Here is a 52,234-nt window from a genome sequence, read left to right on the forward strand (position 1 = left end):
CGGCGGGGGTGACGGCGGTGTCGAGGAGGTGCCGGGCGGTGAGGGCGAGTCGCATGGTGGGGGCCTCCGTTCAGACGGCGTGGGCGGCGGGCGCGGTCGTGGGGGTGGGCCTGGGAGTGGGGGCGATCAGGGCCCAGACGAACTTGCCGATCCCGCCCGAGCGGGGGCAGCAGCCCCAGCGTTCGGCCAGCGCGTTGACGAGGAACAGTCCCCGTCCGCACTCCTCGTCGGGGCGGACGGACCGGACGGAGGGGCGGCCGGTGCCAGCGTCGTGGACTTCGAGGCGGAGGCGGTCGCGGATGACGGCGAAGCGGACCTCGATCAGGCGGTCGGCGGGCGCGTCGGAGTGCTGGACGGCGTTGGCGAAGAGTTCGCCGAGGAGGAGTTCGGCGGTGTCGGCGTAGCGCTCGCCGGAGGGGAGGCCGGCCAGGTAGGCCCGGAGGACGAGACGGGCCAACGACGTGGAGGCGGTGCGGGAGTCCAGCCGGGCGGCGAACGTGCGGGGGCGGCGGGAAGCAGGCATGGCGAAGTACCTCGGGGCGGAAGGGGGCGTACGAAGGGAGCGCGAGGTGACGCTGTGCAAGCAAAAGATCGCGTTCCGGTATCAATGATCGGCTCCCGAAGGTACGGTGATGGCCGAAATCAGGTACCAGGCACACGCGGTACGTCAGGGGGTCTGGCATGGCACACCGGCGACTCAAGAGCGATGTGACGGCCAGTTCGGCAAGGATCTTCGGCGAAGAGCTGCGGTTCTACCGGGAGCTGGCCGGCTACACGCAGGAACAGTTGGCGAAGCTCCTGCACTGCACTCGGCCGAACATCACACGGTACGAGTCAGGCCAAAGGCGCATGCCGCCAGAGCTGGTCGTAAAGGTTGACAGCCTGCTCAATGCAGGTGGGGCGCTGAAGCGACTTTGGGATCGGGTCGACTGGAACGCCGAGGTCGAGCATCCGGACTGGTTCCAGAGCCATGTCGACATGGAATCCGAGGCCAGGGCCGCCAGGATCTTCCAGCTTGCCGTCATACATGGACTGTTGCAGTGTCGCGATTACGCGGAGGCCGTGTTCGCAGTCAGCGATGCAGCCGGAAAGCCCGAGGTGATCGAGGAACGGACGGCGGCTCGACTGGCAAGGCAGAAAAGGTTCCTGGATCCGGACGGGCCACTCTTGCTGGTGATTCTCGACGAGAGCGCCATCCGGACCGTCTTCGGCGGTCCTGGTGTCATGAGACGTCAAATGCAGCACCTGCTAGCTGTCGCAAAGCTCCCGAACGTGATCATTCAGGTCGCGCCGTTCGGATGCCGCCAGGCCATCATCGACAAGTCCATGGTCATGCTGGAGATGCCTGACGGTCGGACCTGGGTGTATTCCGAGAGCCTCGATCGCGGGCATGCCAGTGATGATCCGGCAACCGTTGCAGCACATCGCCGCAGCTATGATCTGGCCCACGGGGCGGCGCTTCCAGTAGCCGACTCGCTCGCGCTGATCGCTGATGCGCTGAAAGGGTTCATGGATGATGAGGATCGAGCTCGACGCGACCGCCTGGCGGAAGAGCAGCTACAGCGGCGGCAACGGGGGCGACTGCATCGAGGTGGCCCCCGGATTCCCCGGCCTCGTCCCCGTACGTGACTCCAAGGACCCCCACGGGCCGACCCTCACCTTCCCGACCTCCGCCTGGAGTTCCTTCATCACCGCAGTCCAGGACGGCGAGTTCCCCGTCGAGGGCTGACCCCTTTGCGGCCTTACCGCGGGACGGACGGGCTGCCGATCCGCAGTAGGTTTCCGCTGCGGTCGACCAGCCCGAACTCGCGCATCCGGTAGTCGGTGTCAACGGGTGGCGTCAGGCGGCTGCCGGTGGCCGGGTCGGCGGGCACGCCGAGCCGCTGCCACGCGCGGTGCAGCGCGTCCGCGTCCCGGACCTGCAGGTAGCAACTGCCGGCCGTGGTCAGTGGGTCCACTCGGGGGTCGTGGCGGAAGTGCAGCTCGACCGTGCCCCGGACGAGGATCAGGTAGCCGTCCTCCCCGTCCCAGCGCCCGCATCGATCTGGCCCTCGCGCACGCCCAACTCGGCGATCCCGACGGTGTCGTCGTTATCGGCAACTTGGCGCTGGATTCCGACCGAGTCGTCGACTCCGTCCGCAACCGCGCCACCGACCTCACGGGCTATCTTTCCCGACGCTTCCCGCGTCACGGCAGCGTGAGCGAACTGCGAGAGCGCTTGGCCACCCTGTCCTCACCGATCTCGACATAGAAGCGGAACACCATCAGATGCCGGAACAGGACCGCGTCATCCAGATCCGTCGGCCCTACTTCGACCTGATCGCCGGCGGATCCAAGACGATCGAGGTGCGCGTCGGCTATCCCAGCATGCGCAGGATCCACCCCGGACAGAGGCTCGTCTTCGCATCCGGGGACGCCCGCTGCCGCACCCTGGTCACCAGGGTCGCGGAATATCCGACCTTCGATGCGCTGCTCGACTCCGAGTCCATGGAAGCCATCGGATCCCAGGGGATGAGCCGGGGCGAACTCCTGGCCGCTTGCCGTGAGATCTACCCGCCCGAGAAGGAGAAGCTCGGTGTCCTCGCGATTCACGTACAGCTCACCCCGTAGTCGGTGGAGGCTGTCCGGCCGAAGGTAATGGCGCGGCAGCTGGAGCACCTGCTACGCGTTGCTCAGCGCGGAAACCTTGTGACGGGCTGCCGATCCGCAGTAGGTTTCCGCTGCGGTCGACCAGTGCGAACTCGCGCATCCGGTAGTCGGTGTCAACGGGTGGCGTCAGGCGGCTGCCGGTGGCCGGGTCGGCGGGCACGCCGAGCCGCTGCCACGCGCGGTGCAGCGCGTCCGCGTCCCGGACCTGCAGGTAGCAACTGCCGGCCGTGGTCAGTGGGTCCACTCGGGGGTCGTGGCGGAAGTGCAGCTCGACCGTGCCCCGGAGGAGGATCAGGTAGCCGTCCTCCCCGTCCCAGCGCCCCCGCGGCTCGAACCCCAGGCGGGCGTAGAACTCCAGGGTCTCGTCCAGGTTCCTGCTCGGCAGGACCGGCACCGCGTACTCGTCCATGGCGCCACCGTAGGACACGCCGCTGACGCCCACCCACGCGCCGGATCCGCCCGAGGACGGGGCGTGGTCCCGGAGCCGGTCATCGGCACGGGCGCGGCCGCCGGGGGGGGTCGTCCCCGCCGGCGGCCGTGTGGTGGGCCGCTCGGCCGTTCAGCACTGGGGGCGGCGGCCGTGGTTGGCCCCGCGCCTGGCCCTGGCCTTCTTCTTGCGGCGGCGCTTCGACGACATGGCCACTCCTCTCGCAACCGGGACACCCCTGGTCTTCCACCGTTCCACACCCGGCCTGTCCCGGCCCGTCGAGCGGGCGCGGGCCGGGGACGGTGGCCTGGGAGCCGCGCCGGTCGCTCAGGCGCGGCGGTCCAGGGCGGCGCGCCAGGCGGGGCTGTCGACGTAGTGGTTGTTGAAGCGCTCGGAGGAGGCGGCGATGGCCGCGGGCGGGGTCTCGCCGCGCATGACGCTGCCCAGCAGGCGCAGGTAGTCGAAGCGGTCCATGCCGGGGGTGAAGATGCACAGCACGTCGGCTTCGGCGCCGGGCGCGGCGGCGAAGGCGTGCGGGGTGTGCGGGGGGACGGCGAGGAAGTCGCCGGCGCCGAGGACGGTGACCTCGTCGCCGACGAGGACCTCCAGGGAGCCGCTGATCACGAAGAACAGTTCCCAGGCCTTGGTGTGGAAGTGCGAGGGGGCTCCGGCGGCGCCTTCGGAGAAGGTGGAGCGGTAGACGGTGAAGCCGCCCTGGCCGGGGTCCGTCTCGGCGAGCAGGGTCATGGTGGCGCTCGGGTCGGCGCAGGTCTCGGCTTCGGCGCTGCGGGTCAGGACGGGGGCCTGCGGGGCGGCGGTGGCGGCGGTGGCAGCGGTGGCGGTGGCGGTGGCGGTGTTCTTCGTCGTCGTCATGTGATCAATCTACGGCCGAATAGACCCATGATCATGTGGCAATCATCAACAGTTTTCGTGGGTCAATTCTCCCCGGCTCCCACCCCTCCCCCGATATGGCGAAGGAGGCCCCGACCGTGGTCGGAGGCCTCCTTCGAGGGGTCGGCGGCGGTCAGTCGGGGAGGTTCCCGTTGCCGCCCAGGTTGGCCACCATGCGGCGCAGCACGTTGATGGTGGTGACGAAGTCCTCGGGGTCGACGCCCTCGTGGGTGCGTTCGTGGACGCGCAGGTTGCGTTCACGGGCCCGCAGGCGTCCGGCCTCGCCGTCCTCGGTGAGGGTGAGGGCGCCGTCGGCGTCCTCGACGAGCCAGCCGCGGGCGATCAGGTCGTCGAAGACGGCGCCGAAGTCGGTGTCCTGGTCGTCGTAGGGGGTGAGCCGTTCGACCAGGGTGGTGCGGTTCCAGCCGCCCGGTTCGCCGGCGGCGTGGTTGAGCGTCCACCAGTGCGGCTGGGTGAGGCCTTCCACCGCCAGCTGTTCGCGCAGGCCTCCCACCACGAGGCGGCCGGCCAGTCCGGCCCACGCCCCGATGGGCTGGGTGGCGATGACCTCCGGCGCGTACGTCTTGATCGTCACGTCCCGTACTCCTTCGCATCGTTCGCTGACTGATCATCAGGATGCGATCGACGGTAGGACCTCAAGTCGCCTTGAGGTCAAGCCGCCTTGAGATCCGGATGTGTTCAGGCGGCGGCCCGGTCGTAGGCGCGCAGGGTGAGGAGGGCGGCGAGGGTGACGCCGGGGCGGGCCTCGACCTCGGTGGTGGGTGACCAGCGGGCCCAGCGGATCGGCCAGCCGCCGTCCTCCTGCTGCTGGGCGGCCAGGTGGGCCAGGCCGCGGTGCAGCTCGCGGTCGGTGAACCAGGGCCGGGCCGGGCTGTCCGGGGTGGGCGCGTAGTCGTGCGGGAGGTGGTGCTCGCCGGGGGCGTAGCCGGCGGCGAGGCGGGCCCGGTCGGGGTGGTCGGGGTCGAGCAGGACGATCCGCTGGTCGCGTACCAGGTCGCCGAGGCGGCGGGCCTGCCGGCGGGCCCAGTCGCGGTCGGGGGCGGCGGCGAGGAAGGCGACGGCGGCGCCGGCCTCGTACGGGTGGGTCTGTTCCAGGTGCTCGACGGCGCGGCGACAGAAGGCGGTGGCCCGCTCGATCCAGGGGTGGCCGGTGCCGGAGCGCAGCAGGGGGGCGACGATCTGGCCGGTGGCCAGCAGGTCGGCGTCGGGGTGGTCGGGGATGGGCAGGAACGGCGGGCGGGGGTAGGGGCGCAGGGTGGGCAGGACGGCGGGGACGCCGCCGTCGGGGGTGGTGCGGGCGGTCAGCCAGTCGCAGATCCGCCGGGCCCGTTCGCCGTGCAGGGCGCCGGTCTCCTCCAGGACGCGCAGGGCGGCGGGTACGGCGATGGGCTGGGGGGCGGGGCCGCGGACGTCGGGTTCGAGGCCGAAGGCGTAGCCGCCGTCGGGGGTGGCGTAGGCGTCCAGTGCGGCGAGCGGCCCCGCGGGGTCGGCGGATCCGCCTCCGTCGCCGAAGTGGAACGCGAAGCGGCGCTGTTCCAGGACGCGCCCCGAGGTCCACAGGAACCGGCCGGCGCGTTCGAGCATGCTGTCGTTCACCCAGGTCATGCCCACGACGGTAGGCCGGGGACGGCCCGGTGGCCTTGAACGAATCGGACGAACGCAGCAGACAAACGCATCGGACGCACGGATCGGACGCACGGCGGCGGCGTCGTCGCACTGCCCCGCTCCCCCGTCCGGACCGGCCGCCGACACGCCCGGTCTTCGCGGACCGATCGTTCGTCAACTTCCTTCTAGGGTGGGCGACATGAAGTCGATACCGGCGCTCGCCGCCGCCCTGGCCCTGTCGGCGGCCGCCGTCCTCACCGCCGCCTCCCCCGCGCCCGCCGCCGCCCCCGGCGCCCCCACCAACGCCGGGGACCCCACCAACGCCGGGGACCCGCTGGAGCGCTACCGCCGCCAGCCGCTCGCCTGGGCGCCCTGCCAGGACCCGCAGTCGGCCGCCGCCGGCGCCGAGTGCGCGGCCCTGACCGTGCCGCTGGACTACCGCGAGCCCCGGGGCCGCACCCTGTCCCTGGCGGTCTCCCGGATCAGGGCCGCCGACCCGGCCCGGCGCCGCGGCATCCTGCAGACCAACCCCGGTGGCCCCGGCGGGCGCGGGCTGGCCATGCCCGTCGAGCTGCGGGCCGCGATGGCGCCCGCGACGGCCGCCGCGTACGACGTCATCGGCATGGACACCCGCGGGGTCGGTGCCAGCGGCGGCCTCGACTGCGGCCTGGTCAGGGGCAGTTGGCTGCGCTCGGTGGGCACCGGCCGGGCCGGCTTCGAGCAGGCCTGGAACCTCGCCGAGGCCGACGCCGACGCCTGCTGGAGCCGGTACCCCGACCTGCTGCCGCATCTGACGACCCGCAACATCGCCCGCGACACGGACGTGTTGCGCGCCGCGCTCGGCGAGCAGCGCACCTCCTTCTTCGGGCAGTCCTACGGCGCGCTGCTCGGCGCCGTGTACGCGCAGCTGTACCCGGAGCGGGTCGACCGCCTGGTCCTGGACAGCGCGCCCGACCCGGCCCGCTACGGCATCCGGATGTTCCAGGACATGGGCGGCGCCAACGAACGCGCCCTGGACGACTTCGCCGCCTGGGCCGGCCCGCGTGACGCCGTGTACGGCCTGGGCGCCACCCCGGCGGCCGTGCGGGCCACCGTCGAGGGGCTGGTCCGCCGGGCGGGCGCGGCACCGATCGCGATCGACGGCTTCCGCCTCGACGACCGGCTGCTGCCGGTCCTGCTCGCGGTCTGCCAGGGCGACGACCGTGACAGCGCCGACTACGCGGACGTGCTGCGCCGGCTCCTGGACGCCGCCGACGGCAAGCCGGTGCAGGCGGGCCCGCTCCTGCACGAACTGCTGGCCACCGTCGTCGGCCCGAGCCCGGAGGGCGGCGCCGACCTCGCGGCCGCGATCGGCATCCTGTGCGACGACGTCGCCATGCCGCGCTCGGCGCAGTGGTACCGCGACGCCGTCGACCGCGCCCGCCCCGCCCAGCCGGTCTTCGGCCCGGTCTACAACGGCCCCACGCCGTGCGCCTCCTGGCGCCGCGCCCCGCTGGAGCCGCCCGTCGAGGTGCGCACCGCCGTCCCCGCCCTGCAGGTGCAGTCCACCGGCGACACCCACGCCCCCTACCGGGGCGCCCTCGCCCTGCACGCCCGGATGCCCGCCTCCCGCCTGGTCACCGTGCCCGGCCGTGTCCACACCGTCTACCTCAACGGCTACAGCCCGTGCGCCCGACAGGCCGTCGACGCCTACCTGTCGACGGGCTCACTGCCGGCGGCGGACACCACCTGCTGAGCGGGGCCGGCTACGGCCCCCTCGGTCAGCACCTGCTTCGTGACATCCACGCTCCTCCGGAGATCCTCGACCCACTCGTCACCGGTGCCCTCCGGTACCGCCCGGGGCCTCTCGACGATGCTGCTCAGGAGGTCGAAGTCCAGGTCGCCGTTCCCGTGATCCGTGCAGGCCTTGTGGAGCCGGGCCAGATGCTCGACGGGCGCGACGACAGTCATCGACTCCAGGAGACGCACACGTTCCTTGCTCCACCTGGATTCGCCGGAGAACCAGTGGAAGAGGTCGACGGGCTTCCGCGAACGGACGAGGGAGTGTTCGATCTTGACACTGTCGTGGAAGCGGCCGAGGGACCGGAACTCGTTCGCAAGGCGCACGATGTCCCCGACAGGGTGGACCAGTGCGATCTGCTCGATGATGCGGTCCGCGGCGGCGTCCTCGTCGGCATCACGCAGGTAGACCACCGCGGCGCAGATCCCCGCCAGATCGCCCGTGCCGCCGCTCTCCCACACCGCCAGCTCGGCGTGCGTGGCCCGGGTGATCCGGTCGAGGGTCTCGGTGTCCCGGTCCCGGAGTCTGAGCACGGCCCCCGCCTGCCGGATCTGGTCCTCCAGCTGCGCGATGCGGTCGAGCGCCGTGTCCCGCTCCTCGGTCAGCGCGCGGACCTCCTCCCGGCTGTGGAGGGCCAGGTCCTCCAGCGCGTCCTCCGCGTCCTGGCGCCGCTTGCGCTCGTCGTGGAGGTCCCGTTGGAGGTCGGCCAACTCCTGGACGGCTTCGGCGCGGTGGCGGTCCAGGTCCTCCCGCGCGGTGGCGAGTTCGAACTCGCGGGCCTGCAGCGGGCTGCGCACGCACGCGGCCGCGTACATCAGCGCGCGGGTCGCCGCGACCTCCTCCGCGTGCACCTCCACGCCCTCGCACTGCGCCGCCAGCGCGTGGAGCCGGGCGGCGATCTCCCGGCGCGGCACCTCCCGGCCGTTGAGGAACTTGGACAGCCGGGTCCGGTCGACGCGGATCCCGTCCCCGCTCAGGCGTTCGGCGAGGTCCTCCGAGGACAGGCCGGTCCGGGCCCGCAGTTCGCGCAGGCGTTCGGCGCAGCGCCGCTCCGGCCCCTGCAGGCGTTCGTCCAGCGGGGCCAGCCCCCGCCGCGCGGGCATCTGCTCCCGGCTCACGCCGCGTTCTCCTCCGTGTTGCACCGTCGGCAAGTTGCGTTCTCCCGCCGCAAGTCGGGGTTGCGACCTGACGCAACCGCCCTGCGGCCCATTGTGCTGGGGGACGTACCGGGTTGTCGCAATCCCCTGGAGATTCCCATGCGTCGTCAGCAGCGTCCGCAGCGTCCCTTCCTGGAGTTCCGGGCGGGCGGCTTCCGCCTGACCCTGCAGTCCCGCCCCCGCCGGCTGTTCCTGCTCCTCGGCCCCGCGCTCACCACCGTGGCGGGTGTCCTCGCGCTGCGCCGGTAGGTGCCGGGGCACGGGTCACGGGGCACGGGTCACAGGGCACAGGGCACGGGGCACCCGGCGGTCCGGCCGGGGGCCCGCACGCACCGGACGGCCCCCCGCGCGCGGGTGCGTGCGGGGGGCCGTCGGTCACCGGGGCCTCGTGGGTCACCGGGGCCCCGTGGGTCACCGGGGCCTCGTCGGTCAGAGTTCGGTGTGCCACCAGTCGCCGGTGGGGTTGATCTGCGAGGGGTCGCCGATGACGAGCCGGACGCGGGAGGTCAGCTGGGAGCTGTTGGCGATGCTTCCGGCGTGCGGGCCGAGGTAGATGGCAGGGGGGTTGCGGTGGTTGTAGAGGTTGCGGGCGTAGTCGGAGATCAGCCGCCAGTCGCTCTCGATCTCCACCTGCGGGGAGGGGAGTCCCGGGTAGACGCTGTTGCCGTTGCGCATGATGTCGACCATGACGCCGTAGACGTCCCAGAAGCGGGTGGCCTCCGACGTGTACTGGGTGAGGAACAGCAGCGAGTGGGCGGTGCTGCTGCCGTCCCCGCCGTACTGCAGCTGGTAGGCGTGGTTGTACAGGGCGCTGTAGGAGATCGGCAGGTTCTCCCGCCGGATGCCGTCCGCCGCGCCCGACATGCTGCCGTAGGAGGAGCCGAAGGACAGCGTGTGGACCTGGCCCTGCGGGGGGATCAGGGCGCCGTCGGGGCCCCGGCTGAGGTTCTCCATGATCTCGGCGAGGTTGTAGTCGCCGTCGTTGAACTGCCAGGTGTCACCGTTGTGGTTGGTGAAGCCGCGCAGGTAGAGGTCGTTGGGTGAGAACCACAGGCGCAGCTCCTCGCCGTTGAAGTTCAGGTCGGCGCGGATGAGCGCGGTCTTGGCCCCGTGGACCTGGGTGGCGGCGACGCCGTTGTACCAGTAGTGGCCCGCCGCGTTCTGCAGGCTGCTGATGAAGCCGCCGTACTGGCTGGCCTGCTGGTTCCCCGTTCCGCTGAGGTTCAGCCAGACGTGGGAGACGCGGCCCTCCGGGGTGTCGGCGTGGGCCGCGCCGGTGCCGCCGAGCATCGCTGCCACGGCTGCGAGGAGGACGGCGAGGGCCGAGAGGATCCTGTGGGCTCCGGGGCGGGCTGCTGCCCGGGGGCCCGGCTTGACGACATGCATGTGATCGGTTCCTGATGGCTTTCGGTGTCGAGGTCGGGGGTGCCCGGCGCCCGAGGGGGCGGGGTACCTCGTCGATGGTCGCGAAGGATGCTCCCGGCACGCATCAGTCAAGTGACTGTCGCGGTGCCGGGCCGGGTCAGCCGGATGACCCGCGCCCCGGGCCCTCCACCCCTGCTGCGCCTACTCCGCCGCCGCCGTCCCGGCCCCGTCACCGCCCCAACCCCGCCACCGTCACCGTCCCGGCCCCGGAGACGCCGTCTCCCGTAGGAACCCGGTGAACGCCGCCACCGCCGGCGGCACCCGCCGGCCCCTGCGCGTCACCGTGTACACGTGCCGGACCGGGGTGTCGTCGGGGTGCAGGGGGACGAGGGCGAGGTCGGGACGGGCGGCGCGGGCGGCGAGCGCGGGGATCAGGGTGGGGCCCAGTCCGGCGGCGACGAGGCCGAGTTTGGCGGTCCAGGCGCCGACGGCGTACTCGATCCGGGGCCGGAAGCCGCTGCGCAGGCAGGCCGCGAGGAGGGTGGACTCGACGTGGCGGCGGGCGGCGATCCAGGGTTCGTCGGCGAGTTCGGCCAGTCGCAGGCGCCGGCGGCCGGCGAGGCGGTGTCCGAGCGGCAGGGCCACCAGCACGGGGTCCTCCAGCAGCAGCCGCGGCTCGAACTGTTCGCCGTCGTAGGCGTCCTGCTGGTACGAGGCGACCACGGCGAGGTCGATCGTGCCGTCGGCGAGCAGGTCCAGCAGGTGGGCCGAGAGGCCTTCGGTGAGGCTGGTCTCGACGTGCGGGTGCGCGGCGCGGAAGGCGGCGAGCGCGCCGGGGACGAGGGCCGCGTTGGCGCTGTCGAAGGCGCCCACCCGTAGGTGTCCGGCGGTGAGTTCGGTGAGGGCGGCGAGGTCGCGCCGGGTGGTGTCGAGGCGGTCCAGCATCGCCTCGGCGTGCGGCAGCAGGGCGCGGCCGTGTTCGGTCAGCCGTACGCCGCGGGCCAGTCGGTCGAACAGCGGCGTGCCCAACTCGCCTTCCAATGTGGCGATCTGGCGGGAGATCGCGGACTGGGTGAAGCCCAGCCGTTCGCCGGCGGCGGTGAAGGAGCCGAGGTGTGCGACGGTGCGGAAGACGTCGAGCCAAGCCATGTCCATTCCGCATGGCTACCATGCGAGACATTCGCTTGTCGCCTGGCTCGTGGCTGCCTAGCGTTGCGGCCATGGAGAAGATCGCATTTCTGGGGCTGGGCCGCATGGGCCTGCCGATGGCCCGTCGCCTCGCCGCCGCCGGCCACCCGTTGACCGTCTGGAACCGCTCCCCCGGCCGCGCCGACGGCCTCACCGAGGCCGCAAGCCCGGCGCAGGCCGTCCGGGGCGCGGACGTCGTCGTCACCATGCTGTCCGACCCGGCGGCCGTCGCCGAGGTGGCCGGACGGTTCACGGCGGAGCTGGCGCCGGGCACGCTGTGGATCGACATGTCCTCGATCGGCCCGGCCGCCACCGCCGGACTGCGCGAGCGGCTCCCCGACGGCGTCGCCCTGGTGGACGCCCCGGTGCTCGGCAGTGTGGGCCCGGCGGCGACCGGCGACCTGACGGTCTTCGCGGGCGGCGAGGACGCCGACCTGGACCGTGCGCAGCCCGTCCTGGAGCAGCTGGGCCGGGTGCGGCGCTGCGGCGGCCCGGGGTCGGGCGCGGCGCTGAAGGTGGTGGTGATCGGCGCGATCGTGGCCTCGGTCACGGTGGTCGGCGAAGTGCTGGCGGCGGCCGAGGAGTTGGGCGTGTCGCAGGAGCTGGCGCGGGAGGTGCTGGCGGCCGGGCCGCTCGCGGGGGTGGTGGCCCGGGCGCACAGCGCGGACTCGGACTTCCCGGTCCGGCTGGCCGCCAAGGACCTCGCCCTGGCGGGCGGCGGCCGGGTCCTGTCGGCGGCCCGCGAGGTGCTGCTGGCGGACCCGTCGATCGCCGAGCAGGACCTGTCGGCGGTGGTGGGCTCCCTGCGGCGGGGCTGACGGGCCCGGGGCCCGTCGTCGAGCACCGGCGCGGACGGCGTGCCCGGAGTCCGGGGCGGGTCCGGGGGGACGGTCCGGGGGCGGGTCCCGGGGGCGGGTCCGGGGGCGGGCCCTACGCCACCCGCCCGGCGGCGGCCAGGGCCTGCCGGCGGTGTTCGCCCGGGGTCTGGCCGTAGGCGGCGCGGAAGGCGCGGGTGAAGTCGGAGGCCCGCGGGATGCCCCAGCGGGCGGCGACGGCGTGGACGGGCAGGGTGCGCAGGGCGGGGTCGGCGAGGTCACGGCGGGCGCTCTCCAGGCGCTCGGCGCGGATCCAGCCGGCGAGGGTCCGGCCCTGGGTGTGGCGGGTGAACAGGCGGTGCAGGTAGCTGACGGAGACGTGGTGGGCCGCGGCGATCGCGGTGGGGGTGAGGCCGGGGTCGGACAGGTTGCGGCGGACGAAGGTGCGGACGTTCTCGACCAGGGCGCGCTGGCGGGCGTCGTCGGGGACGGCGGCCTCGGTGTCGAGTTCGCGGGCCAGCCAGGCGGTGACCAGGTCGATGACGACGGTGCCCAGGCGGGGCGTCTCGGCGGGGCCCAGGAGGGCGGCCTGGCGGTCCAGGCCGAGGAGGAAGTCGGCGAGCAGGGCGCTGGTGCCCTCGTCGCGGGAGAAGCCCCGGCCCATCACCTCGCGCAGCCGCTGCGGCGGGAGCGGCAGCGAGGCGGCCGGGAAGTCGATGCCCAGCGCCTCGATCCGCGGCTCGCCCCGGCCGGGCCGGGCGGCCCCGATGCCCCGCACGTCGTAGGGGTGGGAGCTGTCGACCACGTACAGCCGGCCGGCCCCGAACGTCGTCACGCGGTCCCCGGACCCGCGGGTCTCGCGGGTCAGCGCCAGGGCCCCGTCGAGGACCAGCGTGAGGTGGTACACCTCCCGGTCCGAGCGGCGCACCATGCCGGCGCTGCGCCGGAAACGCGAGGGCGGGAACGACGACCTGAGCAGGGTCGCCTGGCCCAGCTCCAGGCGCCGCATGTCGGCCCGGAAGTCGGCGGCGTGCACGCTGGTCATCTCGCTGTCCCGGGTGCGGCCGATCAGCTCCCGCCAGTAGTCGAACCGCTCCGTGGCGGGCAGGTCCTCGCTCCGGAACGCGTCCGTGCCCGCCGTCGGCGCCTCCGCGCCCGCCGTCCTCGCCCCCACTGCCTTCCTCCGCCTCCCCTTCGGCCCTCCGGCCTTCCGGCCTTCCGGCGTCGTGTGCCGCCGTGCCGCCGGCGCCGGTCGGCCCGGCGGCACCGAAGAACCTACAAGGCCGGGCCCGGATCCCCCACCGGGGCCCGGCCGGGGCGGCCCGGCTCCGGCGCGCGCTAGTCGAGGATCGCGTCGACCTCGACCTCGACCAGCCACTGCTCGTCGATGAAGCGCGACACCTCCACGAAGGTGCACGCCGGGCGGATCGTCGCGAAGCGTTCGCCGTGGGCGCGCGCGGCCTCCTTCCACCGCGAGATGTCGGTGAGCATGATGCGGGTCCGCACGACGTCCTTGAGCGAGGCGCCCGCCTCCTTCAGGGCGGCCTCGGCGATGTCCAGGCAGCGCACGGTCTGGCCGTGGACGTCGCCCTGCGCGGCTGCCGTGCCGTCCTCGGCGATGGGGGCGGTGCCCGCGACCGCGACGTACGAACCCTTGCGCACCGCCCGGGAGAAGCCGATCCGCGGTTCGAGGGGCGAGCCGGAACTGACGAGCTGTCGAGTGTTCTCCATGGCGCCATCGTGCCGCACTAGTGCACCCGTCGCCGCCCCCGGCGCCCTCCCGCCTGCGGAAAGGCCCCGGCCGGGCGCCCGGGGGCGACCCGGGGCGGGCCCCGAACACCCCACTGCACTAGTGCACTACCTTCAAGTTCCCGCAGCACAGGGGTTGTTAGGCCCATGCGTACGGCGTACATTCGTCAGCGTCGAACCCGCCGGACCCGCCGGACCCGCCGGACCCACAGAGAGGACACACCCATGGACACCGATCGCGACATCCTCGTCTCCGGCGGCGGCATCGCCGGCCCCGCCCTCGCCCACTGGCTGCGCCGCCACGGCTTCAACCCCACCGTCGTCGAACGCGCCCCCGGCCCGCGCCCCGGCGGACAGGCCGTCGACCTGCGCGGCGCCGGACGCACCGTCGTCGAACGCATGGGCCTGATGGAGCGGGTCCGCGACCGCTGCGTCGAACAGCGCGGCATCGCCCTGGTCGACCGGCACGGCCGGCTGAGCGCCCGGATGCCCGTCGAACTCTTCGAGGGCGAGGGCATCGTCTCCGAGATCGAGATCCTGCGCGGCGACCTCGCCGACCTGCTCCTCGACGCCACCGGCGGCGTCGAACACCTCTGGGACGACACCGTCACCGCGCTCGACGAGGACGCCGACGGCGTCACCGTCACCTTCGAGAACGCCCCCGCCCGCCGCTTCGCCCTGGTCATCGGCGCCGACGGCCTGCACTCCGCCGTCCGCCGCCTGGCCTTCGGCCCCGAACAGGACCACTACCGCCCCCTCGGCGGCTACCACGCCTGGTTCACCGTCCACGACCCCGCGCTCGCCCGCGACCTCGACAGCTGGTTCCTGATGTACAACGCCCCCGGCGGCCTCGTCGCCGGCGCCCGCCCCGGCCGGCTGCCCGGCGAGGTCAAGGCCTCCCTCGGCTTCCGCTCCGCACCCCTCGCCCACGACCGCCGCGACACCGCCGCCCACAAGCGCCTGCTCGCCGAGCGCTTCACCGGTGCCGGCTGGGAGGTCGACCGGCTGCTCGCCGGGATGCGCACCGCCGACGACTTCGCCTTCGACTCCTTCGGCCAGATCCGCCTCGACCACTACAGCCGCGGCCGCGTCGCCCTGCTCGGCGACGCCGGCTACAGCCCCAGCCCCCTCACCGGCCTCGGCACCAGCCTCGCCCTCGTCGGCGCCTACCTGCTCGCCGGCGAACTCGCCACCGCCCGCAGCGACTTCCGCACCGCCTTCACCCGCTACGAGGACCTGATGCGCCCCTACGTCGCCCAGGCCCAGGAACTGCCGCCCGGCGGCCTCAACGGCTACGCCCCCGACAGCGCCCTGATGATCCGCCTGCGCGCCGCCTCCATGCGCTGGATGGGCCGGTGGCCGCTGCGCAACCTGCTCGCCGCCCAGTTCGCCAAGGCCGACGCCATCGACCTGCCCGACTACCCGGTGCCGGCGCACTCCGGCTGAGCCCGCACCCGAGCCCCCGCGCCGGGGAACGCGCACCCGGAACCCGCGCCGGGCGAACCCGCACCACGGATTCGCCCGGGGGGCTTGAACCTCACCCGACGTCAGGAGGAATCCTCGTGCCATGCCCACCGAACAGACCTGGAAGGTCGGTCCCCTCGCCGAAGCGAGCGGCCTGACCGTACGCACCCTGCACCACTGGGACCGGATCGGCCTGCTCAGCCCCTCCCGGCGCAGCGCCTCCGGCCACCGCGCCTACACCGAGCAGGACGTCGTCCGCCTCTACCAGGTCCTCGCCCTGCGCCGCCTCGGTCTGGGCCTGGAGACCATCGCCACCTGCCTCGACGCCGGCATCGACCCCGTCCGGCTGGTCCGCGAGCACCTCGCCGCGACCGAGGCCGCCCTCACCGACCTGCGGGCGCTGCGCGACCGCCTCGCCCACGTGCACACCGAACTCTGCGCCGAACGCACCCCCGACACCGCCGACCTGCTGCGCCTCGTCCGGGCCGTCGGCGCCACCGGGCCCACCGGCCCCGCCGCCCGGGAGGCCCTGCACCGCCACCTCGACGACGACCAGGTCCACGCCCTCGCCGACCACGCCGCCGCCCTCGGCCCCGCCGCCCACTACCTGCTGGACGTCGAATGGCCCCAGCTCTACCGCGGTGCCGAGGCCCTGCGCGCCGCCGGGGTCGAACCCACCGACCCCCGGGTGCGCCGCATCGCCGACCGCCTCGACGAACTCGCCCGCCTCTTCAGCGGCGGGGACGCCACCCTGTCGGCCGCCGTCCGCACCGCCTGGCGCGAGGACCCCGCCGCGATGTCCGGCGAGCCCGACGCCCCCGCCGACGCCTGGGCCCCGCTGCGCGCCTTCCTCGACCGCGCCCGGCGGGCCTCGTGAGCGCCCGGCCCCCGCACCCGGCCCTGGTGACCGCCCTGGCCGGCACCCTGCCCGTCCTCACCCCGGCCGTCCTGGCCGCGGCCGCCGGTCTCCTGCCCTGGTCGGTCCCGGCCGCCGTCACCACGGCCCTGCTCCTGCGCGCCTGCCTGCGCCTGCTCGCCACCTGACCCCGGCGGACTCCGGCCCGGCCCCACGGGGGTGGACCGGACCGGAGCCCGCCGGACCCGGCTCCCGCCCACCGGGCGGGCGGGGTGGGCTACTTCGTGCGGGGCTGGTTGAAGCGGAGCATGTTGCCGGAGGGGTCGCGGAAGGCGCAGTCGCGGACGCCGTAGGGCTGGTCCATGGGTTCCTGGAGGACTTCGGCGCCGGCGGCGCGGATGCGTTCGAAGACGGCGTCGCAGTCGTCGGTGCGGAAGATGACGCCGCGCAGGAGGCCCTTGGCGAGGAGTTCGGCGGCGGCGTGGCGGTCGTCCTCGGAGGCGTGCGGGTCGGCCAGCGGGGGTTCCAGGACGATTTCGACGCCGGGCTGGTCGGGCGAACCGACGGTGACCCAGCGCATGCCTTCGAAGCCGACGTCGTTGCGGACCTCGAAGCCGAGGATGTCGCGGTAGAAGGTGAGGGCCTTGTCGTGGTCGTCCACGGCGATGAAGCACTGGGCGAGTTCGATGCTCATGCCGTCACGCTACGGGAGGCGTCCCGGGGGCGTCCCGCCCTTGGCTTCCGTGGTGCGGACCGGGCGGGTGCGGATCTTGGCGATGCAGGCGGGGATGGCGGCGCCGTCGCCGTGGTCGCGGGCGCGGTAGGCGCTGGGGCTCTCGCCGACGAGTTCGGTGAAGCGGGTGCTGAAGGAGCCCAGCGAGGTACAGCCGACCGCCATGCAGACGTCGGTGACGCTGAGGTCGCCGCGCCGCAGCAGGGCCTTGGCGCGTTCGATCCGGCGGGTCATGAGGTAGCTGTACGGGGTTTCGCCGTAGGCGGTGCGGAAGCTGCGGGAGAAGTGACCGGAGGACATCAGGGCGGTGCGGGCGAGGGCGGGGACGTCGAGGGGCTGGGCGTAGTCGCGGTCCATCCGGTCGCGGGCCTGTCGCAGCCGGACGAGGTCGGCCAGGGGGACGCGGGTCGCGCGGGGTTCACGGGTGGACACGCCAGCCACCGTACCGACTGCCGGTGACAGCCGGCGTGTTCCCCCGTCCGGCGCGGCCCGTTGGCGCCGGTGCCGCCGGGCCGACGACCCTGGGGGGACGGTCGGGCGCGGATCGGTGCGCGAGGCGGACGGCGGAGCGGACGGGCGGAGAGGGCGGCGGCGGGGTGGAGAGCAACGGAACCGTCCCGCGTGCGCCCCGCAACCGGTCGGTGGTGCTGGGGGTGCTGGCCGCCACGGCGGCGCTGCTGCTGGCGCAGGCGGCGAGTGGGACCAATGCCCGGCTGGTGCTGCTGCTGGTGTTCCTGCCCGCGCTGCTGGCCGGTCTGGGCACGGTCGCGCAGACGGTGGCCGTGTCGGTGTGGGTGGCGGTCGTGGTGGTGGTGAGCACGGCGCTGTTCCCGCCGCCGTCGCTGGAGGCCCGGGTGGGCACCCTGGTGGCGGTGATCGGGGCCGAGGCGGCGGTGATCGGGCTGTGCGCGCGGCGGGTGCGGCGCGAGCGGGAGCTGTCGCGGATGCGGCAGAGCGCGGTGGCGTTGCAGCGCCAGTTGCTGCGTCCGCTGCCGGTGACCACGGCGGACGTGCGGCTGGACGGGCTGTACCGGCCGGTGGAGGAGGACGCCATGGTGGGTGGCGACCTGTACGACGTCGCCGAGACCCCGTTCGGCACCCGGGTGCTGGTGGGTGACGTGCAGGGCAAGGGGCTGCCGGCGATCGGTACGGGCTTCGCGGTGCTGAGCGCGTTCCGGGAGGCGGCGTTCCGGGAGGCGGAGCTGACCGGTGTCGCGGACGCGCTGGAGGCGGCGGTCGAGCGGCACAACGCGTACGCGGTGCAGAGCGGCGAGCAGGAGCGGTTCGTGACGGCGACGGTCCTGGGCCTGCACGGGCCGGGCGGGCGCGAGGTCGGGGCCCGGGTGCAGGCCGTCAACTGCGGCCACCTTGCCCCGTACCTGCTGCGCGGCGACGGCCGGGTGGAGTCCGTGGCGTTGCCGGCGGGGATCCCGCTGGGCCTGGCGTCGCTGGCGGAGTCGACGGGCGGGGCGGGGCCGCGTGCGGTGCGGCGGTTCGCGCTGCCGGCGGACGGGGTGCTGGTGCTGCTGACGGACGGCATCACGGAGGCGCAGGACGGCTCCGGGGTGTTCTACCCGGTGGAGCGGGGTCTGGCCGAGCTCGCCGGGACGCCGGCCGAGGCGCTGCCGGAGGCCTTGGACGAGCGGGCCCGGCGGTGGAGCGGCGGGCGCAGCCGTGACGACGTGACGGTGCTGGCCGTGCGCGGCCCGGGGGCGCCGTAGGCCGTGCGCGGCCCCGGTGTCGCGCGCCCGGTCAGCCGGTGGCGTGGATGCGGGTGGTCAGGGCGTCCGGGGGGATGAGGGGGTCGGGGTAGTCGAGGGGTCCGTCGTGGGTCCAGGGCTGGTGGACGGTGCGGCCGGGCAGGTGGGCGAGTTCGGGGAGCCAGCGGCGCACGTAGGTGCCGTCGGGGTCGTAGCGCTCGGCCTGGCGCAGGGGGTTGAGGACGCGGTTGGGGCGGGTGTCGTTGCCGGTGCCGGCGATCCACTGCCAGTTGAGCTGGTTGTTGGCGAGGTCGCCGTCGACGAGGAGGTGGAGGAAGTGGGCGGCGCCGGGGCGCCAGTCGTGGCGCAGGGTCTTGGTGAGGAAGGAGGCGGTGATCAGGCGGGCGCGGTTGTGCATCCAGCCTTCGTGGGCGAGTTGGCGCATGCCGGCGTCGACGACGGGGTAGCCGGTGCGGCCTTCGCGCCAGGCCTGCAGTTCCTGGTCGTCGTGGTGCCAGCGGGTGCCGCGGGGGCGGTAGTCGGTGTGGGCGGCGGCGGGGCGGGCGGCGAGGACCTGGTGGTGGAAGTCGCGCCAGGCGAGTTGGCGGACCAGGGCGTCGGCGCCGGGGCCGCCGCGGGTGGCGGCACGGTGGGCGAGTTCGGCGGCGGACAGGCAGCCGAAGTGCAGGTAGGGCGAGAGGCGGGAGGTGGCGTCGGCGGCGAGGTCGTCGTGCAGGCGGTCGTAGTCGTCGGCGTCCCAGGCGCGCAGCCGGCGGCGGGCGGCGCGTTCGCCGCCGGGCGGCAGGGCCGGGGAGGTGCCGGCGGGGGCGGTGGGCAGCGGGTCGCCGTGCGGGTGGTCGGGGGTGGCGAGGGTGCGCGGGGCGGGCAGGAGGGGGCGGCGGTGGGCTTGTTGCCAGGCGCGCAGGTAGGGGGTGAAGACGGCGTAGTGGTCGCGGCCGGCGGGGGTGACGGCGCCGGCGGGGACGACGGTGAGTCCGTCGTGGAGGTGGAGCCGGTCGCCGAGGGCGCGGCGCAGGGCGGTTTCGCGGCGGGTGGCGAAGGCGGAGACGCCGGCGGCGGTGTGGACGGTGGTGGCGTCGCATTCGGCGGCGGCGCGGGCGGTCTGTTCGGCCGTGTCGCCGTGGCGCAGGACGAGGCGGGAGCCGGCCGCGCGCAGGGAGCGGTCGAGGTCGGCGAGGGCGTCGGCGAGGAAGGCCCGCCGGTTGGGCGGGGCGAAGTCGGCCTTGTCGACGGCGGGGTCGAGGACGAACAGGGGCAGGACCTGGTCGGCGCCGGTGCGGGCGGCGTGCAGGGCGGGGTTGTCGTGCAGGCGCAGGTCCTGGGTGAACAGGACGACGGCGGTGCTCATCTCGGGGCCTCGTACGGTGCGGCGGCGGGGTTCGGCGGTCGGTTCCCGGCGGGGGTCAGGTCGTCAGTGGTTCGGAGCCGCCGGGGGAACGGATTGGGCGGCGCGGGGCCGGTATACGACGAGCGCGGCGTGCGCCTTGGACAGGTGCAGGGCGCCGCGGGCGGGGACGGACTCGCCGTCGACGGCCATCCGGGTGGCGTCGCCGAGGGAGTCCAGGTGCAGGGCGCGCAGGCGGGTGGTGCGGTAGACGCGGGAGCGGTGCAGGGTGCCGGTCAGCAGGGCGGCGACCAGGCGGGTGCGGGCCAGGGGCGCGGAGCCGTCGACGACCCGGACGTCGAGCTGCCCGTCGGCGAGGGCGGCGCGGTGGGTGGGGGTGACTCCGGCCGGTTCGTAGGCGCCGTTGCCGGCGAACAGCAGCCACAGCCGGTGGGTGCGGCCGTCGGCGTGGACGGTGACCGGTTCGGCGGTGGGCAGGAGGGTGGCGGCGGCGACCGCCAGGGCCGGCCACTTGCCGATGCGCTTCTCCAGTTTCTCGCGCCGGTGGACGAGTTCGGGGTAGAGGCCGAGGCTGAAGGTGTTGACGAAGACCCGGCGCGCGCTGTCGTCGGTGGCCAGGGCGAGGTCGACGCCGACGGCGCTGCCGTCCTGGACGGCCTCGGCGGTGTCCTGGTGGGTGGCGGCGCCGAGGTCGAGGGCGAAGTGGTTGAGGGTGCCGCCGGGGAAGACCGCCAGCGGCAGGGTGCGTTCGACGGCGAGGGCGGCGGCCAGGTTGACGCTGCCGTCGCCGCCGCAGACGCCGAGTGCGCCGCCGGCCCGCGCGGCCCGGTCGGCGGCCTCGGTCAGCATCTTGGCCAGGTCGTCCTCGGGCCCGCACACCCGGACGTCCGCCTCGGGCAGCAGGGTGCGCAGGGTCTCGGCGGTGTCCTCGGGGCCGGGGGCGACGGGGCTGCCGTTGCCGGAGCCCGCGTTGACGACCACGGACAGGCCGCGGCCCTGCGGCAGGGCGGGGGCGGGGCGGCGGGCCGGGGCGGCCGGCGGCGGGGCGTCGCAGGAGCGCGGCCACCAGTGCAGGGTGGCCGCGGCGGCCGCGGCGCCCAGGGCGGTGCCGGCGAGGACGTCGCCGGGGTAGTGCGCGCCGGTGTAGACGCGGGACAGGGCCACGGCGGCGGCGAGCGGCGCGACGGCCGCGCCCAGCAGCGGGGACTCGATCGCCACGCCGGTGGCGAAGGCGGCCGCGGAGGCGGAGTGGCCGGAGGGGAAGGAGGTGGTGACGGGCTGTCGCAGCAGCCGGCGCACCTGCGGGACGGGGTCCAGCAGGGGGCGGGGGCGCCGGGTGGCGTGCTTGGCGACGGTGTTGGCGGTGGCGGAGGCGAGGGCGAGCGAGCCGAGGCCGCGCAGGGCGGCGCGCCGTCCGGTGCGGCCGCCGACGGCGCCGAGGACGGCGGCGGTGCCCGTCCACAGCAGGCCGTGGTCGGCGGCCCGGCTCAGGGTGCGCAGCCAGGTGGCGGTGCCGTGCAGCGGGGCGGCGGCGATCCGGTCGAACAGGGCGCGGTCGAGGGCGTCCAGCCGGGCCGTCACCGACCGGACCGTCACCGACCGGGGCGCCGTGAACCCCCGTGCCGTGAACCGCAGCCCGCCGGGCCGTGCACCGTCGAGCCACGCCGCCGCGGTCCGTACCGCTGTGAGCCGCCTCGTCCCCATGTGTCCCTCCCCTGCCCTGCCGGTGCCGGGCCTCTTTGTCCCCGATTGCTCCATCCGTTGACCCCGATGCCCGTCTTCAAACCCCCCTCGGCGCGGGCGGCGGCGCAGCGGGGCGGGTGTGACGGCGGGTCGCGGCGGGTGGGCGGTGAGAGACCGGTCACCTCCGGCTGCGGCGCCCACCTGCGGCGATCTAGGGTGCTGGCATGATCCCCACACCGATATCCGACCCGATCTCCGACCCCCGCCAGGCGCTGCGGATGCTGATGGAGGGCAACGCCCGGTTCGTCGCGGGCAGTCCCGAGCACCCCAACCAGGACGCCGGGCGCCGGGCCGCGCTCGCCCCGGCGCAACGGCCCTTCGCGGTGCTGTTCGGCTGTTCGGACTCCCGGCTGGCCGCCGAGATCATCTTCGACCAGGGCCTGGGCGACCTGTTCGTGGTGCGCACCGCCGGGCACGTGACCGGCGCGGAGGCGCTGGGCAGCATCGAGTACGGGGTGAGCGTGCTGGAGTGCCCGCTGGTGGTCGTGCTGGGGCACGACTCCTGCGGTGCGGTGGCGGCGGCGCTGGACTCCCTGGAGCAGGGGCAGCTGCCGGGCGGTTTCGTGCGGGACGTGGTGGAGCGGGTGACCCCGAGCGTGCTGTCCGCCAAGGCGGCGGGCATCGAGGACCGGGACGCGATCGTGGACGAGCACATCCGCCAGACCGTGGACCTGCTGGTGGAGCGTTCGCAGGTGCTCGCCTCCAGGGTCGCCGCGGGCGAGGCGGCCGTGGTGGGCCTGTCCTACCGGCTGCGTGACGGTCAGGCCCGTCAGGTCGCCGCCCGGGGGCCGGTGGGCTGACCGCCGGGTCCGGCGGCCCGGGGCTGCCGTCCCCGGGCCCCGGGACCTGCGGGACCTGCGGGACCTGCGGGACCTGCGGGAACTGGATGTCCGATCACCGCCAGCGCCCCCGTACGGGCGGGGGCAGAGTCGGTGACCGACAGCGGTTCCCCTACCCAGGACGGCCATTCCCGTGCACAAGGTCACCGATCTCAAGGTCCTCTACTTCGGCACCCCGGTGGTGCTGATCGGCTCGCGCAACGAGGACGGCAGCGCCAACCTCATGCCGATGTCCTCGGCGTGGTGGCTGGGGCAGTCCTGCGTGCTGGGTCTGGGCAACACCTCCCAGACCGCCGTCAACCTGCGGCGCGAGGGCGAGTGCGTGCTCAACCTGCCGTCCTCGGCGCAGGTCGACGCCGTGAACGCCCTCGCGCTGCTGACGGCGAACCCGCACATCACGGAGTCGAGGCGGGAGCAGGGCTACCGCCACGAGCGGCGCAAGTTCGCGGCGGCGGGGATGACCGAGCTGGCGGGCGAGCTGGTCCGGGCGCCGCGCGCCGCGGAGTGCCCGGTGCAGCTGGAGTGCCGGCTGGAGGCGGCGACGCCGATGGCGGGCAACGAGCGGTGCACGGCCTTCGAGGTGACGGTGGTGCGGGCGCACGTCGAGGAGGGCCTGATCGTGCCGGGCACCGACCACTACGTCGACCCGGTCGGCTGGGACCCGCTGATCATGAAGTTCTGCGAGTTCTTCGGCGGCGGCGGGCGCCTGTCCCCCTCCCGGCTCGCCGAGGGCTGGCGGATGCCGGGGCGCCTGACCTCCGCCGTCTGACCTCTGCCGTCTGACGGCCGCCCGCCGGGCCGCAGCTCACCGGGGCGCCCGCCGGCCGTTCACCGGGGCGCTCACCGGCCGCTCACGGCGCGATGGTCTCCCCGCAGGAGTCGCACACCCGGGTCGCCGGCAGTTCCAGGAAGCAGGTCGGACAGATCGCCGGCGGGCGCGGCACGGCCGCCGGCGTACCGGCGGTGGTGGTGGCCGCCGCGGTGCGGGGGGCGGCCTTCTTGCGCGCCACCGAGGCCAGCAGGCGCGGGGCGAGGGCGGGCGTGCCGCCGTCGGCGGGCAGGTCGGCGCCGAAGTGCCGGTAGCAGGCCAGACGGGCGGCGGCCGCGTGCTGTTCGCGGTCCATCTCCTCGACCAGCGGCGGCTGCCCGGCCACCGCCAGCACCTCCTGGTAGGCGGGGCCGACCTTGCCGTCCGTCGCGTTCACCACCAGGGCCGTCAGCGGCGGGTCCCCGCGCCGGTGCGCCTCCAGGACCACCAGGGACAGCACCTTGCCGATCCAGTGCCGGTGGTTGACCCGGGTGCGCACCCCGGAGGCCTCCTGGAGCGCCTCGGCCAGGTCCGCGTAGCTGATCACCGCGTGGTAGCGGCCCGCGACCTCGACCAGGGCCGGGTAGGCCGCTCTGGTCCACACGATGTGCGCCTGGGTGGCGCCGACCGCCACACCGTCCGACACCCGCCAGTACCCGCGCTGCTGCTCCGCCATCCGTCCGCCCCTGTCCGCCTCGTCCGTGCCCGTACGCAGGCCTCCGCCGTGAGCGAGGCTACCCCGCTGCGGAGAACCGCGGGCGGCCGGGGGCGGGCACGGCGGGGGCCGGCGGGGGCCGCTGCGGGGCCGGGGCGGTCCGGGCTTGACTTCAAGTCCTGTTGAAGTTGTCGAATGGCACCCGACCGCAGCCGTACGGGCACCGCGGTCGATGCCCCGCCCGTACGGAACCCGTACCCGGGGCCGGGGCCGCCGTCTTTCCGATCGTGCCGTCGGCGGCCCCGGCCCCCGGGTCGTTCCGGGCGCTACTCGCCTTCCAGGGCCGCCACGAGCTGGGGCAGGTTGCCGCCGGCGACGGCGAGGGCCAGGTGGTCGTGGTAGTCCCGGCTGTGGACGATCAGGCCGTCGCGGACCCGTAGCACCAGGACGTTGGCGACCTCGAAGTCCCGCCCGGTGTCCCGGTGGTGGGCCCGGTAGTCGAACTGCGCGACGATCACCTCGGGGTCGTCGGTCTCCCGGACCACCACGTTCTGTGCCTGCAGCTCCAGCGGCATGTGCGCGCCGAGCTGCCCGAACCGTTCGGCGATGACGGCGCGCCCCTCGAAGAGGCGCGGACCGACCGGCTGGAAGACGGTCTCCACCACCGCGTCCTCGGCGTAGAGCCGGGCCAGTTCGGTGAACTTCCCTCCGGTGATGCCCTCCAGCAGCTCGGAGAAGACCTCGCGCGGCGACGGCGTTTCGGACATGATCAACCCCCACGGGACACGTCACTGGAATCGGACCAGCGACTCCGCTTAATACGATACGGACCAACCACTCCGGTTGTCCACGGGTGAGTCCGCGACACCGCGGACGGAAGGGAGACGGGCATGAGCGGGGCCACCCCACGGCCGCTGCGCGCGGACGCCGCCCGCAACCGGGCCAGGCTGCTCGACGCCGCCACCGAGGTCTTCACCACCCGGGGCGTCGACGTGCCGACCGAGGAGATCGCCCGCGCCGCCGGCGTCGGCGTCGGCACCCTCTTCCGTCACTTCCCCACCAAGGAAGCACTCCTGGAAGCCGTCGTGGTGCGCCGGCTGGAGACCATCACCGACCGCACCGCCCGGCTCGCCGCCGAACACCCGCCCGCCGAGGCCTTCCACGCCTGCTTCCGCCTGGTCGTCGAACAGTCCGCCGGCAAGCAGGAGTTCACCCGCGCCCTGGCCGAAGCCGGCGTCGACGTCCACGCCTCCCTGCGGGAGTCCTCCGGCCTGATGCGCGCCCAGCTGGCCGGCCTCCTCGCCGCGGCCCAGCAGGCCGGAGCCGTCCGCCCCGACCTCGGCCTGCCCGAACTGGTCGCCCTGCTCGTCGGCACCGGCGCCGCGACCGAACAGCTCGCCGCCGACCCCGCCGCCCGCGAACGCGTCTTCGAGGTCGTCCTCACCGGCCTGCGCCCCCACTGACCGGGCCCGGACCACCGGCCCGACCCGCACCACCGGCCCCGATCGCGCCGCCGCTCCCCCGCCCCCGGCGGGACGGTGCCTGCCGGGGGGGTCAGCGGGCGGGTCAGCGGGCGGCGGCCTCCCAGGCCGCCTCGATCATCCGGAAGACCTCGTCCACCGCGGCCTGCGGATCGGCCGCCCCGCAGGCCAGCGCGTAGGCGTCGATCACGAACCGCGCGGTCGCCCGGCAGGCCGTCACGGTCGCCGGGAGGCGGGGATCGGCGGTCATGGCCGCCGCCAGCGCCTCCGCGTGGCGCAGGCCCATCGACTCCTCGTACTCCCGCAGGGCGGGCGATCCCTCGATCATGCGCCGGACCGGGGCGGTGCCCTCCGCCGTGCAGTGCCGCACCAGGGCCTCGACCTCGCGGCGCAGCGCGGGGACGAGCGGCTCGTGCGGCGCCCGGTCGGTGACCGCCCGGGTGAGGCGCTGTTCGAAGTCCTGGTCGCGTTCGAAGACCAGGGCCTCCTTGCCGGCGAAGTGGGAGAAGACCGTGGTGACGGCGACATCGGCCTCGGCGGCCACGTCGCGGATGCCGACGGCGTCGTACCCGTGCTCCAGGAAGAGCCGCAGGGCGGTGTCGGCGATCTTCTGACGGGTCGCGGCCTTCTTGCGTTCGCGGCGGCCCGGCTGCTCCCGCCCCTGCTCCGACTCGATCATGTCCGGACCCTACCAGCTACGAATACCTAACCGTTGCAAAACACTAACCGTTAGGGCTACGGTCGGCCGCATGAGGAAAGTGAGCTTCGCCGAGTTCGGCGGTCCGGACGTCCTGCGGCTCGTGGATGCCGAGGAGCCCCACGCGGGCCCCGGCCGGATCCGCATCGCCGTCCGGGCGGCAGGCGTGAACCCCGTCGACTGGAGGATCCGTGAGGGACAGGTACTGGGGGCCCATCCGGTGGAGTTGCCCGCCGGGGTGGGGCAGGACGCCGCCGGGGTGGTGGACGAGGTCGGCAAGGGCGTCGAGGGCGTCGAGGTCGGCGACCGCGTGTTCGGCGAGGGCAGGGACACCTACGCCGAGTTCGCCGTGCTGTCGGCCTGGGCCCGGATGCCCGAGGGGCTGAGTTTCGAGGAGGCGGCCGGGTACCCCTCGGTGGTGGAGACGGCGCTGCGCGTCATCCGCGAGGTCGGCGTGCGGCCCGGGCAGACGCTGCTGGTCAGCGGCGCCTCCGGGGGCGTCGGGTCGGCGGTGCTGCAGATCGCCCGCGAGCGCGGCATCGCGGTGATCGGCACGGCCGGGGCCGCGAACCAGGACTACCTGCGCGGTCTGGGTGCCCTCGCCACCACGTACGGCGAGGGCTGGGTCGAGCGGGTGCGCCGCCTCGGCCGGGTCGACGCGGCCCTGGACCTGGCCGGTGCGGGCGTGGTCCGCGAGCTCGTGGAGCTGACCGGGGACCCGGCGCGGGTGGTCTCCATCGCCGACCTCGGCGCCCCGGAGCACGGGGTCCGGTTCTCCGGCGTGGCCGGGAGCGTGCCGCGGGCGCTCGCCGAGGCCGTCGGCCTCATCTCCCGGGGGCGGCTGCACATCCCGGTCGAGAAGTCGTACCCGCTCGCGGGGGCGGCGGCGGCGCACGCCGACAGCCGGGCCGGCCACAGCCGCGGACGGCGGGTCATCATCCCCTGAGCCCCGGGGCCCCGGGGCCCTGCGCCCCGGGCCCGGGCGGCGCTCAGACCGCCGTGCGCAGGTCGAGGTGGGCGAAGCGGGGGGCGAGGTCGGGGGTGCGGGCACCGGCCGTGCGGGCGTCGAGGGTGAGGGTGTCGAGCTGCGGGAGGACGTCGCAGTCCGCGAGGGCGGCGAGCACCTCGTGGGGGTCGGCGTCGAACTCGGTGCGGGCGAGGTCGAGTCGGCGCAGGGCGGGGTACCGGTCGGCGGTGAGTTCGCCGAGCTGGTCGGGTGACAGCGTGACGCCGAAGACGTCGCAGCCGACCTCGACGGTCAGGGACTCGACGGCGGGGGTGTGCCCGAGGGCGAAGACGGCGCCGTCGGAGCAGGCGGGGCCGCGGACCTTCAGGTGGGTGAGGCCGTCGTGGTCGACGGCGTGGAAGAGGAAGGCGCCTTCGAGTTCGAGGGTGCGCAGGGCGGGCAGGGCGGGCCAGACGTCGCTCTGGACGAGTCCTTCGCCGTGGAAGTCGAGGGGGTCGATCCGGGTGCCCGCGGTTCCTTCGGCGTCCTCGTAGAGGTGCCGGTAGCCGTAGCCGAAGGAGAGGTGTTCCAGCCGCGGGCGCGGCCGGGCGGCGAGGGCCGCGGCGACGGGTTCGGCGCAGCGGTGGTAGTCCGTCAGGCGCAGGTCCAGGACGCGCAGCCGGTCGGCGGCGGGGTGGGCGAGCAGGGCGGCGACCAGGACGCCCTCCCACTGCTCGGGGTCGGACGGGTCCGCGGGGGCCGCGCCGCCGCCGGGGCCCGGGGCGTGCGCCGGGAGGCGCCGCACCAGGTCCCGGCGTCCGGGCCGGGTGGCGGGGTCGAGGCGGAAGACCGCCCGGTCCGGGGTGCCGTCGGCGGCCGGGGTGAACTGCCAGGAGCCGTCGTGCCGCAGGGCTTCCAGGACCTCGTCGTGAGCGCGCATGCCGGGCACTCTACGGAGGGGCTGTGACGGTCAGGCACTGTGCTCGGCGAGGGTGTGCTCGGCGAGGGTGTGGGCGACGAGGGCGTTGGCGTGGCCGTGGCCGAGGCCGTGGTCGGCCTTGAGCCAGGCGACGAGTTCCATGTGCTTGGTGAGGGGGGAGGTGCGGATGAGGTCCTTCCACTCCTCGATCGGGCGGCCGTGCTTCTTCTCGATGGACGGGAAGTAGGACGCCGGGTTTCCCTTCGCGGCGGCGGTCTTCTCCGCGGGGGCGGCGGCGGTCTTCTTCACGGGGGTGGCGGTCATGAGCGTGGTTCCTCTCGGTCGGGCAAAGCGATCGGCGGTGCGGTCACGGGGGTGGACCGCGACCGCACCGCCGACTCATCGCCCGAACGGGGTGACCTGCGTCACACCGAGGCCGGGGCCCGTCGTCGGCCGCGTCCGGCGCGGCGCCCGGCGGGCGGGGTGGGGTCGGTGTTCCACGCGGCGACGGGGTTGCCGAGCCAGCGGGTGGCGCCGGGGACGTTCTCGCCGCGCATGACGAGGGAGGCGGGTCCGACGGTGGTGTTGGTGCCGAGGGAGGAGTTGAGCAGGACGATGGAGTGCGGGCCGGTGGTGGAGCCGGCGCCGAGGTGGACGGGGCCCAGCCGCATGACGCGGTCGTGGAAGAGGTGGGTCTGCAGGACGGTGCCGCGGTTGACGCTGGCGCCGGCTTCGACGGTGACGAGGTCGCTCTCGGGCAGCCAGTGGGTCTCGCACCACACGCCGCGTCCGATGTGGGCGCCGAGGCTGCGCAGCCACACGTTCAGGTAGGGGGTGCCGGTGATGGTGTGGCCGCCGAAGGGCATGGCGAGTTCCTCGACGAAGGTGTCGTAGAGCTCGTTGCGCCACACGAAGGAGGACCACAGCGGGTGTTCGGCGACGCGGAAGCGTCCGACGAGCAGCCATTTGGCGGCGGTGGTGACGGCGCAGGCGATGACGGCGGCGGCGGCGAGGACGAGTCCGGCGCCGGCGAGGGCGGTGGCCAGGCCGTAGTCGTCGCGCAGTTCCTGCAGGACGGCGAGGACGAGGTCGCCGAGCAGGGCGGCGAGGATGACGGGCAGCAGGCGGCAGACCTCGACGCCGGCGCGGGCCCACATCAGGCGCCGGGGCGGGTCGTAGGTGCGGCCTTCGCCGCCGGCGTCGGCGACGCGGGGCAGGGCGAAGGCGGGGCGGCCGAGCCAGGAGGAGCCTTCGGGGGCGTGGGCGGGGGTGTCGGACAGGACGCCGACGAGGGAGTTGTCGGGCAGGTGGCGGCCGGGGCCGACGATGCCGGAGTTGCCGACGAAGGAGCGGCGCCCGATGCGGGAGGGCCCGAGGCGGAGCCAGCCGCCGCGCAGTTCGTAGGGGGCGACGAGGGTGTCGTCGGCGAGGAAGGCACCGTCGTCGACGCGCATCAGGCCGGGCAGGGCGAGGACGGTGGAGGCTTCGACGCGGCGTCCGACGCGGGCGCCGAGCAGGCGCAGCCACACGGGGGTGAAGAGGCCGGCGTAGAAGGGGAAGAGGGTGCGCCGGGCGGTGTCGCTGAGTCGGCTGACGGCCCAGGCGCAGAAGGCGACGCGGCCGCCGGCGGGGTGGTAGCCGGGGCGCAGCGGGCGGGAGAGGAGGCGGACGAGGAGCGCTATGAGCGCGGCGTGGCACAGGAGGGTGAGGGCGGCGAGGGGGATGGTGGCGGGCAGGAGCTGGACGAGGGCGGCGGCGAGGGTGTGGTCGGTGTCGATCATCGGGTAGACGACGGCCAGGGCGGGCAGGGCGGAGATGATCGGGACGAGGCCGAGGAGGGCGAAGCCGGCGCCGTAGGCGAGGTTCCAGGCGCGGGAGGCGCGGGCGGGGGTGGCGGGCCAGTCGGCGAGGGGTTCGGTGCTGGGGCGGGCCGGGGAGCCGTGCCAGTGTTCGCCGGGCGGGACGGTGCCGGTGACGCAGGATCCGGGGGCGATCTCGGCGCGGGCGCCGACGCGGGCGCCGGGCATGAGGGTGGCGCGGTGGCCGACGCGGGCGCCTTCGCCGACCTCGACGTGGCCGAGGTGGAGGGTGTCGCCGTCGAGCCACCAGCCGGCGAGGTCGGCTTCGGGTTCGAGGGAGCTGTGGGCGCCGAGGCGGGCGAGGCCGGTGACGGGGGGCAGGGTGTGCAGGCGCACGCCGGGGCCGACGCGGCAGCCGAGGGCGCGGGCGTAGCGCACGGCCCAGGGGGTGCCGGCGAGGGCGGCGGTGCCGAACATGGCGGTGTAGCGTTCGGCGGCCCACAGCCGCAGGTGGACGTGGCCGCCGCGGGGGTGGCTGCCGGGGCGGATGCCGGCGGTGAGGGCGCGGGCGCCGCCGGCGGCGACCAGGGTGCGGCCGGGGGCGCTGTAGAGGAGGGCGAGTCCGGCGGCGACGGGCCACCAGGAGCTGTGCGGGGCCCAGGTGAGGTGGTTGCCGGTGAGGTTGTCGAGGGCGATGAGGACGAGGATCCAGCGCAGTCCGGAGAGGGTGAACATGCCGAGGAGCAGGAGGGTCTGCCACAGGGCGGCGCTGCGGGGGGTGCGGCGTACGGTGCGCCGGTTCTGCGCGGGGGCGGCGGTGGTGTGGTCGGGGGCCGCGGCGGGGGTGAGGGTGTCGAGGTAGGCGGCGAGGTCGCCGAGGACGGGGTGGGCGTACAGGTCGGCGACGGAGACGCCGCTGTGGCGGGTGCGCAGGTCGGAGACGAGGCGGGCGGCGGTGAGGCTGGAGCCGCCGAGGGCGAAGAAGTCGTCGCCGGTGCCGGGGGCCATGCCGAGCAGGCGTTCCCAGTGTCCGGCGAGCCAGCCGGCGGTGCCGTCGGGGGTTTCGGCGGGGCGGTCGGCGCCGCCGGTGGTGGCGAGCGGCCAGGGCAGGGCGTTCCGGTCGACCTTGCCGGAGGTGCGGGTGGGCAGGGAGTCGACGAGGGCGAGGACGGGAACCAGCGGGGCGGGCAGGCGTTCGAGGAGTTGCCGGCGGGCGGCCGCGAGGTCGGGGGTGGTGCCGGGCCGGGCGACGAGGTAGCCGACGAGCAGGTCGGCGCCGGCGGGGGTCTTGCGGACGGCGGCGGCCGCGGCCACCACGTGCGGCAGGGCCTGGAGGGCGGCGTCGATCTCGCCGAGTTCGATGCGGCGGCCGCCGAGTTTGATCTGGTCGTCGGCGCGGCCGAGGAAGACCAGGCCGTCGGGGTCGTTGCGGACCAGGTCGCCGCTTCGGTAGACGCGCGGGGAGGCGAGGGCGGGGTGGGCGCCGAACTTCTCGGCGTCCTTGGCGGGGTCGAGGTAGCGGGCGGTGCCGACGCCGGTGATGAGCAGTTCGCCGGTCTCGTACCAGGGGACGGGGTTCCCGGCCTGGTCGACGACGGCGATCTCCCAGCCGTCCAGGGGGGCGCCGATGCGCACGGGCCGGCCGGGGAGCATGCGGGCGGCGGTGGCGACGACGGTGGTCTCGGTGGGGCCGTAGGTGTTCCAGAACTCGCGGCCGGGGGTGGCGAGGCGGTCGACGAGTTCGGCGGGGCAGGCCTCGCCGCCGACGATGATCAGGCGCACGTCGTCCAGGCATTCCTGCGGCCACAGGGCGAGCAGGGTGGGGACGGTGGAGATGGCGGTGATGCGCCGTTCGACGAGCCAGGGGCCGAGGTCGGTGCCGGCCTTGACGAGGGAGCGGGGGGCGGGGACGAGGCAGGCGCCGTGGCGCCAGGCCAGCCACATCTCCTCGCAGGAGGCGTCGAAGGCGACGGACAGGCCGGCGAGGACGCGGTCGCCCGGGCCGAGGGGCTGGCGGCGCAGGAAGATGCGGGCTTCGGCGTCGACGAACGCGGCGGCGCTGCGGTGGGTGACGGCGACGCCCTTGGGGCGGCCGGTGGTGCCGGAGGTGAAGATGATCCAGGCGTCGTCGGCGGGGGTGGGCCAGGCGGGGCGGCCGGAGGGCCGGGCGGCGGGTCCGGCGTAGAGGCGGCGTTCGGCGCCGATGACGGCGCAGACGGCGGCGTCCTGCCAGATCATCTCGGCGCGTTCGTCGGGGTCGTCGGCGTCCACGGGGACGTAGGCGGCGCCGCAGCGCAGCACGGCGAGGACCGCGACGTAGAGGTCGGCGGTGCCGGAGGGGATGCGCACGCCGACGCGGTCGCCGGTGCCGATGCCGTGGGCGGCCAGCTGTCCGGCGAGGGCGTCGACCTCGTGGAGCAGGGCGCGGTAGCCGAGGACGGTGTCGCCGGTGTCGAGCGCGGTCGCCTCGGGGTGGGCGTCGGCGGTGGCGGCGATGACGTCGAGCAGGCTGCGGGGGTGGGCCGGCTGGGCCACCGGCCAGCCGGCCGCGGGGCCCGGGTGCGGGCGGTGCAGCGTGCCCGGGCCGGCCGTGTCGTGGCGTGCGTCCATGGGGGTGTTTCCTCGGCTCCGGTTCTGGGGGGCGCGTACGGGCTGTGTCGGGGGTGACGGGAGGTGACACTGAGGTCATCTGCGGGCGCGCCCACCCACCATGACTCCGCTGGGAGTCCGCTGGATGCAGCGGGGGTGCGGTCAAAGGAAATTCTCATCATCGATGCCGAATGGGGCCGGCAGGGCGTGATTCGAATGTCATTTCGGTGTTTTTGGGCGTTTTCGCTGGTGAAGCGTAATCGCCGAGCAGTGAAACGACGTATCGGGAGAGGCAAGAGTGATGAACACCATGGCGTCGGGCACGGTACCGGTAGTGAGGGGGGCGCTACCGAATCGGGGGGTTTTGGTCGGATCATCACCCCGTTCACGCCTCCCACATGGTCGTGTGGGATTCTCTCGCACCCCTCACCGTGGGCGCTTCCTGTGAGCAAGCTGTGGAATGGGGACGACGCCAGGGCATTTCCTGAGGAAAACGAGGGAAATCCTTTACCGAACGGGCGTGTCATCGGCCGGAATGCGTGCGATCTCGTCTGGTACGTGGCGTACGGATCGAACCTGCACGCGGCCCGGCTCGCCTGCTACCTGCACGGCGGCCGTCCCAACGGCGGAGCGCACACCTACCCCGGATGCCGTAACCGCAGCCCCGCGCGCCGCGCGGTCGCGACCTCGCTGCCGGGCACCCTGTACTTCGCCGGCCGGTCCCTGACCTGGGGCGGCGGCTCGGCCTTCTACGACCCGTCCGTGCCCGGCGGCGCCCCCTGCCGGGCCTACCTGCTGACCGGCGGCCAGTTCAGCGACATCGCCGCCCAGGAGATGCGCCGCTCCCCCGGCGCCGACCTCGACCTCACCCGGGTCCTCGCCGAGGGCCGCGCCGAGCTCGGCCCGGGCCGCTACGAGACGCTGCTGCACGTCGGCGAGCTGGACGGACACCCGCTGCTGACCTTCACCGCCCCCGGGGGCGTGGCCGGCGCCGCACTGAACGCCCCCTCGGCCGCCTACCTGCGCACCCTGGGCGCCGGCCTGGCCGAGTCCCACGCCTGGGGGCCGTGGCGCACCGCCGGCTACCTCGCCACCCGCCCCGGCGCCGACGGGCACTGGACCCCGCGCGCGGTGGCGGCACTGCTGGGGTGAGCGGGCACCGGGCGCCGCACGCCGGAGCGAGCCGGGCAGGGCGGGCACCGGATCGGCTCGGCCACCCGCCCGCTCAGGCCCGGACGGGCGCGGTGGCGGACGGCGGGGAGCAGCGCGCGGTGGTCGCACAGACCGCCAGCTGCTGCCGGGCCCCGTCCCGCAGGACCTGCACGTTCCACAGCACCGGGTACGGCAGGCCGCAGATCGCGCAGTTGCGCCCCGGCGCCGCGGCGGGCTGCGCGTACGGGTTGACCGGGGGCGGGGAGGACCACGGCGGGGACGGCGGCGGCACCGGCTGGGACGGCGGGGACGGCCGGTGGGACGGCGGCACCGGAGGGGGCACGGACACGGGTGCGGCCGGTGCCGGGTGCCGGGCGGGCGGGGGCCCGAACCCGGGGGCCGGTGGGGGCCCGAACCCGGGGGCCGGCGGCTCCGCGGGCGGGGTCGGCGGCGGAGGCGGAGGCACCGGCGGCACGGCGGGCGCGGGCACCGGCACTGGCACCGGCGGTGTCGCGGGCGCGGGCGGCGCCGCGGGCTGAGGGGGCATCGCGGGCTGGGGCGGCACCGGGGGCATCGGCGGCGCCGGCGGCGTCTCGTCCCAGATGCGCGCGTCCCGGAACGGGGTGCGGAAGTCGTGCCCGCACTTGTCGCAGGTGGTGAGCACGGCCTCCGCGCGCTGGTCGCCGCACGCCGGGCAGAAGGTGACGGGGCGTTCGTCGGCCTCGGTGCTCTCGCAGCGGGTGCAGATGAAGTCGGGTTCCAGCTTGGCCTGGCGGAACACGGTGCTGAAGACCTGGAAGGGGTTGGGGTCGTTGCGCCCGGCGGTCGCACCGAGCACGGACACCAGCATCTTGAGGTTGCGGTTCCTCGACCGCAGCCGCTTCAGGTCCAGGTTGACGACCTTGGGGTGCTTGCAGTCGCGGCACACGCACAGCGTGCGCACGGGCAGCCGGGAGCGGATCGCCGCCTGCTGGTGCAGGAACTGGAAGGTGAGCCGGTGGCCGTCCGGGACCTCCACCGTCTCGACCCCGTAGGCACCCCGGGAGAGCCTGGTCTCGACCAGCGCGGCGAGATCGAACACCTTCGCCCTGAGCGCGTCCGGCAGCGAGGGCGCCCCGCCCGCGGGCACCCGCTCGGAACCGATCAGCGCGGGGATCGCCAGCAGCGCGCCGACGGCGGGCATGCCGAGCACCACCAGGCCCGCGTCCGAGACGAACCGGACGTGGGTGATGCCCGCCCAGCCCGCCGGGCCGCCGCTCCTCGTCCCGCCCGAAAGGCGGCCGGAGAACATCGAGGCGGCCCCGTCGACGAGGCGCTGGCCGGCGGCGTGGCCGCGCTCGGCGACGTCCGAACTGCGTTGCCGTGCCCACAGGTGCGGGGCGGGGAACCCCTCGGCGGCCGTCCCGGGGACGAGGGCGGCGAGCGCCTCGTCGACGGCGGCGAGCATCGACAGGAACGCCTGCTGGAAGGGTCCCTGCACCCCCACCATCACGGTGGACAGCGCCCGGTCGGAGAAGTGCACGCGGACCAGCGCCGCCTGCGGCCCGGCATCGGGGAGCACGTTCATCCGCGCCAGGATCGGCACCTGGTCCGGCATCATCATCACCGCCCGCACGGCGGAGCCGCGGTGGGCCTCGATGACGGTGGCGAGGTCCGCGGTGAGCTGGAAGCCGGAGCGGTGGAGCACCGCCGCCACGGCGCTGCGGACCCGCTCCGGCGCAGCCGCGATCCGGCGTTCGGCGTCCAGGGTGATCGAGGGCACGGCACCTCCGGTGGCGGCAGGCGGGGAGGATCGGTCCGTCCGGCGCCGGGCGCCGAATGTCCGGGACAGCGTCAGATCAGGTCCTCGTAGGACGCGTCGGTGTCGTGGGCCGTCTCGCCGCCGTGGAACGGATCGCCGTCGTGCGCCGCGTCGACGTCATGGGACGAGCCGTGGTCGCGGGTGAAGCCGTTGTCGTCGGAGGAGTGGCCGCCGTCCTCCTCGGTGTGACCGTCGGACGTCCCGGACTCGTAGGAACCCGCGGCGGTGTAGGTCTCCGCCACGGAGAGGTAGGCCTCGAAGGTGACCTCCGAAACCTCCACCACCTCCGCCACCTCCGCCACCTCCACGACCTCGACGACCTCGACGACCTCGACCGCGTGGACCTCGTGGACCTCGTGCCCGTCGGTCTCGGTCTCGACCGCGAACGCGCTCTCCGTGTACTCCTCGACCACGACGGCTTCGGTCTCGGAGTGGGCGAGCGAGGTGCTGCTCTCCTCCACGCCGTAGCCGTCCACCAGGAATCCGTCCCACTCGCCCATGCGCGCCCCCAAACGTCGTCGGCATCCCGGTCGGACCGGCCCCCCGGCACGTCCGGGGATCACCATAGGGCCCGACGACGCCGCGCCACAGCGGAGTTCGCGATTTGACCGGTGAAGCCGCGACCGGGGCTGCCGTCCTCGGCGGTGACGGTGGATCCGGTCCGGTCGTCCGGGCCGGACGAACCGCCGGCGGGGCTCAGTGGGCGTCGCGGCACGGGTCGGTGCCGGAGGGGCACACCGCGCCGTCGCCGCTCCCCGAGACCGGCACCGCGTGGACGTAGGCGTACTGGACGACGGTCACCGCCCGTCCGCCGCCGAGGTCGACCACCCGCTGGTGCAGGTCGCCGTAGAGGGCACGGTCGTCGCCCCTGAGGACGACCGGTCGTACGTCGCCGGGGAAGAGCGTGAAGAAGGAGAGCCGCTCGGGGACGCCGATCATCTTCGCCTCCCGCATGGCCGTGAAGACGCCGATCCGGTCACCGATGATCGCCGTGGACAGCCCGGCGTCGCCCCGGGTGATCGAGGCGAGGCACACGTAGGAGTCGTCCGCGAGCCACGCCGCGTCGGCGTCGCCCCCGCCGTCGTCGCCCAGCACGACCAGGTTCGCCAGCGAGGGGACCGGGCAGCGCGGGGTGTTCCGGCGCGCCCCGGCCAGCTCGTCCACGATCCACTGCGCGGACGCCGAGGCGGGCTCGGGCAGCACCACCGGCTGCACCGTCGCCGACGGCCGGGCCGACACGGGTGGCGCCCCGTCACCCCCCTGCCCCGTGCAGGCCACCGCCCCCAGCGCCAGCACCACCGCCGCCGCGCACCCGCCCCACGCCGTCCGCCTCATCACGCCTCCCCCGCGTCGTTTCCCCCGCACCCTGCATCCCGGGATCCGGGTTGTTCCGGGTGCCGGGTTCCGGATCATGCCCGACCCGGTGGGCGGATGTGTCCGCGAGCGGCAACATCCTTGTACCGGAGATGTGTTGAGGGGCCCGAAAGCTCAGCGGAGGCTCAGACCGCCGGGCCCGCACCGTTCCGGGCTCAGGCGGCCGGCGGCGCGGGCGCCAGGCCGTCGGCGACCAGCCCGGCCAGCACCGCCTGCCCCAGCGCCTGCACGGCGGACTGCGGGCGGACCATCACGGTGAACTCCTTGATCCGGCCCTGCTCGTCGAAGTGCAGCAGGTCGATGCCGTGGATGTCCTTGCCGCCGGCCACCGCCCGGAAGAGCAGCACCGCCGTGGGCGCCTCGGTGCCGTCGGTGCTCGTCTGCGCCGTGCCCGTGTGGTCGCCGACGTAGCGGAAGTCCTCGAAGGTGCGCAGCAGCACGCCGAAGAGGCCGAGCACCATCGGCTTGCCCTCGAAGGGGGTGAACTTGACCGGGCTGTAGAAGCGGATGTCGTCGGTGAAGAGGTCGTCCAGCGCGGCGAGGTCGCGGTGGTGCACGGCGGTGCGGAAGCGCTCGGCGGTGGCGGCGTTGGCGGCAGCGTTGGCGGTAGTGGCGGCGGCGGTCATGGGCTCGCACTCCTCGGTCGGTCGGACACTCGGGTACTCATGAATATGACTGGTCAGATTCATGAGTACCATGGCAGGTGCACTCCACGACAGGGAGCCGGGCGACAGGACGGGGAGGACGGACGACGATGGCACTGCGCCACGCCGTACTGGCCGCGCTGCTGGACGGCGAGACCAGCGGCTACGAACTGGCCAAGGCCTTCGACCTGGGCGTGGCCAACTTCTGGTACGCCCAGCCGCAGCAGCTGTACGCCGAGCTGGCCCGGCTGGAGCGGGACGGGCTGGCCGCCGGGCGCGAGGTCGTCCAGGACAACCGGCCCACCAAGCGCCTCTTCCACGTCACCGACGCGGGCCTCGCCGAACTGGAGGCCTTCGCCGAGGCGTCCGCCAAGCCGTCCTTCGTCCGCGACGACCTGATGGTCAAGGTCCGCGCCGCCGACCGCCTCGACCCCGCCGTCCTCCTCGAACAGCTCGCCGAGCGCGCCGAGTTCGCGCAGGCCAAGGTCGACCTGTTCGAGCGGATGCTGCACGCCATGCGCGGCGGCCGCAGCGAGGCCGACCACCTGCGCGAGGGCGAGCGCATCGGCCCGTACCTGACCTGCCTGCGCGGGCTGGCCTTCGAGCGCGGCAACCGCGACTGGTGCCGGGAGGCGATCGCCGTCCTGCGTGAGCGGCGGGCCGCCCGCACCGGGCACTGAACCCCCGTGCCGGCGCCCGCCGCTCTGAACGGGGCCGGCCGCCGGGCGGGTCGCCGGGCCGCGCCGCTGACCGCAGCCGGGCGCGCCCGAACGCACCGGTGCCGCCCGGCGAACGGCCGGGCGGCACGAGGGAGGCCAGGGGACGGTCAGGGGACGGTCAGGGGGCGGGGGTCAGGCGTGGGGCGCCCAGAAGGCGACCAGCCGGGCGACACCGTGCTCGACGCTCTTCCAACTCCCCTGGAACGTCAGGACCGCGGCCGCCGCCGTCGGGAAGCCGGAACGGTTCATCCGCGCGAGCGGGTCGCCCTCGGCCTCGCCGGCCAGGGCGTCGGCCAGCGCGTGGACACCGGGGTTGTGACCGACCACGGCCACGTCCTGGACCTCGTCGGACACCTCGGTGAGCAGCGCGACGAGTTCCCCGAGGCCGGCCCCGTACAGCCGTTCCTCGTAGACGGTCTTCGGGGTGGCCGCCAGTTCGGGGACGACGAGCCGCCACGTCTCCCGGGTCCGCCGGGCGGCCGAGACGAGCGCGAGGTCGGGAGTGAGACCGGCACCGGCGAGCCAGCGGCCGAGCACCGGCGCGTCCTTGCGGCCCCGCCCCGCGAGGGGGCGCTCGTGGTCGTCCACATCGTCGGGATGCTCGGCCTTGGCGTGGCGGATCAGGACGATCCGGCGCGGCAGTTCCTCGGGCATCGGGCTTCTCCCTCTCCCCCGCGGCGGGACCTCCCCGCACGGGCGCGACAGCGACGATCGTGGCAGCCCCGGCCGGTCGGCCGTCCCGCACCTGCCGCCGTGACCGGTACGGGTCGGCGAGGTTCACCCGTGCGGGGGGACGGACCACCGGCCCCGGCCCGTCGCCCCGCCACCGGCTCCACCCGCCCGCTCAGTTGAGGAACGACTCCGGCCCCAGCCGCCCCCACACCACGAACGCCGCCAGCAGCACGTAGACCGCGTCCACCGCCACGAGCCCGTACTCCCGGCGCCGCGCCCGCACCGCCGCCGCCCCTGCCATCAGCAGCACCAGTCCGACGGCCGCCAGCGGCACGAACACCGGCGCGATGTCCAGCACGGCGGGCAGGACCAGCCCCACCGCCGCCAGCACCTCCACCGCGCCGATGGCCTTCACGGCGCCCGCGCCGAAGTCCTCGACCCATCTGCCGCTGCGCCCGGCGGCGGCGATCTTCGCCCGGGGCACGGCCATCTTGAAAACGCCGCCCGCCAGGTAGACGGCGGCCAGCAGTGCGGTGACGATCCACAACGCGACGTTCACGGCGATCTCCTTGCGGGTGTGCGGGTGTGCGAAGGGGGCCGGGGCCGGGCCGGTCAGAGGCTGTGCCGGCCGTGCTCGTAGCCGCCCGCGGGCTGACGGGTCATCACGTTGCCCCGATTGAAGGCGTTGATCACCGAGATCACGCAGACCAGCGCCGCGAGCTGCTCCTCGTCGTAGTGCTTCGCCGCGTTCTCCCACGCCTCGTCGCTGACCCCGCCGGCCGCGTCGGCGATCCGGGTGCCCTGCTCGGCCAGCTCCAGGGCGGCCCGCTCGGCGTCGGTGAACACCGTCGCCTCCCGCCACACCGCCACCAGGTTCAGCCGGGCCGCCTCCTCCCCGGCGTGCACGGCGTCCTTGAAGTGCATGTCGACGCAGTACCCGCAGCCGTTGATCTGGCTGGCCCGCAGCCGCACCAACTCCTGGGTGGCGTACGGCAGGACCGCGTCGGTGACGGCCTGGCTCGCGGCGATCAGGTGCTTGTAGACCTTGCCCATGACGGGGCTGGCGAAGGGGCTCAGGCGGGCTTCCATGGCGTGCTCCTCGGTACGTTGTCCGTTGCTGCCCTCTCAGACAGGACAGCCGTCCGGACTGTGACAGGGCCCGGATGTGACGCGCGCCACCCGGGGACGGGGCGGGCGCCGGGGGGAGGAGGATCCATGGCGGGACCGGCGGAGTCGGCGGGCACGGCGGAGACGGCGGACGGTAGGGCGGCAGGGGCGGAGGCGGGCGTGGCGGAGGCGGTCCGGTACCGGCCGCTGCTGTTCTCCATCGCCTACGGGATGACCGGTTCGGTGGGCGACGCCGAGGACCTCGTCCAGGACGCCTTCCTCGGCCTGACCCGGGCCGGCCGGGCCGGCACCGAGGTCGCCGACCCGAAGGCGTACCTGGCCACCACGGTCACCCGGCTGGGCATCAACCACCTGGCGTCGGCCCGGGTGCGGCGCGAGACCTACGTCGGCGAGTGGCTGCCCGAGCCGGTGGTGGCGTTCGCCGACCGCCCCGGCGGCCCGGCCGAGCACGCCGAGCTGGCCGACACCCTGTCGATGGCCTTCCTGCTGATGCTGGAGGCGCTCTCCCCCGCCGAGCGGGCGGTGTTCCTGCTGCGCGAGGCGTTCGGGTACGGCTACCCGCAGGTCGCGGAGATGACCGGGAAGTCCGAGGCGAACTGCCGTCAGATCTTCGCCCGGGCCCGCAGGCGCCTGGCCCCGGGCCCCGGCGGCCGGCCCGCCCGGGAGCGGGCCACGGCGCGGCGCGCGGAGGGTGACGAGCTCGCCCGCCGCTTCTTCGCGGCCACCGAGGGCGGGGACCTGGAGGCACTGCTCGACCTGCTCGCGCCCGACGTCGTCTTCCACGGCGACGGCGGCGGCAAGGCCAGGGCGGTCGGCAGGTCGGTCAGCGGTCTGCGGCGCGTCGCCCAGCTGCTGCTGTTCGGCTTCGGCCGCAACCGCGCACTCGGCATCTCCCGGTGCTACGCCCGGGTCAACGGCCGTCCCGGCGCCGTCCTGCTGGACGCCCGGGGGCGCGTCGCCGGTGTCATCGCGCTCGACATCGCCGACGGCGCCGTCCGGGCGTTCCACTCGGTGTCCAACCCCGACAAGCTCGCCCACCTCGGGCCGGTCTCGGACCTCGGCCTGCGGCCGCGCAGGTAGCGGGCACCGGAAGCGGGCACCGGAAGCGGGAAGCGAGGCGGGAAGCCGGGCGGGGCCCTACCGGCCGGCGGCGGCCGATCCGGCCCGGCCGCCGCCGAAGACCTCGGCGACGAGCCTGTGCACCGCTTGCTGGAACGCCGCCGCCAGGGACAGTTCGGCGTCGTCGACGTAGTTCAGTGCGGCGGTCAGGGTCGTGCGGCCGTCGGGCGTGCTGTACATCAGCGCCCCGTGGCCGGCCATGCCGCCGTTGTGGGTGATGACGGTGCCGCCGCCGTCGACCTCCTGCACGAACACGCCCAGGCCGTAGCCCGCCTTGGGGTGCGGCGTGCACATCTCGGCCAGCAGCGGGGCGGGCAGGAGCGTGCCGCCGGTCAGGGCGGAGATGAAGGTGTGGAGGTCCCGGGTGGTCGAGATCATGTCGCCGCCGGTGGAGATCCAGGACGGGTTCTGGCGGGTGACGTCGACGGTGTGGCGGCCGGCGTCCTCGTAGCGGTAGTAGGCGTGGGCGTACGGCTCGGGGATCTCCGGGTCGGTGCCGGGCAGCAGGGTGCCGGTCAGCCCGAGCGGGCCGAGGACCAGCCGCTGCATCTCCTCGGCGAGCGGGCGGCCGGTGACCTTCTCGATCAGCAGCCTGACCAGCACGTAGTTGGTGTTGGAGTAGCTCCAGTCCGTTCCCGGCTCGAACCGCGCCGGCCTGGACAGGGCGAGCCGGACCAGTTCCTCGGGCCGGTGGGTCGCGAAGCGGTTGTCCACCCATTCCCGGCCCGCGGTGGTGGCGGCGATCCCGGGCGCGAACGTCCCGTCCTCGTAGTACTCGCCGGTGAAGTTGAACACCCCGCTGGTGTGCTGCAGCAGCATCCGCGCCGTGATCCTCGGGTCCGGCCCGAACTCGGGCAGGTGGTCGGCCACCGGGGCGTCCAGGTCGATCGCGCCCTCGGCCACCAGGCGCAGCGCCGTGGCCGCGGTGAAGGTCTTGGTGTTGCTGCCGATCCGGACGTGCCCGTCCACGGGCGGCTTCGCGGTGTCGCCCAGCTCGCGCACCCCGGCGGTGCCGGCCCATGCGCCCTGCTCGTCGTGCACGCGCAGCGTCACCCCGGTGAATCCGGATCCGACCATCTCCTCGATGGCCTTCTGCAGGTGCGGGCGGTCCTGGCCGGCGGGGGTGGTGGTCATGGTGGTGTGCTCCTCGGGGTCCGTTGTCCGTGATCCGTCGTCCGTCTTTCTGACAACGGAAACGCTACGTTGCGTTCATGGACCCAGCAACGGAACCGTTGCGGGAAATCTGCATAAGTGCAGGTGGGTGACGTTAAATCATTGCAACGGCTGGAGATCTAACGCAACAACAGCAAGCCTTTCGTTGCACTGGATCGAGAGTGAACGCTATGGTGACGGCACCCACGGCCCACGAAGGAGAGCGAGCGCGCGATGCCCGGAGGCAGACTCACCCAGCAGGAACGCCAGCAGATCGCGCTGGGACTGGCCGACAGCCTCGCCTACGCGGAGATCGCCCGGCGCCTCGACCGCCCGACCTCGACCGTCACCCGCGAGGTCATGCGCAACGGCGGCCCCACCGGCTACCGCGCCGACCTCGCCCACCGGGCCACCGAACACCGCGCCCACCGCCGCAAGAAGGCCGCGCCCCGCCCGCCCGGCACGCCCCCGCAGACGCACGGCCGCGACGCCGAAGCCGTCCGCGCGTACGAGGAGACGTTCACCACCGTCTTCATGGGCCAGGGCCTGCCCACGATGACGGCCCGGGTGCTGGCCGCCCTGTACACCACCGACAGCGCCAGCCTCACCGCCGCCGAACTCGCCGACCGCCTCCGGGTCAGCCCGGCGTCCGTCTCCAAGGCGGTCGCGTTCCTCGAAAGCCAGGGCCTGATCCGCCGCGAACGCGACGAACGCCGCCGCGAGCGCTACATCGTCGACGACGACGTCATGTACCAGTCCACGATGGCCGGCGCCCGCGGCACCGCCGAACTCGCCCGGATCGCCCGGGAGGGCGTGAGCGTCCTCGGCCCCGGCACCCAGGCCGCCGCCCGGCTGGAGAACATCGCCCGCTTCGTCGACTTCGTCTCCGAGAACATCGCCCGCGCCGCCGACCAGGCCCGCGACATCCTCCACACGAAGCCCGTACCCGCCCCGGACGGCCGTTCCTGAGCGACCGTCGGACCGCCCGGGGCCGGTGGCGACCGGCCCCGGGCGGCGGGTTCACCGCCCGCCGGGGCGCAGGCGGGTGAACCAGCACGCCACGAGGAGGTTGGGGACCCAGCACAGCCAGGCGACCACCGTGTACGAGGTGCGGAAGTCCAGGTCCGCCGCCTGGGCGGTGACCAGCATCAGCCGCAGCGTGACCGCGGCGAAGGTGAGCGCGAAGCTGCGGACCATCCAGCGGCGGTGGTCCTCGATCCGGCGTCGCAGGATCATCCGCAGGCCGATGCCGCCGGTGACCAGCCAGGCCACGCCCAGGCAGGCGAAGCCGAGCCGGGCGACCGGCCCCCCGTAGGCGACCGGCGCCAGCAGCAGCGCGCCGATCCCGCCGACCAGGCAGCCCAGCAGGTAGACGACGCCGACGCGGCGGTGCCGACGGGGCCACCGCTCCCGCAACCGGGCCGCGAACTGCCACGGCCCGACCGCGAGCGCCACCGCCGCGCCGGATATGTGGATGCCGAGCGGGAGTTCGTGCGCCAGGTAGGTGGCGCGCTGATTGCTGAAGAACACCTCCGGGTCGAAGCCCGCGTAGCGCGCGGCGAGCAGGACGATCAGCGTGGACGACACCGTCATGAGGGCCCAGCCGGCCCGAGTGATGCGCATGCCCGAAGTGTCGGGCGCGGCAACCCGGCCGGCATCAGGGCCAACCCCGAGAGGAATCCCCGAAAGAACCCTCATTTTCCTTGGCAGAAAAGGGAGTTGGAGGCTTTTGCGCACCACCGCGGTCCGCGCCATGAGGCTGTCCCCCCAATCCTCCCTGAGGTGATCCCGAGCACGCCCCGGTGCGGGCCGGACCTGGTTAGCGTCCGGACATGACGTCGAATCACCGAAAGCACCTCGCCGTGGCGGCCACCGTCGCCGCGCTGCTCGCCGCGAACGCGGCCACCGCCGTCGCCCGGCCCGCCTCCGCTCCCGCATCGTCCACGGCGCCTTCCACCGCGCCGTCCACCGTTCAGCGGCTACGCCAGGACGTGGCGGCGATCCACGCCCTGGGGATCAGCGGCGTGCAGGCCCGCACCGTCGCACCCGACGGCCGCCAGGCGGTCGCCACCGCCGGCACCGCCGACCTGCGCACCGGCCGCCCGGTGTCGCCCGACGGCTACTTCCGCATGGCCAGCACGGCCAAGACGCTGGTCGCCACCGTGGTCCTGCAGCTGGAGGCCGAGGGCCGGCTGTCCCTGGACGACCCGGTCGGCCGCTGGCTGCCGGACGTGGCCTGGGGCACGGCCTACGACCCCGCCCGGATCACCATCCGCGACCTGCTGCGGCACACCGGCGGCATCTCCGACGCCGGCCTGCCCGGGTACCGCACCGCGGACGAGTACGACCACCAGCGCTTCCTCACCTACAGCTCCGAGGAGTTGGTCACCCGCGCCATGGCCCAGGAGCCCGCCACGGGCTGGAGCTACTCCAACACCGGCTACGTCATGCTCGGCATGATCATCGAACGGGCCACCGGCCGCCCCTCCCACCAGGAGATCGAGGACCGCGTCCTGCGCCCGCTCGGCCTCCGGCAGACCCGGTGGACGGGCACCTCGCCCACCCTGCCCCGACCGCACGCCCGCGCCTACGAGTTCTACGGCCCCGGCGCCGAGAAGGACGTCACCGTGCAGATCCCGGTGTCCACCGAACTGTCGTGGGTCACCACCACGCAGGACGAGAACACCTTCTTCCGCGCCCTGCTCTCGGGCCGCCTGCTGCCGGCCCGTCAGCTGGCCGCGATGAAGGACGGGGTCGACGTCTCCGGGAACCCGCAGGCCGCCGCGATGTGGCCCGCCGGCACCCGGTACGGGCTGGGCCTGGTCGAGATCCCGCTGGACTGCGGAGGCAGGAAGGGGTCGTACTGGAGCCACGAGGGCGGGGACGGCGGCTACATCACCCTCAACGGCGTCACCGCGGACGGCCGGCGCAGCGCGGTGGTCTCCATGTCGGAGGCGCACGGCGACTCCCTGGACCACATCGTGGAACAGGAGAAGGCGGCCGGCGCCCTGATCGAGCACGCGCTGTGCGCGGGTGACTGACCGCCCGCCGGCGGTCGGCCGACCCCGGGCGGACGCCGGCGGTCACCCCGTCCGATGCGGTGGCCGGTAGAGGTCGTCGAGGCGCAGTGGCGCGGGCCGGGGCAGGGGTGGGCCGTCCGTTGGCAGGCAGGACTGGAGGAAGTACGCGAGCAGGCGGCGGGATGCGGCCGTGGAGGCCGCCGGGGACTCGCGCAGGACGCCTTCGTTGGCCAGGAGCAGAAGGGTGACGTCGCTGGGGTCGAAGTCCTTGCGCAGCTGTCCGGTGTCCTTCGCTCGCTGCACCAGCCGGGCGAGGCCCGCCTCGGCGCGGGCCCGCTCACGACGGACGTCGGGCGCGTCGGGGAAGCGGGAGAGGAACGCGGCGCTGAACCCGCGGTCCCGGACCTGCATCGTGCTCACCGTGGTGAGGACGGTGCGGAGTCCGCGCCAGGGATCGTCGTCCTGAAGGGCCTCGTCGAGGACTGCGACGCACTGGCCGAGCCGTTCGGAGAACGCGGCGGCGATCAGCGAGTCTCGTGTCGGGAAGTGCCGGTAGAGGGTGGCGGCACCCACGCCCGCCCTGCGGGCGATCGCGCCGGAGGACACGTCGGTGCCGTCGAGGGCGTACGCCTCGCGGGCGGCCTGGAGGAGCCGGGCGCGGTTGTGCCGGGCGTCGGCTCTCTGCCCCGGGGCGGAGGCTCCGGAGGCGGCGGGCGGCGTGTTCCGAGACGGTCGGGCAGGCATGTCTCCCACTTAATCACCGACGGAGGAGGTCGGCCGTTCAGCGGGTTAGCGTGATCCGGTGCCGCGGCGTCCCGCTGTCCCCTCTCCGCCGCAGAGGTGAGCGGCCGTCGGCTCTTCCGCCGAACGACGTGCCCCTGTGTGTACGGAGGTTGTCCGTGTTTGCTGTCCGGTATCACCGCTACGGCGGTTCCGAGGTCCTCGGCGTCGAGGAGGTCGAAGAGCCGCACGCCGCGCCCGGCCAGGTCCGCATCGCGGTGCGGGCCACCGGCGTCACCCCTGCCGACTGGTACCTGCGTTCGGGGTTGCTGCGGGACATCGTCACCGTGGACTTCCCCCACACACCCGGCATGGATGCCGCGGGAATCGTCGACGAGGTGGGAGAAGGGGTGACCGGCACCGCCGTGGGGGACGCGGTCTTCGGTCTCGTCCCCTTCGCGGACCTGGGAGGCGCCGCGGCCCAGTACGCCGTGCTGGAGGCTTGGGCGCCCAAGCCCCGGTCGTGGTCCTTCGAGGAAGCGGGTGGCGCCGCGGGCAACATCGACACGGCCACGCGCGTCCTGGAGGCCCTGGAAGCCGCCGAGGGCATGACCTTGTTGATCGACGGTGCCGCCGGCGGCGTCGGCACCATCACCGCACAACTCGCCCGGGCCCGCGGCCTCACCGTGATCGGCACCGCGAGCGAGGGCAATCACGGCTTCCTCGCACAGCTCGGCGTCGTACCGGTCACCTACGGGGCGGGGCTGGCCGATCGCCTTGCTCCCCTGGCCCCGCTCGGTGTCGACGTCGTTCTGGACGCGGCCGGCAAGGGCTCCCTTGCCGACCTGGTGGCCATCGCCGGCGACCCGCACCGGGTGGCGACCATCGCGGACTTCGACGCCGACCGGCACGGGGTGCGGTACCTCCGCTCCGAGGCGGGAGAGTCGCCGGGCTGGGCGGGACTGCCACTGGCGGCCGACCTCGCCGACCGCGGCCGCCTCACCGTCCCGCTGCACGCGGTGTTCCCGCTGAAGGAGGCCGCCACGGCTCATGACGCCAGCGCCACCGGCCACGCGCGCGGCAAGATCGTCATGACCGTGCCCTGACCCGGCGGACGGCGCCCTCGTCGCGCAGGCACCGCAGGCACCGCAGGAGCCGCAGGAGCCGCGATGGAGTAGCCCCGGGACGGGCGGAGCACGGGACGTCGGCCGGGCCGACGTCCCGTGCTGCGCTGGGGAGTTCGGGCCGCACGTCGGGCGGCACGTTGGGCCGCACGGAAAGGACGGCGGGGCCGCCCGGTGTGCTGCCAGGGCGGCCCCGCCTGCGGCGTGCCGGTGTCAGTCGACGGTGCCGAGCGGGATGTCGAGGTAGGACTCGGCGCCCTCCGGAGAGGTGATCTCGACGGTGGTCGGGGTCGAGTTGGCGTCGGAGAAGAACGGGTCGTGGGTGCCGATGACCAGCTGGAGCCGGCGGCCCCTGGCCAGGACGTAGTGGGCGGGCTGGAGGGCGAAGGTCACGGTGGTGGCCTGCCCGGCCTGCTGGTTGGTGACGGTGCAGGGCGCGTGGGTGATGATGTGGCCCTTGCCGGTGGCCGGGTCGCAGTCCAACAGGTACGCCACGATCGTGGCGTCCATCGCCCGCGGCTTCACCGTCACCCGCACCTCCAGGCCGCCCTGGACGCGCACCGGCTGCGGGAACGGCTCGGTGGTCCAGATCGCGGCGAGGTCGCGGTCGACCTCGGCGGTCTTGTAGACGTGGGGCAGGCCCATGCGCTCGGCCAGGCCGGTCTGCACCAGCTTCGGGGCGACGACGACCGCGGTGTCCCGGCCGGTGGCCTTGAGGGAGCGGGACCAGCCCGACTGCGGCGCGCCCTCGGCCAGCTGCGCGTCTCCCTGGCCCGCCGCCGGGCCGGCCAGGTGGAACCGCTTGCTCGGCAGGGCGTAGCTCGCCCAGTCCTCGTGGAAGAGGTCGGACAGCAGGTTGTGCATGTACTCCGAGCGGACGCCGAAGCGGGGCTCGCGTCCGTCGCCGGCGCTGCCGCCGAGGTGGTGGTCCAGCCAGCGGTAGGCCGTCTCGGTGGGCTTGGAGAGGAGGCCGGCCAGGCCGGGGAGTTCGCCGTTGCCGTGGTCGCCGACCTGGACGAGCAGCGACTTGGGCCCCGTCAGGCTGCTGAAGAGGTCGACGACGGCGGGCACCGAGAAGATCGTCTCGTGCCAGGCGGTGGTCAGCAGGATCGGCGTCGCGTTGTCGTTGTACGCGTCGAGGTGGGTGCGGGGCGAGCGCACCGCCGCGAAGTCCCGGACCTCGTCGTCGATGGCGTTGTTGCGGATCTTCTCGATGACGCGGCGGAACTCCTTCGAGCAGCGCTCCTCGCCGAAGAGCTGGACGAGGGCCTCGAAGGCCTTCAGGTGGCGGGTGCCGTTCTCGTACAGCGAGGCGAACAGGTCGCCCCAGGCGCTGGTGCCGGCCACCACCTTGACCCGGCGGTCCTTCGCGGCCGCCAGCAGGCTCGTCCCGGCGCCGTAGGAGGAGCCGAAGAAGCCGATCCGCTCGGGGTCGACGCCGTCGATCTGGACCAGCGCGTCGATGACCTCGGTGGCGTCGGCCACGTCCTGCGGTCCGGCGACGTGGATCTCGCCCCCGGAGGCGGCCAGGCCGCGCTGGCTGTACGCCAGGACGGCGTAGCCGCCGAGCGCCCAGCGCGGGAACATGCCGAGGTAGGCCCGGTGCCCGATGTTGATCAGCGGGGCGGGCAGGACGACCGCCGGACAGGTCTGCCCGGGCGCGAGGTTGCGCGGGACGCTCAGCGCCGCGTCGAGCATCGTCCCGTCCGCCATGGCGATCGAGAGCTCGCGGTATGCGGCGACCTCCGCGTACGTCTCGTAGGTGTCGGCCAGGCCCCACTGGTCGAGGCGGCCGATCCGGCGCGGCGACGGGTCCAGCAGCGCCTCACGGATCCCCTCCAGCCTGGCGAGGTCGTCGGCGTTGAGCGTGAACGGGCTGTCCGGGGAGCTGTCCATCGGCATGACGGTGAACGCCTTTCACGGAGGAGGAAGTGACGAAGTGTCAGCGCCATGCTCCATCCGTTGCGATCACCACGGTGTACCGACTGGCACCGATCACTCGAACGAGCGATCGGCGCCACTTAAACCTCCCGGCGCGAACAAGTTGGGCCGGCAGCCGGTGCTTTCACCACTGCCACCGAAGTCGAGTCACCCGGCCGGGGCCCGCCCGGCCCCGTGCGCCGGGCGGGCCCTGGCTGTCGCAGTCAGGCCGCGCGCTGGCCGTGCAGGAGGACGGGCAGGGCGCAGCCCGCCAACGCCTCGGTGATGCGGGCGAACTGGGCGGGGGCCGTGCAGTGCGGCAGGTCGTTCACCGGGACGAAGCGGGCGCCGAGCAGGCCGCTTCGGTGCTGCGGCGGGACGCTCAGCCGGGCGTCGTCGCGCACGGCGCCGCCGTCGAACACGAGGTTGAGGCGTTCCAGGTAGCGGTCGGCGGGGGTGAAGTCGACCGCGACGACACCGCTCAGGCGCAGGTGCAGGCCGGTCTCGGCGTGCAGGTGCCTCGCCGCCGCGACGTGCGGCGGCTCGTTCGGTTTCGCGGCGCCGCCCGGCAGGATCATGCCGTCCATGTAGTCCGGGTCGACCAGCAGCACGCCCCCGCGCCGGTTGCGCACGAGAACGAGACAGCCCAGCCGGCACACCGGCGGCTTGGCGAGGAGGCGAGGGTCACGCATCAGGGGTCACTTCCTGCGGGCGAGGAGTTCGGTCGTTCAGTCGTCGCGGGTCAGGCGCTCGTGGCGCAGCCCCTTGCGGAGCAGGTCGACGATGCGCAACAGATCGAGCGGGCGGGCCCGGCCGAGGTCGATCAGGTAGCTGCCGGTGAGGCGGCCGTAGTGCCAGTCCACCTCGACGGAGGGCAACGTCACGCCGCCGAGGGCCAAAACCGCGGTCAGGTCGTCCAGGACGCCGGCGGCCTGCCGGCGCTGCTCGGCGGTCGCGCGGGACAGGGGCGAAGGCACGCTCACTCCCCCGGCCGCTTGTGGACCTCGAAGACCCGCCAGGCGCTGTAGGCGTCGGAGAAGAAGGCGAACTCCTTCAACTCGCCGGTGGGCTGACGCAGCCACACGCCGTCGATCTCGTTGCGGACCAGGTAGCGGCGGGCCGCGCGGTCGAACCGGACGCCGTAGCCGTCGAAGCGGGGGGATTCGTCGTGGGGCATGGGAAGGGGAACCCTCTGCGATCGGAGTTTCACGTTCTGTGCATATGGTGGCCCCGCGTCACCTAGCATCGGAAGCCCAAACAACTTGACTCTGCGGCCACAGTGAACTTGGAGCAGTCATGGTGAACATCAAGGACGTCGACCCGGAGTCAGGTCCCTGGGCGCCCTTTGCCGTCCAACTCCGCAACTCACGCAGGGCAAAGGGCCTCAAGCAGTTCCAGCTCGCCCGCAAGTGTGGAGTCAGTGCGTCGTACGTCTCCTTCATCGAACTTGCGCGTCGACCACCGAGTAAGAAATTTGTTGCCAAGGCCGACGAAGTCCTGGAGACCGGCGGGACTTTGATGCTGATGTACTTCCAGGCCAAGCACACAGCCTTGGTACCGGGCTTCCCCGAGTACGCCAACTACGAGGCCACTGCGGAGAAGATCAAGCTCTTCGAGATCAACGTTGTCCCTGGACTACTGCAGACACGGGCCTACGCAGTCGCATGGGAACAGGGCAACCTTCGGCGCGGCACTGTCACGCCAGAACAGGCCCACGAGCGAATCGAGTTCCTGCTCGCCCGGCAGCACATCTACGACCGCGCGTCGCCACCGCTTCTGCACGCCGTGATCGACGAGAGCTGCCTCAGGCGGCCGATCGGAGGTCGAGACGTCATGGTCGAACAGCTGATCCACCTTGAGGAAATGGCCAAGCGACCCAAGGTCATCATCCAGGTGGCACCGTTTTCACTGGGCGAGGACAGGCCGTTCACTCGGCTGGTGCACCTCCTTACCATGCCCGACCGCAGAGTGCTCTCTTACGGCGAGACCGAGCAGCGCGGCTACCTCGATCGGGACGCTGACGCGATCACAGCATTGGCCAGCGACTACGATCGGCTCGTGGTTGAGGCCTTGGGCCAGACCGATTCGGTAGCCATGATCCGCGCTGTACGGAGGGACCTTGAATGGATGTCGACCTGACTGACGCCAACTGGCGGAAGAGTTCGTACAGCGGCAGCGGCGGCACCTGCGTCGAGGTCGCCGACGGCTTCGCCGGCGTCATGCCCGTGCGCGACTCCAAGGACCCCTCCGGCCCCGCACTCGTCTTCTCCTCCCCCGCCTGGCGGTCCTTCGTCACCGCCGTCCGCAACGGGGAGTTCGACGCCCGCTGAGCAGGTCCACGGGCCGATATCCCCTTGCCCGTCGGTGACGGCGGCGGATGCAATGTCCGCCATGACGACGACGCCACCACCACCCCCCGCTCCCGAGCAGGCCGACGGGTCCTCCATCCGGATCGGTGCCCTCGCTCCGCTGTCCCGGCCCGGCTGGGTCACGGCGGGCTGGCACCTGCACGCCGGGCTGGAGTTGGCCGTCCGTGAGGTCAACGCCGCCGGTGGGATCGGCGGGCGGCCGCTCGAACTCCTCGTCCGGGACACGGCGGCCGATCCGCAGGGGGCCGTGGCCGAGGTGGACGAGTTGGCCGCCCTGGGCGTGGCCGCTGTGGTCGGGGAGTACCACAGTGTCGTCGCCCAGGCCGTCGCCGCACGGGCCCACTCCCTCGGGCTGCCGTTCCTCTGCTCCTCGGCGGTGCTCGACGCGCTCACCGAGCAGCCGTCGGAGTGGGTCGCGCGGATCTGCCCGGCGCAGTCGCACGGTTGGCGGGTCTACGCGGATTTCCTCCTCGGCGCGGGCCATCGCCGGATCGCCGTCGCCGTCCAGCCGAACGTCTACTGGGCCTCCGGCATCCGCATCCTGCGCGAGCACCTGGCCGCGCGCGGCGCCACCGTCGTCGAGCTCGACGTGAACGCGCTCTCCCCCGCCGCCCTGGCGGACGAACTCGCCGGGGACGGCGCGACGGCGCTGCTCCTCCTGGTCGGTGCTGCGGACCCGGCGGCGGCGGTCGTCGAGGCCGTCCGCCACCACCCGCGCCTGGGCGGGGTCCTGATCGGCGCCCCGGCGGGTCAGCCGGAGTTCGCCGAGTGGGCGGAGCCGCTGGGCGCGGGCGGCTCGGGCGTCCCGTTCCTGCGCTACCTGCCCGAACGCCTCGGCCCGCTGGGCGCCCGGGTCGAGGCCACCCTGCGCGGGCAGTTGGGCACCGAGCCGTCCTTCGTCGCGTTCGAGGGCTACGACGCCGTCACCGTCCTCGCCGAGGTGCTGCGCACCGCCGGCCCGGACCAGGCCCGGATCGCCGGGGCGTGGCCGCGCGTCACCGTCGAGGGCACCCGCGGGCCGATCCGGTTCTCCCGGCCGCCGGGCGGCCGTGTCTGGCAGTGGGCGTGGCCGCCGGTG

Annotated in this window: 58 protein-coding genes (1 of these 58 cut by a window edge); 23 read left to right on the top strand and 35 right to left on the bottom strand. The window is 74.1% G+C overall.

Translation table 11 applies throughout. The features are described 5' to 3' along the window. Nucleotides 1-70 precede the first annotated feature (70 nt). Nucleotides 71-523 carry an ATP-binding protein gene (locus ACFV04_RS16440; RefSeq protein WP_380529655.1) on the bottom strand — a complete coding sequence of 151 codons (453 nt, stop codon included), beginning with the start codon at nt 521-523 and terminating at the stop codon, nt 71-73. Between the two features lie 158 nt (nt 524-681). Between ACFV04_RS16440 and ACFV04_RS16445 the strand changes: the two genes are divergently transcribed. Beyond that, complete coding sequence (locus ACFV04_RS16445) at nt 682-1,629, top strand: helix-turn-helix domain-containing protein (protein WP_380529657.1); 948 nt, start codon at nt 682-684, stop codon at nt 1,627-1,629. After that, nucleotides 1,592-1,729 carry a DUF397 domain-containing protein gene (locus ACFV04_RS16450; protein WP_380529658.1) on the top strand — a complete coding sequence of 46 codons (138 nt, stop codon included), beginning with the start codon at nt 1,592-1,594 and terminating at the stop codon, nt 1,727-1,729. The genes ACFV04_RS16445 and ACFV04_RS16450 overlap by 38 nt, the downstream gene beginning before the upstream one ends. Before the next feature lie 13 nt (nt 1,730-1,742). On the opposite strand, the gene ACFV04_RS16455 is transcribed toward ACFV04_RS16450, so the two are convergent. Continuing rightward, complete coding sequence (locus ACFV04_RS16455; protein ID WP_380529660.1) at nt 1,743-1,958, bottom strand: hypothetical protein; 216 nt, start codon at nt 1,956-1,958, stop codon at nt 1,743-1,745. A gap of 310 nt (nt 1,959-2,268) precedes the next feature. Here ACFV04_RS16455 and ACFV04_RS16460 point away from each other — a divergent pair, with 310 nt between their 5' ends. After that, a complete protein-coding gene (locus ACFV04_RS16460; protein ID WP_380529662.1) occupies nt 2,269-2,610 on the top strand; it encodes an ASCH domain-containing protein in 342 nt (113 codons plus the stop codon). Here ACFV04_RS16460 and ACFV04_RS16465 read toward each other — a convergent pair. The 4 genes from ACFV04_RS16465 to ACFV04_RS16480 form a co-directional block, all read right to left on the bottom strand. Then, the gene (locus ACFV04_RS16465; RefSeq protein WP_380529664.1) at nt 2,600-3,058 is read right to left on the bottom strand and encodes a bleomycin resistance protein; all 459 of its coding nucleotides are present in this window, start codon (nt 3,056-3,058) and stop codon (nt 2,600-2,602) included. The genes ACFV04_RS16460 and ACFV04_RS16465 overlap by 11 nt on opposite strands. 345 nt (nt 3,059-3,403) lie before the next feature. Then, the gene (locus ACFV04_RS16470) at nt 3,404-3,949 is read right to left on the bottom strand and encodes a cupin domain-containing protein (protein WP_380529666.1); all 546 of its coding nucleotides are present in this window, start codon (nt 3,947-3,949) and stop codon (nt 3,404-3,406) included. 151 nt (nt 3,950-4,100) lie between these two features. Beyond that, nucleotides 4,101-4,562, bottom strand: coding sequence for a MarR family transcriptional regulator (locus ACFV04_RS16475; RefSeq protein WP_380529667.1), 462 nt, complete (start codon nt 4,560-4,562; stop codon nt 4,101-4,103). A 104-nt stretch (nt 4,563-4,666) separates the two neighbouring features. Further along, nucleotides 4,667-5,593 (bottom strand): hypothetical protein, encoded by a 927-nt coding sequence (locus tag ACFV04_RS16480; protein WP_380529669.1) that lies wholly within the window; start codon nt 5,591-5,593, stop codon nt 4,667-4,669. 199 nt (nt 5,594-5,792) lie between these two features. On the opposite strand from ACFV04_RS16480, the gene ACFV04_RS16485 reads away from it, so the two are divergent. Next, a complete protein-coding gene (locus ACFV04_RS16485; protein WP_380529671.1) occupies nt 5,793-7,328 on the top strand; it encodes an alpha/beta hydrolase in 1,536 nt (511 codons plus the stop codon). On the opposite strand, the gene ACFV04_RS16490 is transcribed toward ACFV04_RS16485, so the two are convergent. Next, entirely contained in the window at nt 7,283-8,491 is a 1,209-nt protein-coding gene (locus ACFV04_RS16490) for a helix-turn-helix domain-containing protein (protein ID WP_380529673.1), read from the bottom strand. The genes ACFV04_RS16485 and ACFV04_RS16490 overlap by 46 nt on opposite strands. A gap of 138 nt (nt 8,492-8,629) precedes the next feature. Between ACFV04_RS16490 and ACFV04_RS16495 the strand changes: the two genes are divergently transcribed. Further along, nucleotides 8,630-8,779, top strand: coding sequence for a hypothetical protein (locus ACFV04_RS16495; RefSeq protein ID WP_360254932.1), 150 nt, complete (start codon nt 8,630-8,632; stop codon nt 8,777-8,779). A 180-nt stretch (nt 8,780-8,959) separates the two neighbouring features. Here the strand turns inward: ACFV04_RS16495 and ACFV04_RS16500 are convergent, their stop codons facing one another. Next, nucleotides 8,960-9,916 (bottom strand): ribosome-inactivating family protein, encoded by a 957-nt coding sequence (locus tag ACFV04_RS16500; protein WP_380348517.1) that lies wholly within the window; start codon nt 9,914-9,916, stop codon nt 8,960-8,962. A gap of 231 nt (nt 9,917-10,147) precedes the next feature. Continuing rightward, on the bottom strand, nt 10,148-11,044 hold the full coding sequence (locus ACFV04_RS16505) for a LysR family transcriptional regulator (RefSeq protein ID WP_380529675.1): 897 nt from the start codon (nt 11,042-11,044) through the stop codon (nt 10,148-10,150). 71 nt (nt 11,045-11,115) lie between these two features. On the opposite strand from ACFV04_RS16505, the gene ACFV04_RS16510 reads away from it, so the two are divergent. Further along, nucleotides 11,116-11,901, top strand: coding sequence for an NAD(P)-dependent oxidoreductase (locus tag ACFV04_RS16510; RefSeq protein ID WP_380348514.1), 786 nt, complete (start codon nt 11,116-11,118; stop codon nt 11,899-11,901). Nucleotides 11,902-12,013: 112 nt separating this feature from the next. Here the strand turns inward: ACFV04_RS16510 and ACFV04_RS16515 are convergent, their stop codons facing one another. Both ACFV04_RS16515 and ACFV04_RS16520 read right to left on the bottom strand, forming a co-directional pair. After that, nucleotides 12,014-13,072, bottom strand: coding sequence for an AraC family transcriptional regulator (locus ACFV04_RS16515; RefSeq protein WP_380529677.1), 1,059 nt, complete (start codon nt 13,070-13,072; stop codon nt 12,014-12,016). Between the two features lie 164 nt (nt 13,073-13,236). Then, nucleotides 13,237-13,629 (bottom strand): RidA family protein, encoded by a 393-nt coding sequence (locus ACFV04_RS16520; RefSeq protein WP_360254924.1) that lies wholly within the window; start codon nt 13,627-13,629, stop codon nt 13,237-13,239. A 243-nt stretch (nt 13,630-13,872) separates the two neighbouring features. Here ACFV04_RS16520 and ACFV04_RS16525 point away from each other — a divergent pair, with 243 nt between their 5' ends. The 3 genes from ACFV04_RS16525 to ACFV04_RS16535 all read left to right on the top strand — a co-directional run bounded on the left by ACFV04_RS16525 (nt 13,873) and on the right by ACFV04_RS16535 (nt 16,155). Further along, entirely contained in the window at nt 13,873-15,093 is a 1,221-nt protein-coding gene (locus tag ACFV04_RS16525; protein WP_380529679.1) for an FAD-dependent monooxygenase, read from the top strand. Between the two features lie 121 nt (nt 15,094-15,214). Then, nucleotides 15,215-15,988: a MerR family transcriptional regulator gene (locus ACFV04_RS16530; protein ID WP_380348508.1), complete on the top strand. Its 774-nt coding sequence runs from the start codon at nt 15,215-15,217 to the stop codon at nt 15,986-15,988. Then, nucleotides 15,985-16,155 (top strand): hypothetical protein, encoded by a 171-nt coding sequence (locus ACFV04_RS16535; RefSeq protein ID WP_380529681.1) that lies wholly within the window; start codon nt 15,985-15,987, stop codon nt 16,153-16,155. Before ACFV04_RS16530 ends, ACFV04_RS16535 begins: the two co-directional genes overlap by 4 nt. Before the next feature lie 89 nt (nt 16,156-16,244). Here ACFV04_RS16535 and ACFV04_RS16540 read toward each other — a convergent pair whose 3' ends face one another. Together ACFV04_RS16540 and ACFV04_RS16545 are read right to left on the bottom strand one after the other, a co-directional pair. Beyond that, nucleotides 16,245-16,661 (bottom strand): VOC family protein, encoded by a 417-nt coding sequence (locus ACFV04_RS16540; RefSeq protein ID WP_380348504.1) that lies wholly within the window; start codon nt 16,659-16,661, stop codon nt 16,245-16,247. Nucleotides 16,662-16,670: 9 nt separating this feature from the next. Next, nucleotides 16,671-17,057 (bottom strand): helix-turn-helix transcriptional regulator, encoded by a 387-nt coding sequence (locus ACFV04_RS16545; protein WP_380348532.1) that lies wholly within the window; start codon nt 17,055-17,057, stop codon nt 16,671-16,673. A gap of 239 nt (nt 17,058-17,296) precedes the next feature. On the opposite strand from ACFV04_RS16545, the gene ACFV04_RS16550 reads away from it, so the two are divergent. Next, the gene (locus ACFV04_RS16550) at nt 17,297-18,421 is read left to right on the top strand and encodes a PP2C family protein-serine/threonine phosphatase (protein WP_380529683.1); all 1,125 of its coding nucleotides are present in this window, start codon (nt 17,297-17,299) and stop codon (nt 18,419-18,421) included. 31 nt (nt 18,422-18,452) lie between these two features. Here ACFV04_RS16550 and ACFV04_RS16555 read toward each other — a convergent pair whose 3' ends face one another. Next, nucleotides 18,453-19,769, bottom strand: a complete 1,317-nt coding sequence (locus ACFV04_RS16555) for a cryptochrome/photolyase family protein (protein WP_380529685.1) — start codon at nt 19,767-19,769, stop codon at nt 18,453-18,455. A gap of 63 nt (nt 19,770-19,832) precedes the next feature. Then, nucleotides 19,833-21,347, bottom strand: coding sequence for a bifunctional phosphatase PAP2/diacylglycerol kinase family protein (locus ACFV04_RS16560; protein WP_380529687.1), 1,515 nt, complete (start codon nt 21,345-21,347; stop codon nt 19,833-19,835). 326 nt (nt 21,348-21,673) lie between these two features. Between ACFV04_RS16560 and ACFV04_RS16565 the strand changes: the two genes are divergently transcribed. After that, entirely contained in the window at nt 21,674-22,309 is a 636-nt protein-coding gene (locus ACFV04_RS16565; RefSeq protein WP_380348500.1) for a carbonic anhydrase, read from the top strand. Between the two features lie 172 nt (nt 22,310-22,481). Next, nucleotides 22,482-23,117, top strand: a complete 636-nt coding sequence (locus ACFV04_RS16570; RefSeq protein WP_380348498.1) for a flavin reductase family protein — start codon at nt 22,482-22,484, stop codon at nt 23,115-23,117. Between the two features lie 82 nt (nt 23,118-23,199). On the opposite strand, the gene ACFV04_RS16575 is transcribed toward ACFV04_RS16570, so the two are convergent. Both ACFV04_RS16575 and ACFV04_RS16580 read right to left on the bottom strand, forming a co-directional pair. Next, nucleotides 23,200-23,832, bottom strand: a complete 633-nt coding sequence (locus ACFV04_RS16575) for a hypothetical protein (RefSeq protein ID WP_380348496.1) — start codon at nt 23,830-23,832, stop codon at nt 23,200-23,202. 305 nt (nt 23,833-24,137) lie between these two features. Further along, nucleotides 24,138-24,578 (bottom strand): nuclear transport factor 2 family protein, encoded by a 441-nt coding sequence (locus tag ACFV04_RS16580; protein WP_380348494.1) that lies wholly within the window; start codon nt 24,576-24,578, stop codon nt 24,138-24,140. 123 nt (nt 24,579-24,701) lie between these two features. On the opposite strand from ACFV04_RS16580, the gene ACFV04_RS16585 reads away from it, so the two are divergent. Further along, nucleotides 24,702-25,274, top strand: a complete 573-nt coding sequence (locus tag ACFV04_RS16585) for a TetR/AcrR family transcriptional regulator (RefSeq protein WP_380348492.1) — start codon at nt 24,702-24,704, stop codon at nt 25,272-25,274. A 103-nt stretch (nt 25,275-25,377) separates the two neighbouring features. Here ACFV04_RS16585 and ACFV04_RS16590 read toward each other — a convergent pair whose 3' ends face one another. Next, the gene (locus ACFV04_RS16590; RefSeq protein WP_380529690.1) at nt 25,378-25,971 is read right to left on the bottom strand and encodes a TetR/AcrR family transcriptional regulator; all 594 of its coding nucleotides are present in this window, start codon (nt 25,969-25,971) and stop codon (nt 25,378-25,380) included. A gap of 70 nt (nt 25,972-26,041) precedes the next feature. Here ACFV04_RS16590 and ACFV04_RS16595 point away from each other — a divergent pair, with 70 nt between their 5' ends. Next, a complete protein-coding gene (locus ACFV04_RS16595) occupies nt 26,042-26,935 on the top strand; it encodes an NADP-dependent oxidoreductase (protein WP_380529692.1) in 894 nt (297 codons plus the stop codon). 43 nt (nt 26,936-26,978) lie between these two features. On the opposite strand, the gene ACFV04_RS16600 is transcribed toward ACFV04_RS16595, so the two are convergent. The 3 genes from ACFV04_RS16600 to ACFV04_RS16610 form a co-directional block, all read right to left on the bottom strand. Then, nucleotides 26,979-27,875, bottom strand: a complete 897-nt coding sequence (locus ACFV04_RS16600; RefSeq protein WP_380348486.1) for a hypothetical protein — start codon at nt 27,873-27,875, stop codon at nt 26,979-26,981. Between the two features lie 30 nt (nt 27,876-27,905). Beyond that, nucleotides 27,906-28,178 carry a DUF4287 domain-containing protein gene (locus ACFV04_RS16605; RefSeq protein ID WP_380529694.1) on the bottom strand — a complete coding sequence of 91 codons (273 nt, stop codon included), beginning with the start codon at nt 28,176-28,178 and terminating at the stop codon, nt 27,906-27,908. A 101-nt stretch (nt 28,179-28,279) separates the two neighbouring features. Beyond that, on the bottom strand, nt 28,280-32,263 hold the full coding sequence (locus ACFV04_RS16610; protein ID WP_380529696.1) for a Pls/PosA family non-ribosomal peptide synthetase: 3,984 nt from the start codon (nt 32,261-32,263) through the stop codon (nt 28,280-28,282). A gap of 537 nt (nt 32,264-32,800) precedes the next feature. On the opposite strand from ACFV04_RS16610, the gene ACFV04_RS16615 reads away from it, so the two are divergent. Then, the gene (locus ACFV04_RS16615; RefSeq protein WP_380529698.1) at nt 32,801-33,394 is read left to right on the top strand and encodes a histone deacetylase; all 594 of its coding nucleotides are present in this window, start codon (nt 32,801-32,803) and stop codon (nt 33,392-33,394) included. 73 nt (nt 33,395-33,467) lie between these two features. Here ACFV04_RS16615 and ACFV04_RS16620 read toward each other — a convergent pair whose 3' ends face one another. The 4 genes from ACFV04_RS16620 to ACFV04_RS16635 form a co-directional block, all read right to left on the bottom strand. Next, nucleotides 33,468-35,156: a hypothetical protein gene (locus tag ACFV04_RS16620; RefSeq protein WP_380529699.1), complete on the bottom strand. Its 1,689-nt coding sequence runs from the start codon at nt 35,154-35,156 to the stop codon at nt 33,468-33,470. Nucleotides 35,157-35,227: 71 nt separating this feature from the next. Beyond that, nucleotides 35,228-35,695, bottom strand: coding sequence for a hypothetical protein (locus tag ACFV04_RS16625; RefSeq protein ID WP_380529701.1), 468 nt, complete (start codon nt 35,693-35,695; stop codon nt 35,228-35,230). A gap of 196 nt (nt 35,696-35,891) precedes the next feature. After that, on the bottom strand, nt 35,892-36,530 hold the full coding sequence (locus tag ACFV04_RS16630; RefSeq protein WP_380348474.1) for a hypothetical protein: 639 nt from the start codon (nt 36,528-36,530) through the stop codon (nt 35,892-35,894). Nucleotides 36,531-36,724: 194 nt separating this feature from the next. Continuing rightward, nucleotides 36,725-37,195 (bottom strand): nuclear transport factor 2 family protein, encoded by a 471-nt coding sequence (locus ACFV04_RS16635; RefSeq protein ID WP_380529703.1) that lies wholly within the window; start codon nt 37,193-37,195, stop codon nt 36,725-36,727. 128 nt (nt 37,196-37,323) lie between these two features. Here ACFV04_RS16635 and ACFV04_RS16640 point away from each other — a divergent pair, with 128 nt between their 5' ends. Then, entirely contained in the window at nt 37,324-37,893 is a 570-nt protein-coding gene (locus ACFV04_RS16640) for a PadR family transcriptional regulator (protein WP_380529705.1), read from the top strand. Between the two features lie 171 nt (nt 37,894-38,064). Here the strand turns inward: ACFV04_RS16640 and ACFV04_RS16645 are convergent, their stop codons facing one another. From ACFV04_RS16645 to ACFV04_RS16655, 3 genes are all read right to left on the bottom strand, one after another. Beyond that, nucleotides 38,065-38,586, bottom strand: coding sequence for a SixA phosphatase family protein (locus ACFV04_RS16645; protein WP_380529707.1), 522 nt, complete (start codon nt 38,584-38,586; stop codon nt 38,065-38,067). 190 nt (nt 38,587-38,776) lie between these two features. Continuing rightward, nucleotides 38,777-39,163: a DoxX family protein gene (locus ACFV04_RS16650; RefSeq protein ID WP_380348467.1), complete on the bottom strand. Its 387-nt coding sequence runs from the start codon at nt 39,161-39,163 to the stop codon at nt 38,777-38,779. A gap of 53 nt (nt 39,164-39,216) precedes the next feature. After that, entirely contained in the window at nt 39,217-39,693 is a 477-nt protein-coding gene (locus tag ACFV04_RS16655) for a carboxymuconolactone decarboxylase family protein (RefSeq protein ID WP_360254880.1), read from the bottom strand. A 126-nt stretch (nt 39,694-39,819) separates the two neighbouring features. Here ACFV04_RS16655 and sigJ point away from each other — a divergent pair, with 126 nt between their 5' ends. After that, on the top strand, nt 39,820-40,812 hold the full coding sequence (gene sigJ / locus ACFV04_RS16660; protein WP_380529710.1) for an RNA polymerase sigma factor SigJ: 993 nt from the start codon (nt 39,820-39,822) through the stop codon (nt 40,810-40,812). A 57-nt stretch (nt 40,813-40,869) separates the two neighbouring features. Here sigJ and ACFV04_RS16665 read toward each other — a convergent pair whose 3' ends face one another. Next, nucleotides 40,870-41,985 (bottom strand): serine hydrolase domain-containing protein, encoded by a 1,116-nt coding sequence (locus tag ACFV04_RS16665; protein ID WP_380529712.1) that lies wholly within the window; start codon nt 41,983-41,985, stop codon nt 40,870-40,872. 252 nt (nt 41,986-42,237) lie between these two features. Here ACFV04_RS16665 and ACFV04_RS16670 point away from each other — a divergent pair, with 252 nt between their 5' ends. Further along, entirely contained in the window at nt 42,238-42,972 is a 735-nt protein-coding gene (locus tag ACFV04_RS16670) for a MarR family transcriptional regulator (protein WP_380348462.1), read from the top strand. A gap of 51 nt (nt 42,973-43,023) precedes the next feature. Here ACFV04_RS16670 and ACFV04_RS16675 read toward each other — a convergent pair whose 3' ends face one another. After that, nucleotides 43,024-43,626 (bottom strand): DUF2306 domain-containing protein, encoded by a 603-nt coding sequence (locus ACFV04_RS16675; protein ID WP_380529714.1) that lies wholly within the window; start codon nt 43,624-43,626, stop codon nt 43,024-43,026. Nucleotides 43,627-43,835: 209 nt separating this feature from the next. Between ACFV04_RS16675 and ACFV04_RS16680 the strand changes: the two genes are divergently transcribed. Next, on the top strand, nt 43,836-45,044 hold the full coding sequence (locus ACFV04_RS16680; RefSeq protein WP_380529716.1) for a serine hydrolase domain-containing protein: 1,209 nt from the start codon (nt 43,836-43,838) through the stop codon (nt 45,042-45,044). A gap of 42 nt (nt 45,045-45,086) precedes the next feature. Here the strand turns inward: ACFV04_RS16680 and ACFV04_RS16685 are convergent, their stop codons facing one another. Then, complete coding sequence (locus tag ACFV04_RS16685; RefSeq protein WP_380529719.1) at nt 45,087-45,767, bottom strand: TetR/AcrR family transcriptional regulator; 681 nt, start codon at nt 45,765-45,767, stop codon at nt 45,087-45,089. Nucleotides 45,768-45,922: 155 nt separating this feature from the next. On the opposite strand from ACFV04_RS16685, the gene ACFV04_RS16690 reads away from it, so the two are divergent. Beyond that, the gene (locus ACFV04_RS16690) at nt 45,923-46,849 is read left to right on the top strand and encodes an NADP-dependent oxidoreductase (protein WP_380529721.1); all 927 of its coding nucleotides are present in this window, start codon (nt 45,923-45,925) and stop codon (nt 46,847-46,849) included. Nucleotides 46,850-47,080: 231 nt separating this feature from the next. On the opposite strand, the gene ACFV04_RS16695 is transcribed toward ACFV04_RS16690, so the two are convergent. The 4 genes from ACFV04_RS16695 to ACFV04_RS16710 form a co-directional block, all read right to left on the bottom strand. Further along, on the bottom strand, nt 47,081-48,763 hold the full coding sequence (locus ACFV04_RS16695; RefSeq protein WP_380529723.1) for a CocE/NonD family hydrolase: 1,683 nt from the start codon (nt 48,761-48,763) through the stop codon (nt 47,081-47,083). 248 nt (nt 48,764-49,011) lie between these two features. After that, nucleotides 49,012-49,479 carry an NUDIX domain-containing protein gene (locus ACFV04_RS16700; protein WP_380529725.1) on the bottom strand — a complete coding sequence of 156 codons (468 nt, stop codon included), beginning with the start codon at nt 49,477-49,479 and terminating at the stop codon, nt 49,012-49,014. 36 nt (nt 49,480-49,515) lie between these two features. Then, nucleotides 49,516-49,764 carry a hypothetical protein gene (locus tag ACFV04_RS16705; RefSeq protein ID WP_380349485.1) on the bottom strand — a complete coding sequence of 83 codons (249 nt, stop codon included), beginning with the start codon at nt 49,762-49,764 and terminating at the stop codon, nt 49,516-49,518. A 2-nt stretch (nt 49,765-49,766) separates the two neighbouring features. Beyond that, nucleotides 49,767-49,964, bottom strand: a complete 198-nt coding sequence (locus ACFV04_RS16710; protein ID WP_380529727.1) for a hypothetical protein — start codon at nt 49,962-49,964, stop codon at nt 49,767-49,769. 119 nt (nt 49,965-50,083) lie between these two features. Here ACFV04_RS16710 and ACFV04_RS16715 point away from each other — a divergent pair, with 119 nt between their 5' ends. The 3 genes in view from ACFV04_RS16715 to ACFV04_RS16725 are tightly spaced (at most 52 nt apart) and all read left to right on the top strand, a layout consistent with a single transcriptional unit that may run on beyond the window. Then, on the top strand, nt 50,084-50,926 hold the full coding sequence (locus ACFV04_RS16715) for a helix-turn-helix transcriptional regulator (protein WP_380529729.1): 843 nt from the start codon (nt 50,084-50,086) through the stop codon (nt 50,924-50,926). Beyond that, entirely contained in the window at nt 50,911-51,117 is a 207-nt protein-coding gene (locus ACFV04_RS16720; protein ID WP_380529731.1) for a DUF397 domain-containing protein, read from the top strand. Before ACFV04_RS16715 ends, ACFV04_RS16720 begins: the two co-directional genes overlap by 16 nt. 52 nt (nt 51,118-51,169) lie before the next feature. Beyond that, nucleotides 51,170-52,234, top strand: partial view of an ABC transporter substrate-binding protein gene (locus ACFV04_RS16725; RefSeq protein ID WP_380529733.1) — the 5' portion only. It continues 60 nt past the right edge of the window; only the first 1,065 of its 1,125 coding nucleotides appear in the window; the start codon lies at nt 51,170-51,172; its stop codon lies off the right edge, out of view.

It is taken from the genome of Kitasatospora sp. NPDC059599 (assembly GCF_042735125.1).
Lineage (GTDB): Bacteria > Actinomycetota > Actinomycetes > Streptomycetales > Streptomycetaceae > Kitasatospora.

What these genes read in the sequence shown, in the direction of transcription:
- ACFV04_RS16440 (WP_380529655.1), bottom strand. Translation starts at nt 523, where the DNA reads ATGCCTGCTTCCCGCCGCCCCCGCACGTTCGCCGCCCGGCTGGACTCC.
- ACFV04_RS16445 (WP_380529657.1), top strand. Translation starts at nt 682, where the DNA reads ATGGCACACCGGCGACTCAAGAGCGATGTGACGGCCAGTTCGGCAAGG.
- ACFV04_RS16460 (WP_380529662.1), top strand. Translation starts at nt 2,269, where the DNA reads ATGCCGGAACAGGACCGCGTCATCCAGATCCGTCGGCCCTACTTCGAC.
- ACFV04_RS16465 (WP_380529664.1), bottom strand. Translation starts at nt 3,058, where the DNA reads ATGGACGAGTACGCGGTGCCGGTCCTGCCGAGCAGGAACCTGGACGAG.
- ACFV04_RS16470 (WP_380529666.1), bottom strand. Translation starts at nt 3,949, where the DNA reads ATGACGACGACGAAGAACACCGCCACCGCCACCGCCACCGCTGCCACC.
- ACFV04_RS16480 (WP_380529669.1), bottom strand. Translation starts at nt 5,593, where the DNA reads ATGACCTGGGTGAACGACAGCATGCTCGAACGCGCCGGCCGGTTCCTG.
- ACFV04_RS16485 (WP_380529671.1), top strand. Translation starts at nt 5,793, where the DNA reads ATGAAGTCGATACCGGCGCTCGCCGCCGCCCTGGCCCTGTCGGCGGCC.
- ACFV04_RS16495 (WP_360254932.1), top strand. Translation starts at nt 8,630, where the DNA reads ATGCGTCGTCAGCAGCGTCCGCAGCGTCCCTTCCTGGAGTTCCGGGCG.
- ACFV04_RS16500 (WP_380348517.1), bottom strand. Translation starts at nt 9,916, where the DNA reads ATGCATGTCGTCAAGCCGGGCCCCCGGGCAGCAGCCCGCCCCGGAGCC.
- ACFV04_RS16505 (WP_380529675.1), bottom strand. Translation starts at nt 11,044, where the DNA reads ATGGCTTGGCTCGACGTCTTCCGCACCGTCGCACACCTCGGCTCCTTC.
- ACFV04_RS16510 (WP_380348514.1), top strand. Translation starts at nt 11,116, where the DNA reads ATGGAGAAGATCGCATTTCTGGGGCTGGGCCGCATGGGCCTGCCGATG.
- ACFV04_RS16520 (WP_360254924.1), bottom strand. Translation starts at nt 13,629, where the DNA reads ATGGAGAACACTCGACAGCTCGTCAGTTCCGGCTCGCCCCTCGAACCG.
- ACFV04_RS16525 (WP_380529679.1), top strand. Translation starts at nt 13,873, where the DNA reads ATGGACACCGATCGCGACATCCTCGTCTCCGGCGGCGGCATCGCCGGC.
- ACFV04_RS16530 (WP_380348508.1), top strand. Translation starts at nt 15,215, where the DNA reads ATGCCCACCGAACAGACCTGGAAGGTCGGTCCCCTCGCCGAAGCGAGC.
- ACFV04_RS16540 (WP_380348504.1), bottom strand. Translation starts at nt 16,661, where the DNA reads ATGAGCATCGAACTCGCCCAGTGCTTCATCGCCGTGGACGACCACGAC.
- ACFV04_RS16545 (WP_380348532.1), bottom strand. Translation starts at nt 17,057, where the DNA reads ATGGACCGCGACTACGCCCAGCCCCTCGACGTCCCCGCCCTCGCCCGC.
- ACFV04_RS16555 (WP_380529685.1), bottom strand. Translation starts at nt 19,769, where the DNA reads ATGAGCACCGCCGTCGTCCTGTTCACCCAGGACCTGCGCCTGCACGAC.
- ACFV04_RS16565 (WP_380348500.1), top strand. Translation starts at nt 21,674, where the DNA reads ATGATCCCCACACCGATATCCGACCCGATCTCCGACCCCCGCCAGGCG.
- ACFV04_RS16575 (WP_380348496.1), bottom strand. Translation starts at nt 23,832, where the DNA reads ATGGCGGAGCAGCAGCGCGGGTACTGGCGGGTGTCGGACGGTGTGGCG.
- ACFV04_RS16580 (WP_380348494.1), bottom strand. Translation starts at nt 24,578, where the DNA reads ATGTCCGAAACGCCGTCGCCGCGCGAGGTCTTCTCCGAGCTGCTGGAG.
- ACFV04_RS16585 (WP_380348492.1), top strand. Translation starts at nt 24,702, where the DNA reads ATGAGCGGGGCCACCCCACGGCCGCTGCGCGCGGACGCCGCCCGCAAC.
- ACFV04_RS16590 (WP_380529690.1), bottom strand. Translation starts at nt 25,971, where the DNA reads ATGATCGAGTCGGAGCAGGGGCGGGAGCAGCCGGGCCGCCGCGAACGC.
- ACFV04_RS16595 (WP_380529692.1), top strand. Translation starts at nt 26,042, where the DNA reads ATGAGGAAAGTGAGCTTCGCCGAGTTCGGCGGTCCGGACGTCCTGCGG.
- ACFV04_RS16600 (WP_380348486.1), bottom strand. Translation starts at nt 27,875, where the DNA reads ATGCGCGCTCACGACGAGGTCCTGGAAGCCCTGCGGCACGACGGCTCC.
- ACFV04_RS16605 (WP_380529694.1), bottom strand. Translation starts at nt 28,178, where the DNA reads ATGACCGCCACCCCCGTGAAGAAGACCGCCGCCGCCCCCGCGGAGAAG.
- ACFV04_RS16610 (WP_380529696.1), bottom strand. Translation starts at nt 32,263, where the DNA reads ATGGACGCACGCCACGACACGGCCGGCCCGGGCACGCTGCACCGCCCG.
- ACFV04_RS16625 (WP_380529701.1), bottom strand. Translation starts at nt 35,695, where the DNA reads ATGGGCGAGTGGGACGGATTCCTGGTGGACGGCTACGGCGTGGAGGAG.
- ACFV04_RS16630 (WP_380348474.1), bottom strand. Translation starts at nt 36,530, where the DNA reads ATGAGGCGGACGGCGTGGGGCGGGTGCGCGGCGGCGGTGGTGCTGGCG.
- ACFV04_RS16635 (WP_380529703.1), bottom strand. Translation starts at nt 37,195, where the DNA reads ATGACCGCCGCCGCCACTACCGCCAACGCTGCCGCCAACGCCGCCACC.
- ACFV04_RS16640 (WP_380529705.1), top strand. Translation starts at nt 37,324, where the DNA reads ATGGCACTGCGCCACGCCGTACTGGCCGCGCTGCTGGACGGCGAGACC.
- ACFV04_RS16645 (WP_380529707.1), bottom strand. Translation starts at nt 38,586, where the DNA reads ATGCCCGAGGAACTGCCGCGCCGGATCGTCCTGATCCGCCACGCCAAG.
- ACFV04_RS16655 (WP_360254880.1), bottom strand. Translation starts at nt 39,693, where the DNA reads ATGGAAGCCCGCCTGAGCCCCTTCGCCAGCCCCGTCATGGGCAAGGTC.
- sigJ (WP_380529710.1), top strand. Translation starts at nt 39,820, where the DNA reads ATGGCGGGACCGGCGGAGTCGGCGGGCACGGCGGAGACGGCGGACGGT.
- ACFV04_RS16665 (WP_380529712.1), bottom strand. Translation starts at nt 41,985, where the DNA reads ATGACCACCACCCCCGCCGGCCAGGACCGCCCGCACCTGCAGAAGGCC.
- ACFV04_RS16670 (WP_380348462.1), top strand. Translation starts at nt 42,238, where the DNA reads ATGCCCGGAGGCAGACTCACCCAGCAGGAACGCCAGCAGATCGCGCTG.
- ACFV04_RS16675 (WP_380529714.1), bottom strand. Translation starts at nt 43,626, where the DNA reads ATGCGCATCACTCGGGCCGGCTGGGCCCTCATGACGGTGTCGTCCACG.
- ACFV04_RS16680 (WP_380529716.1), top strand. Translation starts at nt 43,836, where the DNA reads ATGACGTCGAATCACCGAAAGCACCTCGCCGTGGCGGCCACCGTCGCC.
- ACFV04_RS16685 (WP_380529719.1), bottom strand. Translation starts at nt 45,767, where the DNA reads ATGCCTGCCCGACCGTCTCGGAACACGCCGCCCGCCGCCTCCGGAGCC.
- ACFV04_RS16695 (WP_380529723.1), bottom strand. Translation starts at nt 48,763, where the DNA reads ATGGACAGCTCCCCGGACAGCCCGTTCACGCTCAACGCCGACGACCTC.
- ACFV04_RS16700 (WP_380529725.1), bottom strand. Translation starts at nt 49,479, where the DNA reads ATGCGTGACCCTCGCCTCCTCGCCAAGCCGCCGGTGTGCCGGCTGGGC.
- ACFV04_RS16710 (WP_380529727.1), bottom strand. Translation starts at nt 49,964, where the DNA reads ATGCCCCACGACGAATCCCCCCGCTTCGACGGCTACGGCGTCCGGTTC.
- ACFV04_RS16715 (WP_380529729.1), top strand. Translation starts at nt 50,084, where the DNA reads ATGGTGAACATCAAGGACGTCGACCCGGAGTCAGGTCCCTGGGCGCCC.
- ACFV04_RS16720 (WP_380529731.1), top strand. Translation starts at nt 50,911, where the DNA reads ATGGATGTCGACCTGACTGACGCCAACTGGCGGAAGAGTTCGTACAGC.